The 55,602-nt window shown below is 73.2% G+C and carries 50 protein-coding genes and 1 tRNA gene (2 of these 51 only partly in view); 24 read left to right on the forward strand and 27 right to left on the reverse strand.

Features of this window, described 5'->3' with window-relative positions; translation table 11 throughout:
- Positions 1-192 carry the 5' portion of a DoxX family protein gene (locus tag AB0I29_RS05945; protein WP_357479206.1) on the reverse strand. The gene continues 369 nt to the left of window position 1, outside the view, so 192 of the gene's 561 nt are visible here — the first part of the coding sequence; its start codon is at positions 190-192; the stop codon falls past the left edge of the window.
- Positions 193-307: 115 nt separating this feature from the next.
- Here AB0I29_RS05945 and AB0I29_RS05950 point away from each other — a divergent pair, with 115 nt between their 5' ends.
- From AB0I29_RS05950 to AB0I29_RS05960, 3 genes are all read left to right on the forward strand, one after another.
- Entirely contained in the window at positions 308-1,354 is a 1,047-nt protein-coding gene (locus tag AB0I29_RS05950) for a sigma-70 family RNA polymerase sigma factor (RefSeq protein WP_357479209.1), read from the forward strand.
- A 162-nt stretch (positions 1,355-1,516) separates the two neighbouring features.
- Complete coding sequence (locus AB0I29_RS05955; RefSeq protein WP_285104421.1) at positions 1,517-2,440, forward strand: SDR family NAD(P)-dependent oxidoreductase; 924 nt, start codon at positions 1,517-1,519, stop codon at positions 2,438-2,440.
- Between the two features lie 34 nt (positions 2,441-2,474).
- Positions 2,475-3,005, forward strand: a complete 531-nt coding sequence (locus AB0I29_RS05960; RefSeq protein WP_357479212.1) for a MerR family transcriptional regulator — start codon at positions 2,475-2,477, stop codon at positions 3,003-3,005.
- A gap of 144 nt (positions 3,006-3,149) precedes the next feature.
- Here AB0I29_RS05960 and AB0I29_RS05965 read toward each other — a convergent pair whose 3' ends face one another.
- Positions 3,150-4,262 carry a LacI family DNA-binding transcriptional regulator gene (locus AB0I29_RS05965; protein WP_357479215.1) on the reverse strand — a complete coding sequence of 371 codons (1,113 nt, stop codon included), beginning with the start codon at positions 4,260-4,262 and terminating at the stop codon, positions 3,150-3,152.
- Positions 4,263-4,393: 131 nt separating this feature from the next.
- Here AB0I29_RS05965 and AB0I29_RS05970 point away from each other — a divergent pair, with 131 nt between their 5' ends.
- The 4 genes from AB0I29_RS05970 to AB0I29_RS05985 are packed head-to-tail and all read left to right on the forward strand — an operon-like array spanning position 4,394 to position 10,310.
- On the forward strand, positions 4,394-5,698 hold the full coding sequence (locus AB0I29_RS05970) for an ABC transporter substrate-binding protein (protein WP_357479218.1): 1,305 nt from the start codon (positions 4,394-4,396) through the stop codon (positions 5,696-5,698).
- Positions 5,695-6,618, forward strand: a complete 924-nt coding sequence (locus AB0I29_RS05975; protein ID WP_285104430.1) for a sugar ABC transporter permease — start codon at positions 5,695-5,697, stop codon at positions 6,616-6,618. The genes AB0I29_RS05970 and AB0I29_RS05975 overlap by 4 nt, the downstream gene beginning before the upstream one ends.
- The gene (locus AB0I29_RS05980) at positions 6,615-7,442 is read left to right on the forward strand and encodes a carbohydrate ABC transporter permease (protein ID WP_357479222.1); all 828 of its coding nucleotides are present in this window, start codon (positions 6,615-6,617) and stop codon (positions 7,440-7,442) included. The genes AB0I29_RS05975 and AB0I29_RS05980 overlap by 4 nt, the downstream gene beginning before the upstream one ends.
- A gap of 12 nt (positions 7,443-7,454) precedes the next feature.
- Positions 7,455-10,310: a family 78 glycoside hydrolase catalytic domain gene (locus tag AB0I29_RS05985; RefSeq protein WP_357479225.1), complete on the forward strand. Its 2,856-nt coding sequence runs from the start codon at positions 7,455-7,457 to the stop codon at positions 10,308-10,310.
- Between the two features lie 147 nt (positions 10,311-10,457).
- On the opposite strand, the gene AB0I29_RS05990 is transcribed toward AB0I29_RS05985, so the two are convergent.
- From AB0I29_RS05990 to AB0I29_RS06000, 3 genes are read right to left on the reverse strand one after another with little or no spacing between them, the layout of a single operon-like run.
- Entirely contained in the window at positions 10,458-10,895 is a 438-nt protein-coding gene (locus AB0I29_RS05990) for a VOC family protein (protein WP_357479228.1), read from the reverse strand.
- A 60-nt stretch (positions 10,896-10,955) separates the two neighbouring features.
- The gene (locus AB0I29_RS05995; protein WP_357479231.1) at positions 10,956-11,717 is read right to left on the reverse strand and encodes an SDR family NAD(P)-dependent oxidoreductase; all 762 of its coding nucleotides are present in this window, start codon (positions 11,715-11,717) and stop codon (positions 10,956-10,958) included.
- A gap of 43 nt (positions 11,718-11,760) precedes the next feature.
- Entirely contained in the window at positions 11,761-13,236 is a 1,476-nt protein-coding gene (locus AB0I29_RS06000) for an aldehyde dehydrogenase family protein (RefSeq protein ID WP_285104439.1), read from the reverse strand.
- Positions 13,237-13,455: 219 nt separating this feature from the next.
- Here AB0I29_RS06000 and AB0I29_RS06005 point away from each other — a divergent pair, with 219 nt between their 5' ends.
- The 6 genes from AB0I29_RS06005 to AB0I29_RS06030 all read left to right on the forward strand — a co-directional run bounded on the left by AB0I29_RS06005 (position 13,456) and on the right by AB0I29_RS06030 (position 20,198).
- Positions 13,456-14,823, forward strand: a complete 1,368-nt coding sequence (locus AB0I29_RS06005; RefSeq protein WP_357479236.1) for a glycoside hydrolase family 125 protein — start codon at positions 13,456-13,458, stop codon at positions 14,821-14,823.
- Positions 14,820-15,707, forward strand: coding sequence for a sugar ABC transporter permease (locus AB0I29_RS06010; protein ID WP_357479239.1), 888 nt, complete (start codon positions 14,820-14,822; stop codon positions 15,705-15,707). The genes AB0I29_RS06005 and AB0I29_RS06010 overlap by 4 nt, the downstream gene beginning before the upstream one ends.
- Positions 15,704-16,642, forward strand: coding sequence for a carbohydrate ABC transporter permease (locus AB0I29_RS06015; protein WP_357479242.1), 939 nt, complete (start codon positions 15,704-15,706; stop codon positions 16,640-16,642). The genes AB0I29_RS06010 and AB0I29_RS06015 overlap by 4 nt, the downstream gene beginning before the upstream one ends.
- A gap of 26 nt (positions 16,643-16,668) precedes the next feature.
- Positions 16,669-17,922, forward strand: a complete 1,254-nt coding sequence (locus AB0I29_RS06020) for an ABC transporter substrate-binding protein (RefSeq protein WP_357479244.1) — start codon at positions 16,669-16,671, stop codon at positions 17,920-17,922.
- A gap of 83 nt (positions 17,923-18,005) precedes the next feature.
- Complete coding sequence (locus tag AB0I29_RS06025; RefSeq protein WP_357479247.1) at positions 18,006-19,067, forward strand: glycoside hydrolase family 76 protein; 1,062 nt, start codon at positions 18,006-18,008, stop codon at positions 19,065-19,067.
- A gap of 36 nt (positions 19,068-19,103) precedes the next feature.
- Entirely contained in the window at positions 19,104-20,198 is a 1,095-nt protein-coding gene (locus AB0I29_RS06030) for a GntR family transcriptional regulator (protein ID WP_285104448.1), read from the forward strand.
- A gap of 30 nt (positions 20,199-20,228) precedes the next feature.
- Here the strand turns inward: AB0I29_RS06030 and AB0I29_RS06035 are convergent, their stop codons facing one another.
- Together AB0I29_RS06035 and AB0I29_RS06040 are read right to left on the reverse strand one after the other, a co-directional pair.
- Positions 20,229-21,158 carry a VOC family protein gene (locus AB0I29_RS06035; protein WP_357479251.1) on the reverse strand — a complete coding sequence of 310 codons (930 nt, stop codon included), beginning with the start codon at positions 21,156-21,158 and terminating at the stop codon, positions 20,229-20,231.
- 58 nt (positions 21,159-21,216) lie between these two features.
- The gene (locus tag AB0I29_RS06040; RefSeq protein ID WP_285104452.1) at positions 21,217-21,795 is read right to left on the reverse strand and encodes an NAD(P)-binding domain-containing protein; all 579 of its coding nucleotides are present in this window, start codon (positions 21,793-21,795) and stop codon (positions 21,217-21,219) included.
- A gap of 121 nt (positions 21,796-21,916) precedes the next feature.
- On the opposite strand from AB0I29_RS06040, the gene AB0I29_RS06045 reads away from it, so the two are divergent.
- From AB0I29_RS06045 to AB0I29_RS06055, 3 genes are all read left to right on the forward strand, one after another.
- A complete protein-coding gene (locus AB0I29_RS06045) occupies positions 21,917-22,549 on the forward strand; it encodes a MarR family transcriptional regulator (protein WP_357479255.1) in 633 nt (210 codons plus the stop codon).
- Positions 22,550-22,828: 279 nt separating this feature from the next.
- A complete protein-coding gene (locus AB0I29_RS06050; RefSeq protein ID WP_357479258.1) occupies positions 22,829-24,772 on the forward strand; it encodes a glycoside hydrolase family 76 protein in 1,944 nt (647 codons plus the stop codon).
- 53 nt (positions 24,773-24,825) lie between these two features.
- Positions 24,826-25,314, forward strand: a complete 489-nt coding sequence (locus AB0I29_RS06055) for a heme-degrading domain-containing protein (RefSeq protein ID WP_285104457.1) — start codon at positions 24,826-24,828, stop codon at positions 25,312-25,314.
- A 134-nt stretch (positions 25,315-25,448) separates the two neighbouring features.
- Here the strand turns inward: AB0I29_RS06055 and AB0I29_RS06060 are convergent, their stop codons facing one another.
- Positions 25,449-26,090, reverse strand: coding sequence for an RICIN domain-containing protein (locus AB0I29_RS06060; protein ID WP_357479261.1), 642 nt, complete (start codon positions 26,088-26,090; stop codon positions 25,449-25,451).
- A gap of 89 nt (positions 26,091-26,179) precedes the next feature.
- On the opposite strand from AB0I29_RS06060, the gene AB0I29_RS06065 reads away from it, so the two are divergent.
- Complete coding sequence (locus AB0I29_RS06065; protein WP_357479264.1) at positions 26,180-26,977, forward strand: SDR family oxidoreductase; 798 nt, start codon at positions 26,180-26,182, stop codon at positions 26,975-26,977.
- A 57-nt stretch (positions 26,978-27,034) separates the two neighbouring features.
- Here the strand turns inward: AB0I29_RS06065 and AB0I29_RS06070 are convergent, their stop codons facing one another.
- The 9 genes from AB0I29_RS06070 to AB0I29_RS06110 all read right to left on the reverse strand — a co-directional run bounded on the left by AB0I29_RS06070 (position 27,035) and on the right by AB0I29_RS06110 (position 39,835).
- Positions 27,035-30,748 (reverse strand): glycoside hydrolase family 97 catalytic domain-containing protein, encoded by a 3,714-nt coding sequence (locus AB0I29_RS06070; RefSeq protein ID WP_357479267.1) that lies wholly within the window; start codon positions 30,746-30,748, stop codon positions 27,035-27,037.
- A 112-nt stretch (positions 30,749-30,860) separates the two neighbouring features.
- Positions 30,861-31,502 carry a hypothetical protein gene (locus AB0I29_RS06075; RefSeq protein ID WP_357479270.1) on the reverse strand — a complete coding sequence of 214 codons (642 nt, stop codon included), beginning with the start codon at positions 31,500-31,502 and terminating at the stop codon, positions 30,861-30,863.
- Positions 31,503-31,551: 49 nt separating this feature from the next.
- Positions 31,552-31,854, reverse strand: a complete 303-nt coding sequence (locus tag AB0I29_RS06080) for a hypothetical protein (protein ID WP_285104465.1) — start codon at positions 31,852-31,854, stop codon at positions 31,552-31,554.
- A 106-nt stretch (positions 31,855-31,960) separates the two neighbouring features.
- Positions 31,961-33,532 (reverse strand): hypothetical protein, encoded by a 1,572-nt coding sequence (locus tag AB0I29_RS06085; protein WP_357479273.1) that lies wholly within the window; start codon positions 33,530-33,532, stop codon positions 31,961-31,963.
- Positions 33,533-34,045: 513 nt separating this feature from the next.
- Entirely contained in the window at positions 34,046-35,578 is a 1,533-nt protein-coding gene (locus AB0I29_RS06090) for an aldehyde dehydrogenase family protein (RefSeq protein ID WP_357479275.1), read from the reverse strand.
- Between the two features lie 20 nt (positions 35,579-35,598).
- Positions 35,599-36,741, reverse strand: a complete 1,143-nt coding sequence (locus AB0I29_RS06095; RefSeq protein ID WP_285104470.1) for a mandelate racemase/muconate lactonizing enzyme family protein — start codon at positions 36,739-36,741, stop codon at positions 35,599-35,601.
- Complete coding sequence (locus AB0I29_RS06100; RefSeq protein WP_357479277.1) at positions 36,738-37,646, reverse strand: dihydrodipicolinate synthase family protein; 909 nt, start codon at positions 37,644-37,646, stop codon at positions 36,738-36,740. Before AB0I29_RS06100 ends, AB0I29_RS06095 begins: the two co-directional genes overlap by 4 nt.
- Positions 37,643-39,007, reverse strand: coding sequence for an MFS transporter (locus tag AB0I29_RS06105; RefSeq protein WP_357479280.1), 1,365 nt, complete (start codon positions 39,005-39,007; stop codon positions 37,643-37,645). Before AB0I29_RS06105 ends, AB0I29_RS06100 begins: the two co-directional genes overlap by 4 nt.
- Before the next feature lie 165 nt (positions 39,008-39,172).
- Positions 39,173-39,835 (reverse strand): GntR family transcriptional regulator, encoded by a 663-nt coding sequence (locus AB0I29_RS06110; protein WP_285104854.1) that lies wholly within the window; start codon positions 39,833-39,835, stop codon positions 39,173-39,175.
- Positions 39,836-39,928: 93 nt separating this feature from the next.
- Here AB0I29_RS06110 and dinB point away from each other — a divergent pair, with 93 nt between their 5' ends.
- Positions 39,929-41,185, forward strand: coding sequence for a DNA polymerase IV (gene dinB, locus AB0I29_RS06115; RefSeq protein ID WP_285104475.1), 1,257 nt, complete (start codon positions 39,929-39,931; stop codon positions 41,183-41,185).
- Between the two features lie 45 nt (positions 41,186-41,230).
- Here the strand turns inward: dinB and AB0I29_RS06120 are convergent, their stop codons facing one another.
- The 5 genes from AB0I29_RS06120 to AB0I29_RS06140 form a co-directional block, all read right to left on the reverse strand.
- Complete coding sequence (locus AB0I29_RS06120) at positions 41,231-42,787, reverse strand: FAD-dependent oxidoreductase (RefSeq protein WP_357479283.1); 1,557 nt, start codon at positions 42,785-42,787, stop codon at positions 41,231-41,233.
- Between the two features lie 110 nt (positions 42,788-42,897).
- Positions 42,898-44,784 (reverse strand): DNA helicase RecQ, encoded by a 1,887-nt coding sequence (gene recQ / locus AB0I29_RS06125; RefSeq protein WP_357479286.1) that lies wholly within the window; start codon positions 44,782-44,784, stop codon positions 42,898-42,900.
- A 97-nt stretch (positions 44,785-44,881) separates the two neighbouring features.
- The gene (locus AB0I29_RS06130) at positions 44,882-46,048 is read right to left on the reverse strand and encodes an aminotransferase class I/II-fold pyridoxal phosphate-dependent enzyme (protein ID WP_285104479.1); all 1,167 of its coding nucleotides are present in this window, start codon (positions 46,046-46,048) and stop codon (positions 44,882-44,884) included.
- A gap of 128 nt (positions 46,049-46,176) precedes the next feature.
- The gene (locus AB0I29_RS06135; RefSeq protein ID WP_357479289.1) at positions 46,177-46,629 is read right to left on the reverse strand and encodes a hypothetical protein; all 453 of its coding nucleotides are present in this window, start codon (positions 46,627-46,629) and stop codon (positions 46,177-46,179) included.
- A gap of 63 nt (positions 46,630-46,692) precedes the next feature.
- The gene (locus AB0I29_RS06140) at positions 46,693-47,127 is read right to left on the reverse strand and encodes a hypothetical protein (RefSeq protein ID WP_285104481.1); all 435 of its coding nucleotides are present in this window, start codon (positions 47,125-47,127) and stop codon (positions 46,693-46,695) included.
- Between the two features lie 145 nt (positions 47,128-47,272).
- Between AB0I29_RS06140 and AB0I29_RS06145 the strand changes: the two genes are divergently transcribed.
- Positions 47,273-48,094 carry a DUF427 domain-containing protein gene (locus AB0I29_RS06145; RefSeq protein ID WP_357479292.1) on the forward strand — a complete coding sequence of 274 codons (822 nt, stop codon included), beginning with the start codon at positions 47,273-47,275 and terminating at the stop codon, positions 48,092-48,094.
- Between the two features lie 87 nt (positions 48,095-48,181).
- Positions 48,182-48,928, forward strand: a complete 747-nt coding sequence (locus tag AB0I29_RS06150) for an aminoglycoside phosphotransferase family protein (RefSeq protein WP_357479295.1) — start codon at positions 48,182-48,184, stop codon at positions 48,926-48,928.
- A gap of 334 nt (positions 48,929-49,262) precedes the next feature.
- Here AB0I29_RS06150 and AB0I29_RS06155 read toward each other — a convergent pair whose 3' ends face one another.
- Positions 49,263-50,171 carry a helix-turn-helix transcriptional regulator gene (locus tag AB0I29_RS06155; protein WP_357479299.1) on the reverse strand — a complete coding sequence of 303 codons (909 nt, stop codon included), beginning with the start codon at positions 50,169-50,171 and terminating at the stop codon, positions 49,263-49,265.
- Positions 50,172-50,272: 101 nt separating this feature from the next.
- Between AB0I29_RS06155 and AB0I29_RS06160 the strand changes: the two genes are divergently transcribed.
- Both AB0I29_RS06160 and AB0I29_RS06165 read left to right on the forward strand, forming a co-directional pair.
- Positions 50,273-51,199, forward strand: coding sequence for an SDR family NAD(P)-dependent oxidoreductase (locus AB0I29_RS06160; protein WP_357479302.1), 927 nt, complete (start codon positions 50,273-50,275; stop codon positions 51,197-51,199).
- 176 nt (positions 51,200-51,375) lie between these two features.
- Positions 51,376-51,460, forward strand: a tRNA-Leu gene (locus tag AB0I29_RS06165).
- Positions 51,461-51,635: 175 nt separating this feature from the next.
- Here AB0I29_RS06165 and AB0I29_RS06170 read toward each other — a convergent pair.
- The 3 genes from AB0I29_RS06170 to AB0I29_RS06180 form a co-directional block, all read right to left on the reverse strand.
- On the reverse strand, positions 51,636-52,328 hold the full coding sequence (locus AB0I29_RS06170) for an NAD(P)H-binding protein (RefSeq protein WP_357479305.1): 693 nt from the start codon (positions 52,326-52,328) through the stop codon (positions 51,636-51,638).
- A gap of 72 nt (positions 52,329-52,400) precedes the next feature.
- A complete protein-coding gene (locus AB0I29_RS06175) occupies positions 52,401-52,799 on the reverse strand; it encodes an ester cyclase (protein ID WP_285104493.1) in 399 nt (132 codons plus the stop codon).
- A gap of 130 nt (positions 52,800-52,929) precedes the next feature.
- Positions 52,930-53,568 carry a TetR/AcrR family transcriptional regulator gene (locus AB0I29_RS06180; protein ID WP_285104495.1) on the reverse strand — a complete coding sequence of 213 codons (639 nt, stop codon included), beginning with the start codon at positions 53,566-53,568 and terminating at the stop codon, positions 52,930-52,932.
- A 52-nt stretch (positions 53,569-53,620) separates the two neighbouring features.
- On the opposite strand from AB0I29_RS06180, the gene AB0I29_RS06185 reads away from it, so the two are divergent.
- Entirely contained in the window at positions 53,621-54,541 is a 921-nt protein-coding gene (locus AB0I29_RS06185; protein ID WP_357479309.1) for a zinc-binding dehydrogenase, read from the forward strand.
- 23 nt (positions 54,542-54,564) lie between these two features.
- On the opposite strand, the gene AB0I29_RS06190 is transcribed toward AB0I29_RS06185, so the two are convergent.
- Positions 54,565-55,482, reverse strand: coding sequence for an alpha/beta hydrolase (locus AB0I29_RS06190; protein ID WP_357479311.1), 918 nt, complete (start codon positions 55,480-55,482; stop codon positions 54,565-54,567).
- Between the two features lie 107 nt (positions 55,483-55,589).
- Here AB0I29_RS06190 and AB0I29_RS06195 point away from each other — a divergent pair, with 107 nt between their 5' ends.
- Positions 55,590-55,602, forward strand: the beginning of a protein-coding gene (locus tag AB0I29_RS06195) for a MarR family winged helix-turn-helix transcriptional regulator (RefSeq protein WP_357479314.1). Its footprint extends 416 nt past the window's final position; only the first 13 of its 429 coding nucleotides appear in the window; the start codon lies at positions 55,590-55,592; its stop codon lies beyond the right edge, outside the window.

Here is a 55,602-nt window from a genome sequence, read left to right on the forward strand (position 1 = left end):
CAGGAGCAGGGGCAGGACGAGCGCGAACGGCGCCAGGAGCTCCGCCACGCCGGTCAGGACGACGATCGAACGGGGCAGGTCGTCGAACCCCGCCCAGCGGTCGATGCCGCGGCCTGCGATCTTGGGCAGCGCCGCGAACAGGAAGAACAGGGCGAGGACGATCTGTGCCGCCCACAGGGTGGTGGTGAGCATGATGCTCCTTCGGGTTCGTCGGACGGCGGTCTGCCGGCCGGGTGCGGACAGGACGAACGGGCGGTCGGGTGTGTGACGCCGTCACATCGCGGGGTGCCCGATCGTCGTGCGGGGCATGAGCGAAGCTAGACGCGAGCCCGTGCGCGGGCGGGAACCTGATGCGGGCGGTGCGTCCGGGGATGCCCGTGGACGGCCGGCCGGACCCGACGTCGAGCGGGTCGCCGCCGCGTCGCGGGACGACCGCGCCTACCTGCTGGCCGTCGCGCGGCGCATCCTGGCCGACCCCGCCGAGGCCGAGGACGTGGTGCAGGACGCGTTCGCGCGGCTGGCGACCCAGGACGTCGGCGGCATCCGCGACCTGCGCGGCTGGCTCGTCGTGGCGGTGCGGCGGCTCGCGCTGGACCGGATCGGGTCGGCCCACCGGCGCCTGTCCGCGCCACAGGACCCGGCGACCTGGGACTTCGGGTCCGGCACGGGGGTGCCGGGCCTGGGCCCGGGTGCGTCACCGGACCCGGCGGACCGGATCACCCTGGACGACGAGATCCGGCGCGCCCTGTCCGTCGTGCTCGACCGGCTGACGGCGGGCGAGCGCGCCGCGTTCCTGCTGCACGACGTGTTCGGGATCCCCTTCGAGAGCGTCGCGGAGACGGTCGGCCGCACCCCGGCCGCGTGCCGCCAGCTCGCCAGCCGCGCCCGGCGGGCGATCCGGGCGTCGCAGCCGACGGCGTCCGGGTCCGCCGGGTCGACGTCGGCCATGTCGGCATCTGCCGGGTCGACGTCGGCCGCGCACACGTCGATCGGTCCGGCGCCGACCGCACCGGCCGGGCACCGCGCCGACCCTCAGCTGCAGCGCGTGGTCGACACCTTCATCGCGGCCTGCGCCGGGGGAGACCTCGCGGCCCTGGTGCGGATCCTGCACCCCGAGGTCTCGGGCTGGGCGACGCTGCGCGGCGAGCGCGTCGGGTTCGACGTCGGCGCCGAGCGGGTGGCCGCCGGGTCCCTGCACTACCTGGGGCCGACGTCGGGCTGGACCCTGGCGCCCCTGCTCCTGGACGACGGGATGGCGCTCGTCGCGACGCGGGACGGCGCGCCCGTCGCCCTGATCCGCGTGCTCGTCGTGGACGGCCTGATCACGGCGATCCGCACGGTCCTGCTGCCCTGAGGTCGGCAGTTCGACCAGCGGAGTCGGCAGTCTGCACCGAGGTCGGCACAGGGATGTGCCGATCTCGGTGCAGAGTGCCGACCTCGGGGGCAGACTGCCGACCTCAGCACCAGGAGACCTCGCCTTGCGTTCGAGCGCGCTCGAATCCCTAACGTCGCCGCCATGACGACAGACAGTGCGACGACGACCAGCACAACCACCACCACGGTCACCAGCGGGGCCACCGCCGACACCAGGACCTGGCTCATCACCGGCGCGAGCTCCGGCCTCGGCCTCGCCCTGGCGGAGGCCGCGCTCCAGGCCGGGGAGCGGGTGGTCGGCACGGCGCGCCGGGCCGGCCGGTTCGGCGCGCTGCGGGCGCGGTACGGCGAGCGGCTGCTCGCGGTGGAGCACGACGTGCGGGACACGGCGGGGGCCGCCGCGGTCGTGGACCGGGCCCTGGACGCGTTCGGGCGGATCGACGTGCTGGTCAACAACGCCGGCGCGGGACAGGTGGGGACAGCCGAGGAGATCGGCGACGCCGCCCTGCGCGACATGCTCGACCAGCACCTGTTCGGTCCGGCGGCCTACGTGCGGGCGGTCCTGCCGCACCTGCGGGCGCGCGGCACGGGCGCGATCGTGCAGATGAGCAGCCAGGGCGGGCGCATGTCGTTCCCCGCGGTGGGCAGCTACTCGGCCGGGAAGTTCGCGCTGGAGGGCTGGTCCGAGGCGCTCGCCGGCGAGGTCGCCCCGTTCGGCGTCCGCGTGCTGATCGTGGAGCCCAGCCGGTTCCGGACGGCGTTCAACGCGGCCGGCGTGCTCCGCACCGCGGCCGCCGACCCCGCCTATGACGACGTGGCCGGCGCGGTCCGCGCGAACATGGCCGAGGCTCACGGCAGTCAGGAGGGCGACCCGGCCCGCGCCGCCGCCGTCGTCCGCCAGGTGCTGGACGCCGCGGACGCGCCGCTGCGCCTGCCGCTCGGCGCGGAGGCGGTCCGCAACCTGCGGCGCGCGTACGCCTACGCGGCGGACGACGTCGAGAAGTGGGCCGGTGCGTCCGAGTCCGCGGACTTCCCGGGCGTGCCCCCGGCCGTGCGAGCCTTCTGATGACCCGCACCCCGGGCCGCCTAGGCTGGTGGGCATGGCGACGGACGACCTGATGTCACGGGCCCTGGCGGCGCTCGGGGAGGACGGCGCGCCGTCGGCAGACGTCATCCACGCCCTCGCGGACGCGGACGCGGTGCCCGGACCCCTGCCGATCGCCGAGGCCGCCGCCTACCTCGACGTCTCGCCGCACACGCTGCGGTACTACGAGCGCGCGGGCCTGGTCGAGGTGGGCCGGGACGCCGCCGGGTACCGCCTGTACGACGCCGCGGCGCTGCGCCGCCTCGTCTTCGTCACCCGGATGCGGCTGTCGGGCATGCCGATGCGCGACGTGCAGCACTACATCGCCCTCGCGGACGCCGGCAAGGAGACCGAGCCGGAGCGCCTCGACCTCCTGCTGGAGCACCGCGACACCATCCGGCGCCGGATCCGGGAGCTGAACCTCTCGCTGGCGGCCACGGAGTACAAGATCGCCACCTACGGCGGTGCCACGGGTCCGGACGTCACGGACCCGGACGTCACAGACCCGGACGTCACGGACCCGGACGTCATAGGCCAGGACGACTAGCTCGGTCACGAGCGGCCCACCCGTCGCCGCGATCCCCTTTGCCGCGATCCCCTTTGAGGCCCGGGTTTCTTCGCTTTGAACGGTCCCAAAGCGAAGAAACCCGGGCCTCAAAGAGAATGCCCGGCGGGCCTGGCCGTCCGCCCGTCAGGCCTCCCGCGGCTCCGCGCTCGACCGGCGGGCCCGGAGCACCGCCGGCGACTCGTACCGCACCGACTCCGTGCGCCCCGCCAGCCGTTCCAGCAGCAGCCGCACCGCCTCGCGACCGAGGGTGATGCCGCTCTGGTCCACGCTGGTGAGCGAGACGAGGGGGTGTCGCGCGATCGGCACGTCGTCGTAACCGACCACCGACACGTCGCGCGCGTCGAGCCCGGCCTCCGCGACCGCGCTCAGCACGCCGACGGCCAGGGTGTCGTTGCCCGCGAAGATCGCGGTCGGGCGGTCGGGGGAGTCCAGGAGCGCGCGGGTGGCCGCATGGGCCTCCGAGCCGTCGAACATCGTGTGGATCACCTGCGGCTCCAGCCCGGCGGCGGTCATGCGCTCGCGGTAGACGGCGGTGCGCACCACGTGGGGCTCGGCACCGGCCTGGCCCGCCCACGGCGGCTCCGGCCGGGACGGGTGGATGGTCAGGTGCACGATGCGCCGGTGGCCGAGGTCGAACAGGTGCGACATGACCTGCTCGGCGCCGGAGCGGTCGTCGCCGGTGATCGTGTCGTAGCGGTCGGACCGGTCGTGCCGCCCGATCATCACCAGCGGCGTGCGCTCGGCGACCCGTTCGAGCCACGCGGGGTCCACCCGGGGCGCGATGGCCACGATGCCGTCGACCTGGCGGTCGGCGAGGCTGTTGATCGCCACGTCGCCCTTCTGGTCCCGCCCGAGCGGGGCGATGATCATCTGGTACGGGGTGTCCGCGAGCGCCTCCGTCGCGCCGTCGACGATCATCGTCAGGAAGTCGTTGCCCACCTGGGGGATCTCGAACCCGAGCGTGAAGCTCGCCCCGCGCATGGCCCGCGCGGCGACGCGCGGTCGGTACTCCAGCCGCTCGATGGCGGCGGTGACCTGGGCCCGCATGTGCTCGCTGACGCCGTAGGCGTTCCGGATCACCTTGGAGACCGCGGCCCGGGAGACGCCGGCCTCACGGGCGACGTCCTGGATCGTCGAGGGGCGGGGTCCGGGCTCCGCGGTGGGCCCCACCGCCGGGGAGGGCGGCGGCGGTGCCGGAGACGGTGCGGCGTCCGGCCTGGTCTCTGCTGAGGTCACGACTGTGTTCCCGATTCTGTAGATCGGTTGACACTCTACAGGGCCCTCGCTAGCGTGAACCCGCTGAAAGGATTCATTCGAGGGAGTGTAGATCGCTCTACGATCCTTTCGCTCTACAAGGAGGTAGAGAGATGTCCCGAGCAACTCGTCATCGCGTGGCGGTGGCCGCAGCGGCCGTCCCGCTGCTGGCCCTGGCCGGCTGCTCGTCGTCCGGCGACGACGGCGGAACCACCGAGATCACGTTCCTCACGACCAACGACGCGCCGAACCCCGAGACCGCGGACGCCCTGATCGAGGCCTTCGAGGCCGAGCACCCCGACATCTCGGTCAGCGTCGAGATCCGGCCGGGCGGCACCGAGGGCGACAACCTGATCAAGACCCGGCTGTCGACGGGGGAGATGGCCGACGTCTTCTTCTACAACTCGGGCTCCCTGCTGCAGGCGCTCAACCCGGACTCGACGCTGGTCGAGCTGGGCGACCAGGAGTGGGTCGGCTCGCTCACCGAGGAGTTCGTCCCCGTCGTGAGCACCGACAACGGGATCTACGGCGCGCCCCTGGGCGCCTCGTTCGCGGGCGGCGTCGTCTACAACAAGCGGGTCTACGAAGACCTCGGGCTCGCCGTCCCCGAGACCTGGGACGAGTTCATGGCGAACAACGAGACGATCGCCGCCGAGGGCGACGGCGTGGCCCCGGTCATCCAGACCTACGGCGAGACCTGGACCAGCCAGCTCTTCGTGCTCGGCGACTTCGCCAACGTGACCGCCGTCGACCCCGAGTGGGCCGAGCAGTACACGGCGCACCAGCGGTTCTACGCCGACGAGCCCGCGCTCCTGGGGTTCCAGCACCAGCAGGAGGTGGCGGAGGCGGGCTTCTTCAACGAGGACTTCCCGTCCGCGACGTTCCCGGACGGCGCCCGGATGGTCGCCGAGGGCGAGGGCGCGCACTACCCGATGCTGTCGAACGTGATCCAGACGATCCTGCAGAACACGCCGGACGCGGTGGACGACATCGGCTTCTTCGCGCTCCCCGCGACGGACGCGGAGAACACCCAGGCGACGATCTGGCAGCCGAACGCCGTCTACATCCCCCGGTCCACGGAGGGCGCCGAGCTCGAGGCGGCCAAGGAGTTCGTCGCGTTCGTCAACAGCGACGCCGGGTGCGACATCCAGAACGAGCTGCTCCCGCCCGCCGGGCCGTACGCGGGCACCTGCGAGGTACTGGACTCCGCCCCAGCGCTGCTCGACGACATCCAGGCGTACTTCGACGCCGGGAAGACCGCCAACGCCCTGGAGTTCATCTCGCCCGTCAAGGGGCCGAACCTGGAGCAGGCCACCGTCGAGGTGGGTTCGGGCATCCGCACCGCGGAGGACGCCGCCGCCTTCTACGACCAGGACGTCGAGAAGCAGGCCAAGCAGCTGGGCCTCGAGGGTTGGTGATGTCCGCCACCACCGAGGTGCGGGCCGCCGGACGACGTCGGACGACGGCCCGCACCTCCCTGACCCAGCGCGCCACCTACCCGTCGTGGTTCTACCTGCCGGCCGGCGTGCTCTACCTGATCTTCTTCGCGGTGCCCACGTTCGCGTCGTTCTGGTTCAGCCTCACGCGCTGGACCCTGTTCGACACCGAGTTCATCGGCCTGGAGAACTACATCCAGTTCTTCTCGGAGCCCCAGCTCTCGCGGGGGTTCGTGAACACGCTCGTCTACGGGTTCGTGACCTCGGGCGCCAAGGTGGTGCTCGGGCTGGCGCTGGCGGTGCTGCTCACCTCGCAGCTCGTGGGCCGTGGCTACCTGCGCTCCGTGGTGTTCTTCCCGGTGCTGGTCTCCACGATCGGCGTCGGCATCACCTTCACCGCCCTGCTCGACCCGTTCGACGGGGTGGTCAACACCGTGCTCGCCGCGTTCGGGATCGAGGGGCCCGGATGGTTCACCGACCCGAGCACGGCTCTGCTGACGATCGCGGCCGTGGACGTCTGGAAGGGGCTCGGCATCGCCACGCTCATCTACATCGCCGGCATCGTCGCCATCCCGCAGGAGTACTACGAGGCCGCGCGGGTCGACGGCGCGGGCCGCTGGCAGCAGTTCCGTTCCATCACGCTGCCCCTGGTCCAGCCGGCCACGGCGACCGTCATCATCCTGTCGCTCATCGGCGGCCTGCGGTCGTTCGACCTGATCTGGGCGACCACGGGCGGCGGTCCCGGGTTCACCAGCGACGTCATCGCCTCCGTCATCTACAAGCAGTACCAGGCCGGTTTCTACGGGCTGTCCACCGCGGGGAACGTCATCCTGTTCCTCGTGGTGACGGCGATCATGGTGCCGCTCTCGATGCTGCTCAACCGCAAGGAGGTCGAGCGATGAGGCGCGCCGGGTCCTGGGCCACGGGCATCGCGGCCGTCGCCGTGTCGGCGGTGGTGTTCCTCGTGCCGTTCGCGTTCATCTTTCTCACGGCGTCGAAGGACGCGTCGTCCGCCTCGCGGCTGGAGTTCTCCCTGCCGGAGGACTGGGCGTTCGTCGAGAACCTGAGCGAGGTGCTCGCCACGCGCGACGGCATCGTGGTGCGGGCCTTCGTCAACAGCACGGTCCTGACCGTGGTCAGCGTCGCGATCATGGTGATCCTCGCGGCGATGGTCGGCTACCTGCTGCAACGGCGGCAGTCACGCCTCAACCCGGTGGTCAACTTCTTCGTGCTGGCGGGGCTCATCGTGCCGCCCGCCGTGGTGCCGACGATCTGGGTGCTGCAGGGGATCGGGCTGTTCAAGACCATGCCCGGCCTGATCCTCGTCGAGGCGACGTTCGGCCTCTCGTTCTGCATCCTGCTGTTCCGCGCGTTCGTCGCGACCATCCCCCGCGAGCTCGACGAGGCGGCGGTCATCGACGGCGCCGGGCCCCTGCGGCTGTTCTTCGCCGTCATCCTGCCGCTGCTGCGGCCCGTGATCATCACGATCGTCGTGGTGCAGGCGGTCAACGTGTTCAACGACTTCACCAACCCCCTGTACTTCCTGCCGGGGGACGAGAACGCGACCGTGCAGCTCACGCTCTACAACTTCCAGAGCCAGATGGTCAGCCAGTTCAACCTGCTGTTCATGGACATCCTGCTGATCACGGTGCCGCCGCTGGTCATGTACATCTTCTTCAACCGCCAGATCGTGGCCGGCATGACGTCCGGCGCGGTCAAGGGCTGAAAGGGGCCACCGATGGAGACCCACCACACCGATACCCCGACCGCCGGCGGCGCGACCCGCGTCCGCGAGGTGCGGATCGAGCGCCGGACCGACGGCGCCTACGCCGACACCCCGACCCCGCGCCTGAGCTGGACCGTCGGGTCCGACGTGCCCGGCTGGTGGCAGGCGGGCGCCGAGGTGCGGCTCGACGGCGACCAGGTGCGCACCCTGGAGACCGACGAGTCGCGGTTCGTGCCCTGGCCGTTCGACCCGCTGGCGCCGCACGCGCGGCACACGCTGGAGGTGCGGGTCACCGGCACGGACGGCGGTACCTCGCCATGGAGCGAGCCCGTCACCGTGCGCAGCGTCTTCCTGGCCGACGGCGAGTGGGCGGCCGCCTTCGTCGGCCTCGCCGATCCACCCGACGACGCCACGCCCGGCCTCCTGCGCACCGAGCTCGACCTGCCCGGCGACGTCGTCCGCGCCACCCTCCACGCGTCCGCGCACGGCGTCTACCAGGTCGAGATCAACGGCCAGGACGTGGACGACGCCGTGCTCAAGCCCGGCTGGACCGCCTACCAGCACCGCGTGGTGCACGAGGCCACCGACGTCACCGCGCTGCTGCGGACCGGCGCCAACGCCGTCGGCATCCGGTTGGCCGGCGGGTGGTGGACCGAGCACTACGGCTTCCACGGCGCCGCCCGGACCTTCTACGGCGAGCAGCCCGCCGCGGCCGTGCAGCTCCACGTCGAGCTCGCCGATGGGACCACCCGGGTGCTGACCACCGGGCCGGACTGGCGCGGGGCGGCGGCCGGGCCGGTCGTGGCCAGCGGCATCTACGCGGGCGAGCGGGTCGACGCCGGCCGCGCCGTCCCCGGCTGGAGCCTGCCCGGCTTCGACGACACGGCGTGGGCGCCGGTGCGCGTGGACACGTCCGACGTCGTGCCCGAACCCGCGATCGCCGAACCCGTGCGGCGGGTCGACGAGGTGGCGGTCCGCGACGTGATCACCACGCCCTCGGGGCGCACGGTGCTCGACTTCGGGCAGAACCTCGTCGGCCGCCTCCGCGTGCGCGTGACGGGGGAGCCGGGGCAGGTGATCACGCTCCGGCACGCCGAGGTGCTGGAGCACGGCGAGCTTGGCGTCCGCCCGCTGCGCCACGCCGCGGCCACCGACCACCTCGTGCTTTCCGGCGGCGAGGACGCCTTCGAGCCCGAGTTCACCTTCCACGGCTTCCGGTACGCCGAGGTGGACGGTTGGCCCGGCGAGCTCGACGCCGACACCGCCCGCGCGGCGATCACCGCCGTCGTGATCAGCAGCGACATGCGCCGCACCGGATGGTTCGAGAGCTCCGACGAGCGCGTGAACCGGCTGCACGAGAACGTCGTGCAGGGCATGCGCGGCAACTTCGTCTCCCTGCCCACCGACTGCCCCCAGCGCGACGAGCGCCTCGGCTGGACCGGCGACATCCAGGTCTTCGGGCCCACCGCGAGCTACCTCTTCGACAGCGACGCCTTTCTGGCCTCCTGGCTGCGCGACGTCGCCGCCGAGCAGGCCGACCGCGGCGGCGTCTGCCCCGTCGTCGTGCCGTTCGTGCTGCCCTTCGGGTCCAAGCCCGCCGCCGCCTGGGGCGACGCCGCCACGGTGGTGCCCACGACCCTGCTCGAACGGTTCGCCGACCGGCGGGCGCTCGCGGAGCAGTACCCGTCCATGCGGGCGTGGGCCGACGTGCTGCTGGACCTGTCCGGGGAGCGGCTGCTCTGGGAGGGCATGTTCCAGTTCGGCGACTGGCTCGACCCGGACGCGCCGCCGGACGACCCGGCGGGCGCCAAGACGGATCCCGACATCGTGGCCAGCGCGTACCTCGTGCGCTCGCTGCAGCTCGTCACCGCGGCGGCGCAGGAGCTGGGCGACGTCGAGGGAGCCGCGCGGTACGGCGACCTCGCCGAGCGGGCGCGGCGGGCGTGGGTGGCCGAGTACACGACGCCGGCCGGCCGGATCGTCTCCGACGCCCAGACCGCGTACGCGCTGGCCGTCGTCTTCGACCTCGTGGACGGCGCGACCCGGGCCGTGATGGGCGACCGGCTGGCCTGGCTCGTGCGCCGGGCCGGCTACCGCATCGGCACCGGGTTCGTGGGCACGCCGATCATCCAGGACGCGCTCACGGTCACCGGGCACGCCGACGTCGCCGCGCGGCTGCTGCTCCAGACCGGCGTCCCGTCCTGGCTGTACGCGGTGACGATGGGCGCCACCACGGTCTGGGAGCGGTGGGACAGCATGCTGCCGGACGGCAGCATCAACCCCGGGGAGATGACGTCGTTCAACCACTACGCCTTCGGGGCCGTGGCCGACTGGCTGCACCGCGCCGTGGCGGGGCTCGCCCCGGACTCGCCCGGCTACCGGCGGCTGCGGATCGCGCCCGTGCCGATCGCGGGCCTGGACCACGCCGCGACGCGGTTCGAGACGCCCTACGGCCTCGCCGAGGCGGGCTGGGCGGCGCGGGACGGGCAGATCGTGGTGCACGCGGTGGTGCCGCCGAACGCGTCGGCGGTGGTGGTGCTGCCGGGCGGCTCCGACGAGATCGGGGTGGGCGCCGGGCGGCACGAGTGGATCGTGCCCGACCCGCGCGACCGGTCCGTCCCGCCGCCGGTCACGCTGGACTCGACGCTCGGCGCCGTCGCCGACGACCCGGAGGCGTTCGCGACGGTGCTGGCCGCCGTCGAGGCCGCGGACACCGGGCAGACCGGTGCCCTGCGATCGCTCAAGGAGTGGACCGACCAGCGCACCCTGGAGGAGGAGCTGGTGCGGCTGCCGTCGGGGGCGCTCGACCAGGTGCGGACGGCGCTCGACGAGCTCAACGCCCGGCGCGGTGCGGTCGTGGCGGGGTAGCGGGGTCGGCAGTCTGCGCCGCAGAGTCGGCAGTCTGCATCGAGGTCGGCACAGCGATGTGCCGACCTCGATGCAAGCTGCCGACCTCCCACCCGGAGTGCCGACCTCGCTGGCGGGGGCGGGGGTTGAAGCCAGCGGGCGCCGGCCTCAGTCGAGGCAGAACTCGTTGCCCTCGATGTCCTGCATGTTCTGGCACGACTCGTTCTCGCCGTCGGCCAGCAGCAGCACCCCGCGCGTCGCGCCGATCGCCTCCAGGCGGACGGCCTCGGACTCCAGGACGGCCAGGCGCTCCTCGCCCACCAGGCCCCTCCCGACCTTGACGTCGAGGTGCACCCGGTTCTTGACGACCTTGCCCTCGGGCACGCGCTGGAAGAACAGTCGCGGGCCCACGCCGTTCGGGTCGCTCGCGGCGAACCACGAGTCCCGCTTCTCGGCGGGCAGCGAGAGGTTGTACTCCTCCCACGTGTCGAAGCCGTCCTCCGTCGGGTCCGGGGGGACGTATCCCAGCGCCTCGCACCAGAACCGGCCCACGCGCTCGGGACTGGCACAGTCGAAGGTGATCTGGACAGGCTGCACGGTCGTCATGGCCACACCCTAGGACGGCGGCGGGCCGCCGATCACTCTGATTCCCTCACACCGGTTCCCTCACACCGATTCCTTGGTGATGCTCCAGCCGCCGTCGACGTTCAGCTCGACGCCCGTGACGAACGACGCCCGGTCGGAGCACAGCCAGGCGATCGCGTCGGCCACCTCGGACGCCTCGCCCAGGCGGCCGAGTGCCGTCGCCGCCGCGGCGCTCGCGAGCTCGGCCTCGCCCACGCCGTCCCAGTGCGGCGTGAGCACGGGCCCGGGCAGCACGCTGTTCACGCGCACGGCGGGCCCGTACTCGGCGGCGAGCTGCCGGGCCAGCCCCGTCATCCCGGCCTTGGCCGAGGCGTAGGCTGCGCGGCCGGGCAGCCCGAAGTGCGCGTGCACGGAGGACACCATGACCACCGCTCCGTTGCCCGACGCCGACAGGTCGGGCAGGAGCGCGCGCGTGGCCAGGTAGGCACCTGTGAGCGTGACCCGGATCTGGTGCTCCCAGCTCTCCGGCGGCGTGTCCTCCAGCGACGCGACGCGGGTCGCGTACGCATTGTTCACCAGGATCTGCGGGCGGCCGAGCTCCGCCCGGCAGGCGGTGACTGCGTCGGCCCAGGCGGCCTCGTCGGCCACGTCCATGACGGACGCCGCCGCCCGGTACCCGGCGGCGCGCAGCTCGTCCCGCAGGTCGAACACGGTGGGGGAGATGTCGACGAGGAAGACGCCGGCGCCGTCCTCGGCCAGGCGCCGGGAGGTCGCCTCGCCGATGCCCCGGGCGGCGCCGGTGACGACGGCGGTGCGACCGTCCGGGGGGAGCTCACGCGTCATGACCAGGGCCTTTCGTCGGGGGCGTACCGCCGCAGGCTACCTGTCAGATCGGGTACGGCCGCGACCCGGCCTGGACCGTGATCCAGCGCAGCTCGGTGAACTCCTCGATCGCGGCCCGCGAGCCGAACCGCCCCCACCCGCTGGCGCCCACCCCGCCGAACGGCATCTGCGGCTCGTCGTGCACCGTGGCGCCGTTGACGTGGCAGATCCCGGACCGGATGCGGCGCGCGACGTCGAGCGCGCCGCTCACGTCGCGGCTGAACACCGCGGCCGACAGGCCGTACTCCGTGTCGTTCGCGATGCGGACCGCGTCGTCGGCGCCGTCGGCCTCGATGATCGACACGACCGGGCCGAACGACTCCTCGCCGTAGATCCGCATGCCGGGCCGCACGCCCCGGACGACGGTGGGCCGCAGGTACAGCCCGTCGGCCGTGCCGCCGGCGATCACCTCGGCGCCCTGCTGCTGGGCGTCGGCGATCAGGTCGAGCACGTGGTCCCGCGCGGCGGCGTGCACCATCGGCCCCACCTGCGCCTCCGGGTCGTCCGGGGCGCCCACCGCCAGGGCCGCGGCCCGGGCGGCGAGCCGCGCGGCGAGGTCGTCCGCGACCGAGCGGTCGACGATCACGCGCTCGGTCGACATGCAGATCTCGCCCTGGTTCATGAACGCGCCGAAGCTCGCGGCGGCCGCCGCCTCGGCGAGGTCGGCGTCGGGGAGCACGACCAGCGGCGCCTTGCCGCCGAGCTCCAGCAGCACCCGGGTCAGGTGCCGGCCGCCGAGCTCGCCGATCACGCGGCCCACCCGGGTCGAGCCGGTGAAGTTGACGCGGCGCACGGCGCGGTGCGCCACGAGGGCCTCGACGACCGCGGGCGCGTCCTGGGGCGCGTTGCTGATCAGGTTGACCGCGCCGGCGGGCGCCCCGGCGTCGTGCAGCACGTCGACGATCGCGGCCTGGGTGCGCGGCGTCTGCTCGGAGGCCTTGAGCACCACGGTGTTGCCGAGCACGAGCGGCATCGCGACGGCCCGCACGCCCAGGATCAGCGGGGCGTTCCACGGGGCGATGCCCACGACGACACCCGCGGGCTGCCGCACTCCGTATGCGGTCAGCCCCGGGACGTCGGACGGGATGATCTCGCCCACCGCCGAGTAGGCCTGCGCCGCCGCCTCGGCCAGCATGCCGGTGGCCACGTGCACGTTGAACGCGCACCACGGCCGCGTGGCGCCCATCTCCTGGCCCATCACCGCGGCGATCTCGTCCGCCCGCTCGGCGAGCAGGCCCGCAGCCCGCTGCAGCACCTCGCGCCGTGCGGCCGGCGGCAGGCCTGACCAGCCCTCCAGGGCCGCGGCGGCGGCGTCGGCCGCGCGGTTCGCGTCCGCGACGGAGGCGGCGGCGATCCGGGCGATCGGCTCGCCCGTCAGGGCACGGACGAAGTCGGTGTAGCGGCCGCCCTCCGCGGGCACGTGCTGCCCGCCGATGAACAGGTCGGCGGTGGGGCCGGGGGAGGTGTCGCGCTCTGGCATGGCTGCTCCTCGTCGAGACGGCCGCCCTCCTCGTCGAGGGCGGGCACCAACGAGTATTCCGCGACCGCCCGCGGACGTCTTCTGCTATTACCCCTAATGCAAACGTTGACATAGAAGTTATTCGCTCCTACTGTTCACGGCAGGCCGGGCCGGCGTGGGTTCCGGCCGGCAGTTCGAACGAAGCACGGCGAACGAAGCAGACCGAACGATGGGGTTCGAATGAGCTACGTGACAGGCAGCGCGGCACCGGTGTCCGGTACCGCGCTCTACGACCCGGACGTCCTGGCGGACCTGGTCGCGCGAGTGGGCGAACGGCTCGGTACCGCGGTGGCGGACGCCGTGGGGCGCTGCATGGCGGACACCCTGGCGCGGACCATCACGCCGCACCCGGACGGCACCGCCTTCGTGATCACCGGCGACATCCCGGCGATGTGGCTGCGGGACTCCACGACGCAGCTCGCGCCGTTCCTGCACCTGGTCGCCCGCGACGAGCGCCTCGCGGACACGATCGCGGCCGTCTCGCGGCGGCAGCAGGCCTCGATCCTGCGCGACCCGTACGCCAACGCGTTCAACGACGGGCCTACCGGCGCGGGGCACCGCGACCGCACGGGCCGGCCGGGCGCGGACGGTCCGGAGGCGGAGCAGTCGCCGTGGGTCTGGGAGCGCAAGTACGAGATCGACTCCCTGGCCTACCCGCTGCAGCTCGCCCACGACCTGTGGCGCGCGACCGGCCGCACCGACCACCTCGCCGACCTCGGCCGGGTGGGGCGCACGGTCGTCGACCTGTGGCGCACCGAGCAGCGGCACCAGGAGGCGTCGTCGTACACCTTCGAGCGGACCGACTGCCCGCCCACCGACACGCTCGTGCGCGGCGGTCGCGGGCCCGAGGTGTCGTACACGGGCATGACCTGGGCGGGCTTCCGCCCGAGCGACGACGCGTGCACCTACGGCTACAACGTCCCGGGCAACGCGCTCGCGGCGACGGCGCTGGGTCAGCTCGCCGAGCTCGCCACCGAGGTGCTGCACGACGCCGACCTCGCCGCCCGGGCGAACGACCTGCGCGGCGAGATCGAGCGCGGCATCCGCGAGCACGGCGTGGTTACCGGCCCGGACGGCGCGCCGGTGTACGCGTACGAGGTCGACGGCCGCGGCGGCGTGCTGCTGGCCGACGACGCCAACACGCCGAGCCTGCTCGCGCTGCCCCTGACGGGCTGGTGCCGCGCGGACGACCCGCTCTACACCGCGACCCGCGACCTGGTGCTGAGCCCGGCCAACCCGTACTACTACAGCGGCTCAGCGGCGTCGGGCATCGGCAGCCCGCACACGCCCGAGGGGCACGTGTGGCCCATCGCGCTGGCGATCCAGGGCCTGACCACCACGGACCCGGCGGAGCGCCGCGCCCTGCTGGACCTGATCCTGGCGACCGACGACGGTACGGGCGCGGTGCACGAGTCGTTCCACGTGGACGACCCGGGCACCTGGACCCGCGAGTGGTTCTCGTGGGCGAACGCCATGTTCTGCGAGCTGGCGCTGGAGACGGCGGGCCTGCGCACCCACCGCCGTCCGGCCCCGGAGCCAGCATCGTGAGCGCCGCGGTGAGCGCCACCCGGCGCCAGCAGACCATCAGCGCCTGGATCTTCCTGGCCGTCCCGGTCGTGCTGTTCGTGATCTTCCTGCTGCTGCCGGTGGTCATGGCGATCGGCCTGAGCCTGACCGACTACGCCGTCATCGGCGACTTCGAGTGGGTGGGCCTGGACAACTACGCGCGCATCGCGGGCGACCCCATCTTCTGGGTCGCCGTGCGCAACACCGCGTTCTACACGGTGCTGTACGTGCCGGCCGGGCTGCTGGTCGCGCTCGGCACCGCGCTGCTGCTCAACCGCAGCACGCGCACCGCCCGCGTCTTCCGCACCCTGTTCTACATCCCGGTCGTGTCCTCGACCGTGGCGACGGCGGCCATCTGGTTCTGGCTGCTCAACCCGCAGTACGGCCTGCTCAACGCGGCGCTCGGCTGGTTCGGCATCGACGGGCCGGCGTGGCTGTACGAGTCCCGCTGGGCCATGATCGCCATCGTCATGATGAGCGTCTGGGCCGGCTTCGGCGCCAACATGATCATCTACCTGGGCGCCCTGCAGGGCGTGCCCGGCGAGCTCGTGGACGCGGCCCGGGTCGACGGCGCCGGGGCGTTCCGGGTGTTCTGGCACGTGACCCGGCCCTCCATCGCGCGGGCGACGTTCCTCATCCTCACGCTGCTGCTGATCGCCGCGTTCCAGGTGTTCGACCAGGCGTACGTGCTGACCAAGGGCGGTCCGGGCAACTCGACGGTGACCCTCGTCTACTACATCTACGACCGGGGCTTCGGGCGGCTGGAGATGGGCTACGCCTCGGCGCTGTCCTTCGTGCTGTTCCTGGTGATCCTCGTCTTCTCGGTCGCCAACGCCCGCGCCACCGGACGGGAGAACGACCGTTGACCGCCCTGGCGACCGCCCCCGCGAGCGCCCCGGCGCCCGCCCCGCAGCAGCTCACCACGTCCCGGCCGCTGACCGCCCGCGCGCTGACCGGGAAGGTCGTCTGGACGCTGGCCGTGGTGCTGATCAGCGTCACCACGGTGATGCCCCTGGTCTGGACGCTGTCCACGTCGCTCAAGCCCGAGGGCGAGATCCTCTCGTCCTACCTCCAGCTCGTGCCGGACAACCCGACCCTCGCCAACTACGTTGCGCTGTTCGCCGACGGCCCGTTCGGCCGGTACCTGGCCAACTCGGCGGTCATCGCGCTCGGCGGCGTCGTCACCAACCTGTTCTTCGGGGGGCTGGCCGGGTACGCGCTGGCCAAGCTGAGCTTCCGCGGCCGCGGCGTGGTCTTCTCGCTGTTCCTCGGCTCCATGATGGTGCCGGGCATCATCACGATGGTCCCCACGTTCCTGGTGCTGCGGCACTTCCCGCTGGCGGGCGGCAACGACCTGTTCGGCGAGGGCGGGGCGGGCCTGATCAACGGCTACGGCGCGGTGCTCGTCCCGTTCGCCGCCGGGCCGTTCGCCGTGTTCTTCATGCGGCAGTTCTTCCAGGCGCTGCCCGACGAGCTCGGCGACGCCGCGCGCATCGACGGCGCGAGCGAGTTCCGGATCTTCTGGAACATCTACCTGCCGCTGGCCCGCGCGGGCCTCGCGGTACTGGGCGTGCTCACCTTCCAGGCCGGCTGGAACAGCTTTCTCTGGCCCCTGATCGCCCTGAACGACCCGGAGATGCTCACCGTGCAGGTGGGCCTGGCCGGGTACGTCAACGAGTACCAGACGCAGTACGGGCCGCTGCTGGCCGGCACGATCCTGGCGAGCCTGCCGGTCCTGCTGGTCTTCGTGGTCGCCCAGCGCTACATCATCGAGAACTTCGCCCACTCGGGGACGAAGTGACCAGCACCCTGCAAAGGAGCAGAGTCATGAGGTCTGCAGCACGGATCACCGGGGCCCTCGCCGCGGCAGCAGTCATGATGGGCGCCCTGGGCGCCTGCGGGAGCGCGTCGGACGGCGGCTCCGCCGGTGGGCCCGAGGAGGTCACCTTCTGGGGCTCCTGGTCGGGCGCCCAGGCCAAGCAGCTCCAGGCCCAGGCCGACGCCTTCAACGAGGCTCAGGACGAGTACGAGGTGACGTACGTGGGGCAGGAGCTCGTGGAGGAGAAGCTGCTCACGGCGCTCGCCTCGGGCAGCGTGCCCGACGTCGTCCTCTGGGACCGGTACAACACCCCGCTGTACGTGCCCAAGAACGCCCTGGCGCCGCTCGACGAGTACATCGCGGCGGACGGCGTCGACACCGCCCAGTTCTACGAGCAGGCCATGGGCGAGCTCGTGGTCGAGGGGGAGACCTACGGGCTGCCGCTGCTCGTGGACAACCGGTCGCTCTTCTACAACACCGAGCTCCTGGCGGACGCCGGCGTCGAGCCGCCGACCGACTGGGACTCGCTGAGGTCGGCCGCCGAGGCGGTCACCGAGCGCGCCGGCGGCAAGCTGTCCGTCGCGGGCTTCGCCCTGGACGACCCGGGCCTGTTCAACATCTGGCTGCGGCAGGCCGGCGGCCAGATGTTCAGCGAGGACGGCACCGCGACCGCCTTCAACAGCCCCGAGGGCCTGGAGGTGCTGGAGTTCTGGCAGGGACTGCTGGACGCCGGTGTGTACGAGCCAGGTTTCGGCGAGGGCGTCGACTCGTTCGCGGAGGGCTCCACCGCCATCAAGTACGACGGGCCGTGGGCGCTGACCGCGCTCGACGAGGCCGAGGTGGACTACGGCATCGTGCAGCCGCCCGTCGGTCCCGACGGCGACCAGGGCGCGGGCATGGGCGGGTTCGGCCTGGTCATCCCGAGCGGGGCGCAGAACCCGGACGGCGCCTGGGAGTTCATGAAGTGGTGGACCACGCAGCCCGCGAACGGCGTGGACTTCGCCAGGATCTCCGGCTGGATCCCCGCCAACATCGAGGCCGCCAACGACCCGTACTTCACCGAGGACGACCGCTACCAGGCCTTCATCGAGACGATGGAGTACGCCCAGGTCCGCTCCGACATCCCCGGCGCGTCCGACGTCGAGGGCAAGGCCCTGATCCCCGCCCTGGAGCGCTTCCTGGGCGGCGAGACCGACGCCGCCACCGCGCTGCAGGAGGCGCAGGAGCTGGGCGACCGGATCCTGGCCGACAACGCGCAGTGACCACGCCGCGTGCCGCGCGTCCGAATCGGGCGCGCGGCACGCGCCACCCCGTGCGCGTCCCCGCGCACCGACCTAGGAGACCTGTGAACGCCTCGAACCCCTGGCCCGCCCGCGCCGACCTGGCCCAGCGTGGCCTCGACCACTTCTTCGGCGCCCCGGAGCCGCAGCTGCTGGACAACACCTACCCGGTCGGGGACAACTCGACGTTCAACTACTGGTGGCTCGCGCACGTGATCGACGCGCGGCTCGACGCGTTCGAACGCACGGGGGAGCAGGAGTGGCTGACGGCGGCCGAGGCGACCAGCGCGAACCTGCGCTCGCGGAACGACGGCTCCCTGTTCAACGACTACTTCGACGACATGCTCTGGTACGCGCTGGCCCTGGAGCGGCTGGCGCGGGCCACCGGGAACGAGGAGCCGCTGGACGACGCCCGGGCCATCTGGGCGCACGTCGTCGAGCACGGGTGGAACGAGACGCACGGCGCGAGCGTCGCCTGGCGCAAGCAGCAGCCGTACTACAAGAACACGCCCGCCAACGGGCCGTTCGCCATCCTGTCCGCGCGCCTGCACGGGCACGACCCGGACCCGAGGTACCTGGACCACGGCACCGTCGCCTTCGACTGGATCACGGCCACGCTCGTGGGCCCCGACGGGTTCGTCGAGGACGGCATCAACCGCGAGGGCGACGGCCGGATCGACACCCAGTGGCGGTTCACCTACAACCAGGGCCTGTACGTCGGTGCGGCGGTCGCGCTCGACGCCGTCCTGCACCGGCCGGAGCTGGTGGCCGCGGCCGTGCGGACCGCGACGACGGCGATCGCCGAGCTCGCGCCGGACGGCGTGGTCGGCAGCGAGGGCGCCGGCGGCGACGAGGGCCTGTTCAAGGGGGTGTTCTACCGGTACCTGGGCACGCTGCTCGGCCGCCTCGGCCCGGGCTCGCCCGACGCCGCGCCGCTCGTGGACCTCGTGCGCACGAGCACCGACGCGCTGTGGTCGACGGGGCAGCGCGACGGGTCGCTGCTGGCGGGGGACGACTGGCGCCTGCCCGCGCGGCTGCCCGTCCACTACTCGACGCAGGTCAGCGCGATCATGGCGCTGGAGCTGCGCGCCGCGTTGGAGGCGGGTCCGGCGGGCTGGTCACGGTAGATTCATCGGTCATATCCATTCGGTGAAGGGGCACCAGTGAGCCAGCCGCTCTACCTCGAGGTGTACGAGAAGCTCCGCGACGCGATCCATGCCGGCACGTACCGCGTGGGTGACCGGATGCCCGCCGAGGCCGAGCTGACCAAGCAGCTCGGGGTCAGCGCGATCACGCTCAAGCGCGCGATGGACCTGCTGCGCGACGACGGCTACATCACGCGCCGCCCGCGGCTCGGCACCGTCGTGGTGAGCGAGACCGCCACGAACGCCGTCGGCCCGGGCGGCGGGCCCAGCCCGCTGATCGGGTGCGTGCTGACCGACTTCGACGACACCTTCGGCACGCGCGTCCTGGCGGGGCTGCTCGACGCGTCGGGCACCACCGCCAACCTCGTCATGAAGCGGAGCCTGGGGGACGGCGAGGCGGAGGGCGACCTGGTCCGCTCGCTCGTGGCGGACGGCGTCCAGGGGCTGATCCTGGAGCCGAGCTCGTCGCAGTACGTGCCCCCGGCCGTGCTGGAGCTCATCACGCAGTCGTTCCCGGTGGCCATCCTGGACCGGGTGTTCGACGGCGTCCCGGTGTCGTCGGTCTGCTCCGACAACGTCTCGGCGGGCCGCCAGGCCGCGGAGACGCTCTTCGCCGCCGGGTACGACCACGTGGGCCTCGTCTCGGCGACGAGCACGGTCTCCACGGTGCAGGACCGGCTCGACGGCGTGGTCGACGCCCACGCGACCCGGCACGTGCCGTTCGACCCCGCCCACCAGTTCCGGCAGGTCCGCTCGACGGTCCCGGGCAGCGGCGTGGCGCCCGACGACGACATCGCGGCCCTGGAGAAGTTCCTGGCCGACAACCCCGGGCTGACCGGGCTGGTGGCCACCGAGTACAACATCGCCGTCCTGCTCCGGGAGGCCGCCCACCGCGCCGGGCGGGACGTGCCCGGCGACCTCGGCATCGTCTGCTTCGACCACCCGGACGCCTTCTATGACCAGGCGCGCTACCGGTTCACGCACATCCGGCAGGACGAGGCGCGCATGGGGGCGGAGGCGGTCCGGCTCGTGCTGGACCAGCTCCGCGACCCCGGGCAGGTCAGCAAGCTGTCGCTGCCGACCGAGCTGGTGCCGGGCAGCTCGACGCGCTGAGGGCGGGCCTCCCGGCGGCCGCTCGGTGCCCTACCGGGTCAGCAGGTTCTCGGCGGACGCACCGGGCACGGCGACGGTCACCTGGGTGTCCCACGGGTCGGCGACGGTGACGGAGCGGCCGTCGTCGGCGAACGGGACCGACGCGGCCCGCAGCCGGGCCACGAGCGCGTCGAGGTCCTCGCGGCCGGGGACGGTGATCGCGACGTCGCCCAGTCCGAGGCTCGCGGCGCGCGGCCCCGCGCCCGCGCTGTTCCAGGTGTTCATCGCGATGTGGTGGTGGTATCCGCCCGCCGAGGCGAACAGCGCGCCGGGGATGTCGGTGAGCGTGGTCTCCAGGCCCAGCGCGTCCACGTAGAACGACCGGGCCGTGGCGACGTCGCCCACCTGCAGGTGCACGTGGCCCACCCGGCCGGACCGGCTGGGCGCGGCGCCCAGCTCCGCCTCGGTCAGGTGCGAGCGCAAGTAGGCGTTCGGGTCCAGCCACACGGTGTCCATCTTGATCTGGCCCCGGTCACGCACCCACTGCTCACGCGGCCGGTCCGTGTAGAGCTCCACACCGTTGCCCTCGGGGTCGGTGAAGTAGAACGCCTCGCTGACCAGGTGGTCGCTGGAGCCGGTGAAGGTGCCGCGGGCGTCCTGCGCCGCGCGGTAGACGGTGGCGGCCAGCGCCGCGGCGTCGTCGAAAAGGAAGGCCGTGTGGAACAGCCCGGCCTGCCGGTGGTCGCCCGTGGGCAGGTCGGGCGTGTGCACGAGCCGCAGCAGCGGCGTGGCGCCCCGCCCCAGGACCCGGTGCACCTCCCGGCCGCTGCCGCGCTCCTGGAGCGGTTCGAGCGCGAACGCCGAGCCGTAGTAGGCGGCCATCGTGTCGAGGTCGCCCACGCGCAGCGTGACGGCGTCCATCGCCAGGGCGGGGGAGATGATCCGGTCGTCCACGGCGGGCGGGTCGGTCGGGCTGTTCATGACGTGCTCCTGGTCCGGGGCGGGGCGGGGCGGGGTGGGGCTGGTGTGGCGCTGCGGGTCAGCGGGCGAGGGCGAGGCCGCCGGTCCAGCCGACCTGCTCGCCGACGGCGAGGGTGAGCTGCAGGAAGCCGATCGCCTCCAGCTCGTGCGCACGCTCCAGCGAGCCGGCGTCGACGGCGCCGAGGCCCGAGGACGTGACGGCCGAGATCAGGGCCTGCTTGGCGGCGGCGTCGTTCCCGGCGACCAGGACCGTGGTGGGCAGGCCGCCCACCTGCTTGGCGCCGAGCGTCGCGGCGAACGTGGTGTTGAACGCCTTGAGCACGTGGCTGGCGGGCAGCTTGGCCTGGAGCTCGGCGGCGGCGGAGCTGCCGGCCGGCACGACCAGCGAGTCGAAGGTCTCGAAGTTCAGCGGGTTGGTGATGTCCACGACGGTCTTGCCGGCGAGCTGCTCGCCGTAGGCGGACGCGATGCCGTCGAGCGCGGCGTAGGGGACCGCGAGGACCACGATGTCGCCGGTGATCGGCGCGGTGCCGACCTCGGCCTTGGCGACGTGGGCGACGTCGTGCCCGCCCTCGGCGAAGACGCCGCCGATCGCGTTGGCCATCGTGCCCGTGCCGATGATCGTGATGCTGGCCATGGTGCTGCTCCCTTGGATCTGCCCGGGCCTGGATCTGGGGCCTCGGACGGTTGGTTGTATCTACAAGCACTGACCATAGACCGCTTTAGTTGTAGGTGCAACCAACTGGTAGCATGGCGACATGGACGAGCGCGAGCTGAGGTACCCCGAGCGGGTGGCGGTCGCGCGCCTGCACGCCCTGCTGGAGCTGTTGCCCACGGCGCTGGACAAGCGCATGCAGCCCGCTGGGCTGACGTCGTTCGAGTTCACGCTGCTGGAGGCGCTGTCGGAGGCGGACGGCGGCAAGCTACGGCTCAGCGCGCTCGCGTCGCGCACCAACGCCACGCTCGCGCGGCTGTCGCGCGTGGTCACAGGGCTGGAGCGCAAGGGGCTCGTGCGCCGCGCGCCGTGCCCCGAGGACGCGCGGGCGACCAACGCGGTGCTCACCGACCGGGGCCGCGAGGTCTACCGGGACGGCACGCCGCTGTACGCCGACGCGGTGTCCAGCATGATCCTGGACGGGCTCACCGAGGGCGACGTCGACGACCTGGCCCGGCTCGCGTTCGCGATCCTGACCCGGTTGGACCCCGACCGGAGGCTGGCGGTCACGTCGGTGCCGACGCCGGAGGTGCCGGAGTCGGACGTGTCGGTGGACGGGTGCCCGGCGGACCCGGCGCCCGCACCGTCGTCGGCGGACGAGTGCCCGGCGGACCCGGCGCCCGCGCCGTCGTCGGCGGACGAGTGCCCGGCGGACCCGGCCCCGTCGCGCCCTTAGCCCGGCCCGAGCCGAGGTGCGCTTCTACCCAGTCATCGGGCCCGGAATCGGCCTGATTTCGGGCCCGATGACTGGGTAGAAGCGCACTTCCCCTGGGCGTCCCCGGTCGGGGTGGGTCGTCGGGCTCGGCGGTTGCTCGCGCGCCCGTGTGCTCCCGCGGGCGCCGCATCCGACACCGCTGTCATCGAATAGGTGTATTTCATCCTATTGTCCTGTAGGTTTTGGGTGAAATCACGAGCGCCTGGGGGCAACGTCGCGCCCAGGGGGAGGAGCCCATCGATGTCGATGTTGCGTCGTACCCGACGTGTCCTGCTGGCCATCGCTGTGATCGCCGGCCTGCAACCGGTCGCCCTGGCGCACGCCGGACCGCCACCCACCGAACCCGCGGCATCCGCCGCAGTGCCGGCTGCGGCCGTGCAAGCGGGCACCGACGACGTCGACGCCGCGACCGCCGTCGCGGACGCCCGGGTCTCCGCCGACGTGCTGATGGACTCCTACGACCAGCAGAAGGCGTGGTTCGCGTCGAGCTGGTGGAACTCCGCCGTCGCGCTGCAGACCATCGGCGACTACATGGCGCGCACGGGCGACCGGCGCTACCTGGCCGAGCTCGACCACAGCTTCGAGACCAACAAGGGCCCGTTCCCGGCGGGCGAGCGGTCCACCGACGAGATCTACGGCAACTTCACCAGCCGCGCCATCGACGACTCCGGGTGGTGGGGGCTCAACTGGGTCACCGCGTACGACCTGACCGGCGACGAGAAGTACCTCGACATGGCCGTCACCATCGGCGAGTTCATGAACGAGTTCTGGGACACCAGCACGTGCGGCGGCGGCATCTGGTGGAACGAGGAGCGCACCTACAAGAACGCCGTGACCAACGGCCAGTGGGTGCGCCTGACCGCCGAGCTGCACAACCGCCTCCCCGGCGACACGCTCTGGCTGGACCGCTCCCAGGAGGCCTGGGACTGGTACGTGGGCAGCGGCATGATCAACGCCGACGGCCTGGTCAACGACGGGCTGCGCGACGACTGCTCCAGCAACGAGGACACGGTGTGGACGTACAACCAGGGCCTCGGCATCGGCGCGGCGCTAGAGCTGTGGCGGGCCACGGGTGACCCGGAGCTGCTCGACACCGCGAAGTACCTCGCCGACTCCGCCCTGGAGTCCGACGTGCTGGTCAAGGACGGCGTGCTGACCGAGTGGTGCGAGGCCGCCGGCCGGAGCTGCGACGACAACCAGAAGCAGTTCAAGGGCATCTTCCAGCGGTACCTCATGGAGCTCGCCGACACCACGGGCGAGCCGGCGTACACGCAGTTCGTCGCGGACCAGGCGGCCTCCGTCTGGGCGAACGACCGCGACGTCGCGGGCCGGCTGGGCCTGCGCTGGGCCGGCGGTACCGCCGAGCAGCCCAACGTGTTCGACTGGCGCACCCAGGCCAGCGCGCTGAGCGCGCTGATCGCCGACGTCCCGCGGGAGCAGCCGCGACGCACCCTCTCGGCCGCCGCCTCGCCCGCGGTCGTGGCGGTGATGCCGAGCCCCGGCGCCGCCACGCGGGTGGGTCTCGAGGTCGACGTGGCCGCGACGTCCGCCCGGCCCGAGGCGCTGCCCGTGACCGTGCGGACCACCGGGCCGCGCGGCTGGAAGGTCACCGCGGACCCGACGCTCCGGCTGCACCCGTCCGGCCACGCCGACCCCGCGCGGGCCACCGTGCCGGTGGACGTGCGGATCCCGGCCGGCGCCGCCGACGGCAGCTACCCGGTGAGCGTGACCGTCACCGCGCGGTCGGGCCTGGCCTACACCGCGCGGGCGGAGGTGCTGGTCGCGGCCGTCGTCGACTTCGCGGCCGGGTCGCCCGAGGAGATCCCCTGGCTGTTCGACGCCGGCGGCTCCGGCTTCAGCGGCGGTGGCAGCCGGTACGCCGACGGCGAGAGCGCCTTCGTCTACCGGTTCCCGTTCCCCGCGGGGACGACGTCGGCGCAGGCGACGCTGACGATCGACAACCAGTACGTCGTCGAGGTGAGCCCGGACGGCGAGAGCTGGACCACGGTGCTGGCCGAGGACGAGCAGATCCGGGACGGCTCCAACCGGGCCGACCACACCCTCGACCTGACCGAGCACCTCGGCGCGGACAAGGCCGCCTACATCCGCGTGTCCGACGCGTTCCCGGCCGACGGCTGGGGCGGCGGCGTCTACCACGTCTCGGCGGCCTACGAGACGAGCTGACCCGGCCTCCCTGCCCTGTCGGCGCGGCCGCACCGACAGGGCAGGATGGGTCCATGAGCGAATCCGATGTCACCGCGATCATCACCGAGGTCGAGGCCCAGGAGGCCGAGCTGGTCCTGCCCACGTTCACGAACGACGACGCCTGGCGGCTCGGCAGCCTGCTCGTCGAGCTCGCGGTGGAGCGCGACCTGCCCGTGACGATCGACATCCGTAAGGGCACGCAGCAGGTCTTCCACGCGGCGCGGCCCGGCACGACGCCCGACAACGACTCGTGGATCAAGCGCAAGGTGCGGGTGGTCTACCGGTTCGGGGCGTCGTCGTATCTCGTGGGCCTACGGGCCAAGGCCAAGGGCACCGACTTCAACGCCGACCACGGGCTGCTGTTCCAGGAGTACTCGGCACACGGCGGGGCCTTCCCGGTCCGCGTCGCGGGCGTGGGCATCGTCGGCGTCGTCACCGTGTCCGGGCTGGCGCAGCAGGACGACCACGCCCTCGCGGTCGAGGCCCTGCGCGAGCTGGTCGAGGCTCCGCCGCGGGTCTGAGGCCCGGGCGGGCACCGGCCGCGCCGGGCGGTCGGCCGCGCCGGGCGGTCGGCCGCGCCGGGCGGTTGGCCGCGCCGGGCGGTTGGCCGCACTGGGCGGTTGGCCGCCCGCCGGGACGGGTCGGCGGCGACCGGTCAGGAGACCGTCCAGCGCTGGTTGTCCCCGGCGTGGCAGCCGTACATGATCGCGGGCGTGCCGTTGTCCGTGAGCGCGTTCGACACGTCCAGGCACAGCCCGGTCGCGGCGTTGCGCACCGTGCCGTCCGCCTGCGGGGCCCACTGCTGGTTGGCGCCGCCGTGGCACGTCCAGACCTGGGCGGCGGTGCCCTGCTGGCCACCGCTCGGGTCGTCCAGGCACAGCGTCCCGAGCACGCGCAGCTCCCCGGCGGCCGACGCCGTCCACTGCTGGGCCGGCGACCCGTTGCAGTCGTAGATCTGCAGCGCCGCGCCGTCCGCGGCGACGCCGCCGGGCACGTCGAGGCAGCGGCCGGACGCCACGCCCTGCAGCGTGACGGGCGCCGGCTCGGGCGGCGGGGCGCTCGGGGTGGGCGACGGCTCCGGGCTCGCCGGGGCGCTGACCGGGCTCGCCCCGGTGGGGCTCGGCACCGCGCTCGCGGAGGCACCTGCCGTGGCCTGTCCGGCGGCGTCCTGCCCGGACACGTCCTGGCCCAGCACCCAGATCGTGCCCATCACCGCGCCGAACGCCAGCAGGGCGGCGAGCACCCACACGAGCAGGCTGACGGGCGGGCGCCGACGCGCCGTGACGTGGTCGTACACCCTGGTGCTCCTTCTCGGTCGGTCCGCTCGCGTGCGTCCGCGCCGCACCCTACTCGGTCCCTGCCGCCTGCCGGGTGCAGGATCGGGGGATGGCCGCGCACACGGAACCGACCAGCCGCACCGTCCACGAGCCCGGACCCACGGGCCGCACCGCCCCACACTCGTACGTCGTGACCGGCGGCGGGCAGGGCGTGGGCCGCGCGATCGCGCTGCGGCTCGCCGCCGAGGGCCACGTCGTGGTGCTGGACCTCGCCGGGCCGCTCGGCTGGGAGCATCCCCGCGTCGCGCTCGTCAGCGGCGACGCGGCGGATCCCGACGTCGCCCGTCGGGCCGCCGACGCCGCGGAGGCGGCGGCACCGCTGGCCGGCTGGGTCAACAACGCCGCGATCTTCCGGGACGCGCCGATCACCGCGCCGCCGTCCGACGTGCTCGGGCTCGTCACGGCGAACCTGGCCCTCGCGGTCACGGGCTGCCACACCGCCGTCGGGCACCTCCTGCGGCACGGGCGGCCCGGCGCGATCGTCAACGTCTCGTCGCACCAGGCGCAGCGGCCGGTGCGCGGCGCGCTGCCGTACGCCACCGCGAAGGGTGCGGTCGAGGCGCTGACCCGGGCCGTCGCCGTCGACCACGGGCCCGACGGCATCCGCACCAACGCGGTGGCCCTCGGGTCCGTGACGACGGCGCGCTACGAGGAGTACCGGCGGGACCACCCCGGCGTCGACCGGCAGATGGCCGCCCTGCACCCGCTGGGCCGGGTCGGCACGGGCGGGGAGGTCGCGGAGGCGGTCGCCTTCCTCCTGTCGGACGCCGCCGGGTTCGTCAACGGGGCGGTCCTGCCCGTCGACGGCGGACGCGCGGCGCAGGGGGCCGATCCGGAGGCCACCTGACGCCGCGCGCGTGGCCGACGGCGCCGCCGTGCAGCGGCGCCGTCGCACCGGAGACCGTCAGCCGATCTCCCGCCACGGCCCGTGCCGGTCGCCCGGCTCCTGGTTGCGGGTCCACCACTTCGCCTCGTAGAGCGTGCCGTCGTGCTCCACGAAGTCGCCGCTGTCGAAGATCCGCGACGGCGTCCAGACAGCGGTGCCGTCCCAGGTCTCGGTGACCTCCTGCCACGGCCCGTAGGCGGACTGGCCGGGCGTCTGGTTCTGGGTCCACCACGAGGCCTGCCAGAGCGAGCCCTGGTGCGAGACACGGTCGCCGGTGGTGTAGATGGTCCGGGCCGCCCAGGCGGCGGTCTCGGGCTCGGTCAGGACCCCGGGCCGCGCCGTGACCCGCAGGTGGTCCAGGTTGACGTTGCCCGTGTCGGTGGCGGTGTGGTGCAGCAGGATCTCGTGCCGCCCGGCCGCCAGCGTGACCGGCACGCCGGGGGAGTGGTCCCAGATGCGCCACCGGTCGGCGCCCTGGCCGAGGTTCGGGAACGCGACGGGCTGTGCCGCGCCGCCGTCCACGGAGACGGAGAGCCGGCGGTCGAGCGGCGCGACGACCATCCCGTTGGCGTACCGGAACGACAGCTCGACCGTGACGGGCGCCGCGGCCTCGTAGGTGAACCGCACGCCCGCCCCGACCTTGGTCAGGTCCCGGACGAACCCGGTGCCCGTGTAGCCGGGGTGCTCGGCGTTGGTGCGTGCGCCGCCCAGGAGGGTGGCCGTCTCCGCCTCGCTGACCTGCTCGCCGTGCTGTGCCTCGACGGCGGCGAGCAGCGTGGCCAGGGCCGCGTCGTCACCCTCGGCGTCGGCGATCCGCTCGGCCAGCACCCCCAGGGCCTCGGTCGTGGCCGCGGTGTCGCCGGCCCGGGCGTGCGCCACGGCCTGAGCTGCGGGCTGCCGCAGGGCGGTGGCGGTCGGCCCGTCGATCGCGGAGGTGCCCTCGGCGTCGCGGACCAGGTCCAGGATGCCGAAGAGCCCGGCCGCGGTGCCGAGGTACGGCTCCACGATCGCGTCGATCTGGTCCGCGACGTCCGGCGGCACCGCCTCGGCGGAGGAGGTGAGCACGGCGTGGCGGACCGCCTGCATCGTCCGGCGGACGGCCGGGAAGTCGTTCTCCCGCGCCGCGTCCAGGGCCGCCTCGGCGCGCTCGGTCAGGAGCGCGGCCCGGGCGGGGGCGAGGTGCTCCGCCTCGTCGTCGATCAGGTCGGTCAGGGTCTGGTCCGGCCGCGGCAGGAGCGCCACGGCGACGGGGCGCCCGGGCGTCCCGTCGGCGCCGACGACGGCGAGCTGGTTCGCCGCCCGGTAGGCGACGTCGTCGGCCGCGACGTCGAACGTGAACGTGCGGGTCTGGCCGCCGCCCACCCGGCCGGCGGCGCCGTCGACCGTCGTGCCGTCCACGGCGACGCGCGCCTGGGCGGCCGTGGTGCCGTCGTTGCGGACGGTCGCGGTGACGGTCACGGCGGAGGCGGTCGGGTCGTAGGCGACCTCCGGCGTGCCGGCCAGGGTGAACGTCGGCGCGGTGTAGTCGTCCAGCTCCGCGAGGTCCTGCGGCGTGGCGGGCCGCAGCTTCACGGCGTGCCCGCCGCCGCCGACCATGGAGGCGTCGATCGTGTCCGCGGCGTCCACCAGCGAGTGCGTCACCTCGACGGCGGTCGGGTTGCCCTTCCAGGACGCGTCCCCGGCGTCGGCGTAGACGTCGGCCACGTACGTGGTGTCCGCGTCCAGGAAGGTGAGCGGCACCCGGACCGTGCGGTCCTGCTCGTCGGTGACCGACCCCAGGTACCAGGTGGACCCGCTGCGCCGGGCGGTCACGGTGTGGTCGCCGAGCGCGGCGTCGAGCACGTGCGACTCGTCCCAGACCGTCGGCATGTCCGTGAGGTAGGCGAAGGCCTCGGCGTGCTCGGCGTAGTTCTCCGGGGTGTCGGCCAGCATCTGCAGCGGGCTGGAGAACGTCGCGTAGAGCGCGAGCTGCGCCGTCGTCGTGGTCTGCACCCGGGTCCTGAGGTTCGCCGGGTCCCACGTCACGGCCAGGACGCCGGGCGTGTAGTCCGCGGGCCCGCCCATCCACCGGGTGAACGGCAGGATCGTGGCCTGCTCGGGCGGGTTGCCGCTCGCGCCCATGTAGTTGTGCTGCTCCATCCCGGCCACGCCCTCGCCCGTCATCATGTTCGGGTAGGTGCGCGACAGGCCGGTCGGCTTGATGGACTCGTGGGCGTTGACCGAGATCTCGTGCCGGGCCGCGGACTCGATGACCCGCTGGTAGTGCTTGACCGCCTCCTGGTCGTAGTGGCTGCGGTTGACGCCGCCCAGCTCGAACCGTGTGGCGTACCCGGTCTTCAGGGCGTGGATGCCCCACTCCTGGTACTGGTCGAAGATCTCGTCCATGTGCGCGTCGTAGTAGTCGACGTAGCCGCGGGTCTCGTTGTGGGCCATGAACCCGACGCCGTTCGCCTTCGCATAGGCCAGCACCTCGTCGATGTCGACGTCGGCCTGGGGCGTCACGAAGTCCTGCCCCTTCCACTCGCCGCCCGCGTTCTGGTTCCAGCCCTCGGCCAGCACGTACCTGGCCCCGGCCTCGACGGCGAGGTCCACGTACTCCTTGATGCGCGCCGTGGTGGCGCCGTGCTTGGGTCCTGCGTTCCAGGTGGTGTCACGCCGCTGCAGCTCCCACCACACCCCGACGTACGTGCCCGGGTCGATCCAGTCGGTGGTGTCCACCGCACCGTCGTCGTCGGAGTCGACGTCGCAGATGGCGCACGGGGCGTTGAGGTTCTCGATGAGGTGGGAGGCGGCGAGGTCGCCCGCGCTCCTGCCCACGGTGAGCGTGCGCCACGGCGTGCTGAAGCCGTCGGTGTCCACGTCGATCACGGCCTTGTCACCGTTCGGCAGCGCGATCAGGTCCGAGACGAGCGTGCCCGGCGTCGTGCCGCGCACCACCGTCATGCTCGGGAAGTCGATCAGGGCCGCCTCGTGCACGGCCAGGAACAGCCCGTCCGCGCGGGACAGCGTGATCGGCGTCTGCGCGGAGGCGACGTCGGGCAGCGGCTGCGTGCGGTAGTGCTGCTCGTCCGCGCTCCAGCGCGTGCCCGCCGGGATGGAGTACGCCGTGAGGTCGGCGGGCAGCGCGAACTGCGTCGCCTCGCCGGACACCACCACGCCGTCGCCGAGCGCGTCCTGCTCCGGGAAGGTGTAGCGGAAGCCCACGCCGTCGTCGAAGACGCGGAGGACCACGTCCAGCTCGACGCCGGAGGCCTCGTGCACGGCGTGCACCGTCAGCTCGTTCGCGTGGTTGCGCACCCGGGCGTCGTTGCCCCAGGCCGGGGTCCAGGTCTCGTCGACGACGGCGCGCTCGGTGGACTCGACGGTCAGCCCCGTCGTCAGGTCCACGGCGGGCTCCCGCAGCGTCAGGCCGAGGCCCGACGGCGCGACGACGGTGGTGGTCCCGTCCCGCACGACCTCGTACGTGAGGGTCCCGTCGACGACGTCCACGGTGGCCTCGATCGACCGGTCCGGCGACGACACCGTCCAGCCGTCGAGCACACCCGCCGGCTCCTGAGTCGTCTCCTGTGTCGCTGCGGGGGCGGCGGGCGCCGGGGTGGCGGCGAGCGCCGTGGGCGCGAGGACCGCGGGCACGAGGAGCGCCAGCGCGGTGGCCGCCGCGGCCCGGGACCGCTGGCGCCCGTGCCCGCCTCCCGGTCTGCCGCTGGTTCGGTTGCCTGAGGGCAGGTGCACGTTCTCTCCCGGACGTCGGTGTCGGCGGCGCCGGATTGCCTCGATGCAGACCAGCGGCAGGAAAGAGTTTTCCCAGCCGTCCCCTGCGCTGTCAAGGCGGCCCCGGCAGCTTTCACCCGCCGTCGGCCACGACCTCCCGCACCCAGGCGTCACCCTCCGGGCGGAAGCCCACGCCGCGCAGGTACGCGTGCTCGCCCGGCGCGGCCTGCGGCACGACGACGCGGTCGAACCCCTTGGCCGCGAAGATCCCGCTGCGCCGGTACACGAACTCGCCGGGCGTCAGGTCGCGGAACCGCCTGGACACCCAGTCGAGCTCCACCACGCCGGCACCGTCCCCGGCGTCGCGCACCTCCACCACGCCCACCGTCTCGTCGCCGCGCTGCACCAGGAACGCCGAACGCTCCTCACCCGGCTCCGGCTGCGCCACGAAGTCCGGGGCGAAGGTCGCGATGTCCGCCGCGTGCGTGCGCAGCACGTGCAGCAGGTACGCGTCGTCCGGCGCCACCTCCACCACCTCGTACACCGCGGCGTCGTGGCGCTCGCGGTTCAGGCGCAGCAGCCAGTAGACGTTGATGAGGCTGATCGCGGCGTTCATCGCGAAGAACGGCCAGATCCCGAGGACCGCGTTGTACGCGGTGGCGATCAGGGAGCCGGTCAGGTTGAGCCAGCGGAAGCGGAACACCCGCGCCTGCGTGAGGGACAGCACGACGAGCGCGGAGCCGACCCAGCCGGCGAGCTCGAGCCAGGGGAACATGCCCTGACTCTAGGCGGGCGCGGACGGCGCGGCCGTCCTCACCGGGCTCTCACCAGGACCAGCCGCGCGAGCTGAGCTCCAGCTCCTCCCGCAGCCGTTCGTCCGCGGCCGAGCGCTCGCTCGCGCGCAACGGGTCCGCGTCGGTGGGCAGGTCCGCGAGGCGGCACGCCTCGCGCAGGAGCGCGTCGTAGGCGTTCTGCACCGCGAACCAGTGGTGGGCGCGGGCGTACAGGCCGGGGTCCTCCTCGACGTGGCGCAGCTCGGCCGCGAGCTGGCCCAGCCGGGACTGCAGCCGCAGGGTCACCAGCGGGTCGGGTGCCGGCTTCTGGCGGGTCAGGAAGGTCCAGCCCATGGGGTGTCACCGCCACGTCGTCGTCGCGGAAGGGGTACCTGTCCAGCGTAGGTCCGCGGGACCGGGACGGCTATCCCGGCCCCGCGGATTCCTGCCCCGGTCCGGGTCAGTCGGAGTAGCAGAGGTCGCCCTCGCACCCCGCCCGCACGTCCGAGCCGTGCACGCCCATCACGACGGCGCCCCCGGTGTCGCTGTCGCCGATCTGGGTGTTGACCGGTCCGGTGCCGCCGATCACGACGTTCGAGTCGTCGTAGGTGACCACGTTGCGGTCGCCCCGGCTCCGGATCGAGACGTCGTCGAACCCGTCGGCGCCGATGACGAGGGCGCCGTTGCCGGTGGCCGACGACTCGCCCTCGTCCGTCACGGTGGCCTGGCCCGTCGTGGTGGGTCCGGTCGTGGCGGGTGCGGGTGCGGCCGGCCCGGCGGGCGACGCCGCGGGGCCTTCTTCGTCGGCGCCCTGTTCGTCGGCGCCGTCCTGGGGCTCCTCGTCCTCCTCGTCCTCGCCGTCCTCGTCCTCGCTGTCCTCTTCCTCGCCTTCCTCCTCGTCCTCCGTGTCCTCGGCGTCACCCGAGTTGCCGGACCGGACCACGGACCCGGTCACGTCGACCGCGTTGAGGCCGCTGGAGTCGGTGTCGCCGGTGTTCGCGTTGATCCGGCCGTCCCGGCCGAGGAACACGTTCGAGTCGTCGTACGTGACGATCTGGCCGCTGCCGACGACGCTCACCGAGTGGTCCTCGAAGCCGCTGATCGCCATGGAGCTGCCCTGCCCGTACCCCAGGAGCATGCCGCCGAACGAGTCGTTCTGGTGCGTGCTCGCCGTGGTTCCGCCCTGCGCTGCCGACGACGCCGGAGACGACGCCGGAGCCGCAGCGGTGGGCGGCGCCGTGACGCTCGACGCGCCGGAGCGCAGCCCCGAGCCGTCGGAACCGAGCGCGAGCACGCCACTGGAGGAGACGGCGCCCGTGTTCGCCACGAGCTGCCCGTCGGCCCCCACGTAGACGATCGAGCCGTCGGCGGCGAGCACCTGATAGCTGACCCGTCGGTCCTGCGGAGCCTGCCGGCCCGCCTGACCCTGCTGGTCTTGTCGGCCCTCCGGCAGTGCCGCCGAACCGGGTTGCCGCCCGGTCGGCACCACGACCACGCGGGCCGCCGGTCCGCCGGCGGCGGCCGCCTGCCCCGGCGTCGTCGGCGTGGCACCGGGCGTTGCCTGGACGACGGTGCGAGTCCCGGGAGCGGAAGGGAGCGACGCGGCGGCAACAGGAGCCGACGCACCGTCCGCCGTGCCGGGCGCTGCGGTACCGCCCGCCGCCGACGGGCGCGCCCCCGCCGTCGTCCCGGGTACCTCCGTCGCGCCCGAACCGTCCGGGGCGACCATGAGCACCACCGGCGGCGCGGCCGCCTGTGGCGTGGTCACGTACACGTCGCCCGCCTGCGCGGGGCTCGTCGCTGCTGCCGGCGCCGCCACGGGGGTGGTCCGGACGGCACCGCCCAGGACGTCGTGCGCCACCCAGGCGCACATCCCGGCGACGGCGACGATCACCGCACAGGCCTGATAGCTCAGGCCGTGCGGCGCGCGGTCCACGGACCGGTTCTTGGAACCATGCTCCTTGTCCGGGTGCTTCGTGTTGTGGTGGTACTTGTTCTCGTGCTTCGTGTTCCGGCCGTTCGGGGTGGACATCCCGCTCTCCTTCCAGCCGCGCGAGGGGCGCCGCCGGTGGGACCTCACGCCGTACCGGCATGCCGGTACCGGGCGTCGGTGGCTCGCAGATCGCGGGAGTCCGGCGATCGCATGGCGGGTCGGAGACCGTGCGCCGCTCGCGGTCGAGTTGTGCGACAGTCACGCCCGGGCGCGATACGCGCGGGCGTTCCACGGAGCCCACCGCACGGCCGGTGGTCCTGCGTCCGGCCGCGGAGCCTCCCGCGGGAACGGACCGGGGTATGCGGGTCGGGCCGACCGTGGCTGAACCGCCGGACGGGCACTGCCGCACTGCCCGGTGCTGTGGCACCTGCGACGATACGCCGATGTATCCGACGCCGCGCCCGAAGGGACGGGATTCACCCGCCCGGCGCGGACGGGTGGATCGGCTAGACTCGGGGCAGGCTTCCGGCGCGAGAGCGCCGGCGGGATCCGAATGAGACAGCGGATCGAGCGGCCCCGCGGCATCCACAGCCGCGGGGCCGCTTGTTTTCCTCACCCCTGCGGCAGCACCAGCTCCCCGTCGACGCGGACCGGGACGACCGGTGCCCCGTCCCGCAGCTCCGCCGGCAGAGCGTGCTCCGGCGCCTGCTGCCATGCGAGCGGACGCAGGAACCGGCGGATCGCGGAGGCGCCGACGGACGTGTGCAGCGAGTTGGTCGACGGCCACGGACCGCCGTGGTGCTGGGCCCAGCTCACGGCCACACCGGTCGGGTAGCCGTCGTACAGCACGCGCCCGGCGCGCGCCGCGAGCGCGGCCCGCGCGGCGGGCAGGTCCAGGTCGGTGGCGTCGCCCGTGAGGATGCTCGCGGTGAGCGACCCTTCCACCCGCTCGACGACGTCCACGGCCTCGGCCTCGTCCGCGTACCGCACGACGACGGCCAGCGGCCCGAAGCACTCCTCGACGAGCTCGGCCGTCAGCTCTGCGGCCGGGACCTCGAGCAGCGCCGGCCGCGTCGTCGTCCCCGTCCCGTCGGGCGCCCCGGTCCCCGGATCGGTCGATGTACGGGCCGCACCCTGCGCCCGGACGACGGCGTCGGCGGCCCGCGCCGTCAGCCCCCGCCTGTACGCGTCCGCCATGCCCGCCGTCAGGGCGGGCAGCGCGGGCGCCGCGTCGATCGCCCGCGCCACCGAATCGACCACCCGGTCGCCGTCCGCTCCCGCGGGTACCAGGACGAGCCCGGGCTTGGTGCAGAACTGCCCGCCGCCCTGGAGCACCGAGGCGGCGAGCCCCGCCCCGTACTCGTCCGCCCTGTCTCGCGCGGCGGTCGGCGTGACGAGCACCGGGTTGATGCTGCTGAGCTCCCCGTAGAACGGGATCGGCGCGGGACGGGCCGCCGCGGCGTCGGCCAGCGCACGCCCGCCGGCGAGCGATCCCGTGAACCCGGCCGCGCGGATCGCGGGGTGGGACACGAGGGCGACGCCCGCGTCGAAGCCGTGCACCAGGGCGAACGTGCCCTCGGGCGCGCCCGACGCCGCGACGGCCCGCTCGGCGAGCCGAGCCACGCGCTCCGACGTGGCGGGGTGTCCCGGGTGCGCCTTGACCACGACGGGGTTGCCCGCGGCGAGCGCCGAGGCCGTGTCGCCGCCCAGCACCGAGAACGCGAACGGGAAGTTGCTCGCCGCGTAGACCGCGACCGGGCCGAGGGACACCAGCATGCGGCGCAGGTCGGGGCGCGGGCCCATGGGGGTGGGGCCGGCGTGGTCGATCGTGGCCTCGAGGTAGGCGCCGTCGCGTACCACGCGGGCGAACGTCCGGAGCTGGTACGCCGTGCGGGTGAGCTCGCCGCCGAGCCGGTCGGGGCCGAGGGCGGTCTCGCGGTCGGCCTCGGCCACGAGCCCGTCCCGGTCGGCGTCGAGCGCGTCGGCGAGCGCCTCCAGGAGCCCTGCGCGCCGCTCGCGCGGCCACACGGCGAGCGCGCCGGCCGCCTGGGCGGCGCGGCGGGCGACGGCGTCGAGTCCGTCCGGGGTGGTCTCCCGGACGGCGAGCTCCCGGATCGCGCTGGTCCGGGCGTCCCTGCTGGTCACGGGGCTAGCACTCGGTGTCGTCACATCCATCCCGTCGACCCGTCCCTCCGCACCGGGACCCTGCGCTCCCAGTGCACCCAGTCGTCGTGCGCCAGCGCCGACTCGTCGATCTCGATGCCCCAGCCGGGCCGGTCCGGCCGCAGCTCCAGGTGCCCGTCGACCGGTACGTACGGGTCATGGCACCAGGAGACCTCGTCGAACTTGTACTCCAGGATCGAGAAGTTCCACGTCGCGGCCGCGAAGTGCACGTTGGCCGCCGTCGCGAGCGGCCCCAGCGGGTTGTGGGGTGCGACGGGGACGTCGTGCGCCTCGGCGAGCGTGGCGATCTTGCGCATCTGGGTGAGCCCGCCCACCACGCAGATGTCGGGCTGGACGATGTCGGCGCCCTGCACGTTCAGCAGGCCGAGGAACTCGTTCGGGGAGTAGAGCGACTCACCCGTGGCGAGCGGCACCGTCATCTCCGCGCGGATCCGGCCCCAGGCGGGCAGGTACTCCGGGCGGATCGGCTCCTCCAGGAACATCGGCTCGTCCGGGGCGAGCGCCGCGGCCAGGTCCACGGCCTGGCGCGGCTCCCAGAGGCAGCCGTGGGCGTCGAACGCGAACTCCCACTCCTCGGGATGGCTCGCCCGGATCTCGCCGAACCAGCGGCCGAGCTCGCGGGCGACCAGCCCGAACCGGGACCCCAGGTCGCGGCGGTAGGGGCTCAGCTTGAAGGCGTCCACGCCGTGGTTCTCGTGCAGCGCTGCCGTGCGGTCGCGCAGCTCGGGCACGTCAGGTGCGTCGTAGAGGCCCGCGTAGACGCGCACGCGGTCGCGCACGGCACCGCCGAGGAGCTGGTAGACGGGCACGCCGAGCCGCTTGGCGGCGATGTCCCACAGGGCGTGGTCCACCGCGGCGATGGCCGCCAGCCCCAGCGCCCCCTGCGGGAACCGGGCCGACTGGTGCAGGAGCTGGTTCACGTACGCGACGCGGGACGCGTCGATGCCCGCGATCTGGTCCGCGATGTACTCGATGATCGCGGGGTAGGCGAGGTCGGGGCCGTGGTTGTAGATCTCGGCCCAGCCGTCGATGCCGTCGTCTGTCGTGATCCGCAGGAGCACGCGGGGCCGGTTCCCGACCCGCTGCAGGTAGGTGGTGAGCCGGGCGATCGTCGTGCCGGTCATGCCGCAACCTTCCAGTCGTCGAGGATCCGCGTGATGGCGGCGCGGTCGGGCTCGGCCAGGGTGGTGCTGGGCGGCCGGACGGACCGGTCGCACAGCCCCATCTGGTGCATGGCCTCCTTGACCACGGAGACGTTGTCGGCGGACCGGTCGCGGGCCCGCAGCTGCTCGAACTCCCGGATGCGGCGCCAGACGGCGGCCGCGCGGGCCGCGTCGTCCTGCCGGAGCGCGTCCAGCAGGTCGAACGAGACGTCGGGCGCCACGTTGACCAGGCCCGAGGTGAACGCGCGCGCACCCGCCTGCCACGCCGACGGCGCGTACGACTCGGCGAGCCCGGCGATCCAGAGCAGGTCGGCGTCGGTGTCCTGCACCGTCTCGGCGAAGGCGACGGGGTCCGGCACGGAGTACTTGACCCCCACGACGTTGCCCGCCTGGTGCGCGAGCGCCGCGACGTCCGCCCCCCGGACGGCCGGGGAGCTGACGTACGGCAGGACGGCGAGGCCGGGCACCGCGTGCGCGACGGCGGCCACGTACTCGACCCAGCCCTGGCGCGACATGTAGGGGAGCACCGGCTGGTGCACCATGACCGCGTGCGCGCCGAGCTCGGCGGCCGCCTCGGCCTCGGCCCGCGCCGTGGCGGGGTCCAGCCCCACGCCCACGATGACGACCGCGCGGTCGCGGGCCACCTCGGTGACGGTCCGGGCGACATCGGCGCGCTCGCGCGGCGTCAGGGCGTAGAACTCGCCGGTGTTGCCGTTCGGGGTGATCGCGCCGAGCCCCGAGGTGATCAGGCGGTCGGCGAGCTGCCCGGTCAGGGCGAGGTCGACGCCGCCGTCGGGCGCGTAGGGGACGACGGGGATGCCGACGACCGTCCGCAGGCGTTCGACGACGTCGTGGTGCCCGGTCATGATGCTCCGTTCTGCTGGGGACTGTTCTGCTCGGGGCCGGCGTACTGCAGGGCGTCGGCCTGCTGTTCGACCGGCTTGATGCGCACCCACAGGCCGTAGATGGCGGCGCTCACGAGGCAGCTGATCGCGGCGAGGACGAGCGGCCAGAGGTAGGAGCCGCCGGACGCCGTCAGAGCCAGGCCGATCGCGATGGGGCTGATGAGGTTGCCGAGCTGCGAGCCGAAGTTCTGGAAGCCCGCCAGCGAGCCGACGCGCTCGGGGCTGGGGGAGACCTCGGCCGGCAGGCTGAGGATCGCGGCCCCGGCGAAGGAGTGCGCGGCGCTGGAGACGGTGAGGATCACCATGAGCACCACGTTGCTCTCCACGAACGGGCTGAAGCCGATGCACGCGCTGAGCACGAGGCCCGAGATGATCGGCACCTTGCGCGCGACGTTCGGCGAGAGTCCGGAGGCGAGCATGCGGTCGGAGACGATCCCGCCCAGCACCGTGGAACCGATGCCGATGACCGCGGGCAGGGCCCCGACCATGCCGAACTCCGCCTCGGTGAACCCGCGCTCGTTGAGCAGGTAGCTGGGGTACCACGTGAGGAAGAACGCCCCGGCGAGCGACCGGAAGACGTAGCCGAGCATCAGCGCCCAGGTCTGGTTGTCGCGCAGCAGCGCGCTCCAGCGCACCGGCTCCCCGCTGTGCCGCACCATCTCGGCCTGGTCGGAGCGGATGTGCTCCAGCTCCTCCGCGCTGACCCGCCTGTGGTTCTGCGGCGCGCGGTAGATGGCGAGCCAGCCGACGATCCACAGCAGCCCCACGGCGCCGATCAGGATGAAGGTCCAGCGCCACCCGGCGAAGACGGCGATCGACGTGACGATCGGGATCGAGAGGGCCGAGCCGATCTGCTGGCCCATGTCGAACAGGCTGGACGCGAAGGCCCGCTCGCGGCGCGGGAACCAGGTGGAGACCACCTTGATGTTCGCGGGCTGCACGGGCGCCTCGCCGATCCCGAGGCCCAGCCGGAAGACGATCAGGCTCGTGACGCCGGTCGCGAAGGCGGTCAGCGCCGTCCAGACCGACCACCAGCCCACGGCGATCGGGTAGATGACGCGCGGGCCGAACTTGTCCAGGAGCCAGCCCGACGGCACCTGGAACAGCGCGTAGGTCCAGAAGAACGACGACAGCAGCACACCCTGCACGGCAGGGCTGATGTGGAAGTCCTCCGAGATGAACGGCAGCGCGACGCTGAGGGCGGCGCGGTCGAGGTAGGCGATCGTGAGCCCGAGCGCCGAGAACGCGACGATCGTCCAGCGCATCTGGCTGCGTCGCGCCCGGGCTGCGACGGGCGCAGGCTGCTTTGTACTATTGAGCATCGTTGCTCCTTCATCGAGTGACGTGCGTGCTCCGCCATGGAGCACTCGTTCCAGAGGTGCGGCCCGGGAACTTGGCGGTGAACGGGCTGCACCTCGCTTGCGTCGCCGCGCGTGCCGACGCCAGGCCCTCAGGCCCGCCGGCGCTCGCGGCGCGGGTCCTGCGGGTCAGGCGGTCGCACCTCCCAGGCGGAGCCGGTCGAGGAAGCCGGCGATGTGCCGGCGGGTCAGGTCCGCCGCGAGGTCGGCGTCGCCGGCCTCGGCGGCGGCAAGGATCTGTGCGTGCTCCTGCGCCTCGTCGCGCCAGCTCGGCTGCTTGGCCCAGGTGGTGACGGCGGCGAGCGCCGTCTGGTCCCGCAGCCCCTCCAGCATGCCGGTCAGGATCGTGTTGTCGGCCGCCGCCCAGAGCGCCGCGTGGAACGCGCGGTTGGCGAGGCTGCGCTGCGCCGGCTCGGTCACCTCGGCGGCCCGTTCCAGCGCCGCGCGCGCGGCGGCGGTGTCCATGCCGCGCAGCACGCTGCGCCGGGTCGCCTCGGGTTCGAGCAGCAGCCGGGTCTCGTAGATGGCGACGGCGTCGGCCTGCGTCAGCTCCCGCACACGCACCCCGACGTAGGGCCGCACGACGACGAGCCCGCTCATCTCCAGGGTCTTGAGCGCCTCGCGGACCGGGGTCTTGGACATCGCCAGCTCCTGGGCGAGCTCCGCCTCGACGAGCGCCTGCCCGGCGGCGAGCCGGCCGCTGAGGATGCCCTCCTTGATGGTCGCGAGCGCGTGCTCCGTCCGGGAGGGAAGGGCGATCGGGGCGGGGGGCGTCGTCGGCACGTCGTACATCATATATGACGCTCAGGTGTGCCTGGAACCCGAACCAGGGAGGTGCCGGCCGGGGCCGGAGGCATAGAACACGTGTTCGAGTAGAATGTTGTCATGTCCGTCCGCGAGGCCACGATCCTGCACGCCGACCTCGACGCGTTCTACGCGTCGGTCGAGCAGCTGCTGGACCCTGGCCTGCGCGGACGGCCGATCGCCGTCGGCGGCGGACCGCGCGGGGGAGTCGTGCTCGCGGCCTCGTACGAGGCCAAGGTCCACGGGGTGCAGGGCGGGATGCCCGGCTGGCGCGCAGCCGGGCTCTGCCCCGACCTCGTGTTCGTCCGGGGTCATTTCCGGGAGTACCAGCGGCTCGGCGATGCCGTGATGGCCGTCCTGGCGGACGTCACGCCGACGGTCGAACGGATCTCGATCGACGAGGCGTTCCTCGACGTGTCCGGTGCGACACACCTGTTCGGCCCGCCCGCGGCGATCGGGGCGCGGATCCGCGAACGCGTCCGTGCCGAGGTAGGACTACCCATCTCGGTCGGCGCCGCGCGCACCAAGCACCTCGCGAAGATCGCCTCCCAGGTGGCCAAGCCGGACGGCCTGGTCGTCGTCGACCCCGGCGCCGAGCGGACCTTCCTCGACCCGCTGCCCGTCCGCCTGATCTGGGGCGTGGGCCCCGTGAACGAGCAGCGGCTGGCCGACCTCGGCATCCGGACGATCGGTGAGCTGGCGCGTACCCCGTCGTCCGCGGTCGAGCACATCCTCGGGCACGCCGTCGGGCACAAGCTCAGCGCGATGGCGCAGGACGAGGACCCGCGCCGGGTCGTCACCAGCCGCCGCGCGCGCTCCGTGGGGGCGCAGTCGGCCCTGAGCCGACGCCGTCCGGAGCCCGACGACGTCCGGGCGGTCCTGGCGCACCTGTCCGACCGGGTCTCGCGCCGGCTGCGGGCCAAGGGGCGCGCGGGGCGCACGGTGACGGTCGCGGTGCGGTTCGCGGGCATGCACCGGGCGACGCGGTCCCTCACGCTGCCGGTGCCGATGTCCGCCACGCTCACCCTCACCGAGGTCGCGGTGCGGCTGGCCTGGTCCGCCATCGAGGACGCCGCGCCGTGCGAGATCACCCTGCTCGGCGTCTCCGTCTCGAACATCGCGGACCAGGGGGCGGTCCAGCTCGAGCTCGACCTGCAACCGCCCGACCCGTGGCGCCCCGGCTCCGCGCCGGGCGCGGCACGGAGCGCCGTCGACGAGTCGATGGACGCGATCCGGACGCGGTTCGGCGGGGACGCCGTCGGCTACCTCCCCGTGGTGCTGCGCCGGGCCGGCGCCGTGCCGGACGAGTTCCGCGAGCTCGCCGAGCACGACCTGTGAGCACGTCTCGTCCTGGACCACCGGGACGAGCGTGCCGTCGCGCGGCTACCGGAGCGCGTCGAGCATCTCCCGCGCAGCCCGTTCGCCGGACTCGACGGCGCCGTTGAGGTAGCCCTGGCTCTCGATCGAGGTGTGCTCGCCGGCGAAGTGACACGTGCCGACCGGTTCGGCCTCGACGCCGGCGAAGGTCGTGTACTGCCCGACGGCGTAGTAGGCGTACGAACCGCGGGTCCAGCGGTAGCCCGGCCAGTAGTCCAGGGACGCCGCTCCGGTCCACGTGGGTGGGACTCCCGGCAGCACCGGCGTGAGCTGCCCCAGGAACCGGCGGGCGTACCGGGTGGCTGAGGCGTCGGCGAAGTCGAGCGCCACGTGTCCGCCGGTGAAGTTCGTGAGGATGCCCCGGACACCGCGCTGGCCGAGCGTGGTGTCCCAGGTGGCCTGGTAGCCGGTGTCGGCGAACGTGTCCCCGTCGCAGCCGGCCTCCTGCCAGGCGCGCCGGTCGAACTGCAGCACGAGCTTGGTGTTCTGCCCCATCGGCAGGTCCGCGATGGCCGTGCGCTTGAGCTCCGGAAACCTGGCCCCGCGCAGGTCGACGCGGCGCAGCAGCGAGAACGGCAGGGCGAGCAGGAGCCGGTCCGCGACCACCGTGGTGGTCCTCCCGTGGCGGGTCAGGCCCAGCGCGTAGCGGCCGCGGTCGTCCCGCTCCAGCGCGGTGAGGGCGGTGCCGGTCACGATCTGGCCGGGCAGGGCCTCGGCCAGGCGGGTGACGACCTGGTCGTTCCCGCCGGCCACGTGGAACACCTCGTCGGACTCGCCGAACAGCTGCGGGTCCTCGGCCGTGGAGTAGCCGAAGAGGTTGATCAGGTTGAGCGACGACTGACGGTCGATCTCTGCGCCGTACTCGATCGTGTAGGCCACGTCGAGCAGCCGGCCGAGCCTGGAGGACGGGCCGCCGGGCACATAGGCGTCGATCCACTGCCGGATCGACATCAGGTCCAGCTCGCGGGCCCGGGCGGTGTGGTCGTGGTACAGGATCGGGAAGCCGGCGGCCTCGGCATCGCTCTGGGCCTGCGGCAGGATCTCCCGCAGGTCGTCACGGACCTCGTCGACCAGGTACGGCACGTCGTCGAAGAAGTAGAACGGCTCCGTGCCCGGCGGGGTCGCCTCCGCCCGGTTCTCGACGTCCAGGCCGAGCTCGTCGACCAGGTCGAGGATCGCGGTGTGCCCGGTGTCGATGAGCTCCCCACCGTGCTCGGAGACCTGGCCGTCGCGCCAGCGGCGGTTCGACCAGCAGCGGCCACCGATCCGGTCGGCCGCCTCGTAGACGGTCGCGCCGTAGCCGGCCTGCCTCAGCCGGTACGCCGCGGTCAGGCCGGCCAGGCCGGCGCCGACGACGACGATCCGCGGGTGCCGCCTGCCGGGTCCGGCCGCTGCCGCGACCCCGGGCGCCGTCGCGGCGAACCCGAGTCCGGCACCGGTCGCCAGGGACCCGCCCAGGAACTGGCGCCGGGTGAGCCCGCCGGCCTTCGGCGCGCGTCCGTGCGTGTCGATCCCGACGTCCCGCACCAACCTGCGCAGGGCCAGGTGAAGAGGAGTTCGCATCGCCGCATACCTCCGTCAGCTCACGGATGAGCGTACGACCGGCCCGGCCCCGGCACGACGTCGGTTTCGCAGTGTGCAAAACCGAGGGCGATCGTCGACTCCGCCGCAGGTCACTCCTCGGCGCGCAGCGCCCCCAGGATCCCCTCGCCGTAGCGGTCCAGCTTGGCCTGGCCCACGCCGCTGATCCCGCTCAGCGCGTCCAGGTCGCCCGGCCGCTCCGTCGCCACCGTGCGCAGCGTCGCGTCGTGGAACACCACGTAGGCGGGCACACCCTGCTCCTTGGCGGCCGCAGCCCGCCAGGCGCGCAGCCGCTCGAACACCTCCTGGTCGGCGTCGGACAGCGCCACCGCGTCCGCCTTCGCGCCCCCGGACCGGGACGACCGGCGCGCCGCGCCCGCCGCCGGGGCAGGGTCGCGCCGCAGCCGCACCTCGCGCCGCCGGGCCAGGACGTCGCCGCTGGTCTCGGTGAGCAGCAGCGTGCCGTGGTTCGAGTCCACCTCCAGCAGGCCCTGCGCCAGGAGCTGGCGCGCCACGGACCGCCACTCGCCGTCCGACAGGTCCTCGCCCACACCGAACACCGTGAGGCCGTCGTGCCCCCACTGCGTGATCTTGGGCGTAGCCTTGCCCCGCAGGATGTCGACCACATGGCCCACGCCGAAACGCTGGTTGCGCTCGCGGTCCAGCCGGAACACGGCGGACAGGAGCTTCTGGGCGGCGACGGTGCCGTCCCAGGCCTCGGGCGGGTTCTGACAGGTGTCGCACGCCCCGCAGTCCCCGGGGTGCTGCTGGCCGAAGTAGCGCAGGAGCTGGGCGCGGCGGCACTCCACGGTCTCGCAGAGCGCCAGCATGGCGTCGAGATGGGACGACAGCCGGCGGCGGTGCGCGAGGTCGCCCTCGGACTCGGCGATCATCTTGCGCTGCTGGACCACGTCGGCCAGGCCGTACGCGAGCCACGCCGTCGACGGCAGGCCGTCGCGCCCCGCGCGGCCCGTCTCCTGGTAGTGGCCCTCGACCGACTTGGGCAGGTCGAGGTGCGCCACGAACCGCACGTCGGGCTTGTCGATGCCCATGCCGAACGCGATGGTCGCGACCATGACCACGCCGTCCTCGCGCAGGAACATCGCCTGGTTGGCCGCGCGCACCGCCGCGGGCAGGCCCGCGTGGTACGGCAGGGCGCGGATGCCCTGGTCGGTGAGCTGCTGGGCGGTCTTCTCGACCGACGCGCGCGACAGGCAGTACACGATCCCGGCCTCGCCGGGGTGCTCGGTGCGCACCAGGTTCAGCAGCTGCCTGAGCGGGCTGTCCTTGGGCGCGACGCGGTAGGTGATGTTGGGCCGGTCGAAGCTGGCGACGAAGTGCCTGGCCTCTGTCAGGCCCAGGCGGTCCGCGATCTCCTCGCGGGTGTGCTGGGTGGCCGTCGCGGTCAGCGCGATGCGAGGGACGCCGGGCCACCGCTCGGCCAGCGCGCCGAGGCGCAGGTAGTCGGGGCGGAAGTCGTGGCCCCACTGGGACACGCAGTGCGCCTCGTCGATCGCGAACAGCGCGATGGTGCCCTGGTCGAGCAGCCGGGCCGTGGACTCGACCCCGAGGCGTTCCGGCGCGAGGTAGAGCAGGTCCAGCTCGCCCGACCGGTAGGCCTGCTCCACCTGGCGGCGCTGGTCCGCGTCCTGGGTCGAGTTGAGGAAGCCGGCGCGCACCCCGAGCGCCTCCAGGGCGTCCACCTGGTCCTGCATCAGCGCGATCAGCGGCGAGATCACCACGCCGGTGCCCTGCCGGACCAGGGCCGGGATCTGGTAGCACAGCGACTTGCCGCCGCCGGTGGGCATGAGCACGAGGGCGTCGCCGCCGTTCGTCACCGTCTCGATGATCTCCTGCTGTTCGCCGCGGAAGGCGTCGTAGCCGAAGACGGAACGCAGCACGTCGAGCGGCGTCGGCGCCAGGTCGAGCGCGGGTCCTGTCACGTCGAGCTCGGGCGAGGCGGCGTCCGGGTAAGTCATGGCCGCCAGTGTGCCAGGGGACGCTGACACGGGCGGGACGGGCGGACGGCGTGGCCCGTCACGCGGCCGGACCGCTGCGGCCCGGCGGCCCGACCTGTCAGCGCGGCGCGAGCTCGCGCAGGGCCGGCAGCGCCCGCTGCAGCATGGCGGTGGTCGCGGTCAGGCTGATCCGGAAGTGCCCGGCCCGGTCGAAGACGGTGCCGGGCAGCACGAACACGCCGCGCCCGGCGAGCGCGGTGACGAAGCCCGGCGCGTCGCCGCCCGGCGCGGCGCTCCACAGGTAGAACGTGCCCTCGGGCACGGTGAGGTCGTAGCCCGCCGCGCCGAGCGCGGCGACCATGAGGTCGCGGCGCCGCTGCAGCTCGCCGACGTCGATCGAGACGGTCTCCAGGGCCGGCACCGCGTACTGCATGAGGGCGTCGGGGAAGCCCCAGCCGAGCCCCATCTGCAGGGGGAGCAGGGCGGCGCGCAGCTCGATGCGCACGTCGTCGGGGATCAGGGGCGAGAGCGCGAGGTAGCCGAGGCGCTGTCCGGGCGCGAGCAGGACCTTGCCGTAGCTGTAGTCGACCAGGGTCCACGGGTAGCACTCGGCCGGGCTCGTGAAGCCCACGCCGTCGAACCGGATCCTGCGGTACGGCTCGTCGGACAACAGCCAGATCCGGCGGCCGGCGCGCGCCGACGCGGCGTCGAGCACGCTCGCGAGCTCGACCAGCCGGTCCCGGGCGTAGACGCGGCCGGTCGGGTTGGCGGGGGAGTTCACGACGACGACGCGGGTGCGCGGCGTGATCGCCCGGGCGACGGCCTCGACGTCCAGGTCGAACCCGTCTGCGCTCAGCGGCGCCCGGACCGGCACCAGGTTGGCCGCTTGCAGCATCGGGGCGTAGAACCAGCCGGGCTCGGGGATCACCACCTCGTCCCCGGCGTCGGCCACGAGCCGGAACGCCAGCGCGATGGCGCCGAACGCGCCCTGCGTCATGGCCACGTCGTCCGAGTCGAAGGGGAGGCCGAGCTCGCCGCGCAGCCCCTCCGCGATCGTCTCCCGCGCGGGGGCTAGGCTGGTCTTGTAGGCGAACCAGTCCACGGCGCGGGGCTCGAGGTTGGTGCGCAGGGCGTCGACGAGGCCTCGCAGCGGCATCTCGTGCGGGTCGCCGAACGTCAGGTCGACGACGTCGCGCTGGCCGTCCATCGCGCGCAGCGAGACGAAGAAGGACGTGACGGGCTCGATGGCGTCCTGCGTCGCTCTGGCCCGGTCGGACAGCTCCATGCCGCGGCTCCTCTCGCGAGATGCGGCCGCCCCCGATGTTCCTCATGATGCCCCCGAACCGCCGGGCACACACGGTGGGCCGCTCGGCGTGTCGTGCGGCGTGGCGAGCCTTGCCGACCCCGTCCTGTCTACCGGAGCCGGCCCAGCTCCCCGGGCAGCAGCGCGAACGTCCGCTCGTGCGCGGCGCGGGCGTGGCGGGTCATGTACCCGGCTACCGGCCAGGGGGCGGTCACCTCGGTCGTCTCCGTGAGCAGGGCGCCGTCGCCCGACGCGATCGCCCGGGTGACCGTGCGCAGCGTGCAGCCCGGCGCGGCGCGCACGGACGACGTCAGCACGTCGTCCCCGGCACGCACCATGCGGGCCGGGAAGCGGATCGTGTACCGCAGCGGACCGAGCCGGGGCCGCTCGACGACGTGCCAGTCCTGCCACGGCCCGTCCGGGCCGGCGCCGCTCGCGACGACGTCGGCGGACACCAGGTAGGGGTGCAGGCCGCGATGCCGGGTGAGGTCCGCCAGGAAGTCGATCGCGGCGTGCGGGTCGACGGGGACGGAGGCGGTGAGCTCGAACCTGAGGGTGGTCACGCGAGGATTGTGGCGCACGGGCGTCCGGGGCCGGTCGGGCGCCGACCCGTCGGACGCGACCTGTCACGCCCGGCGCAGGTCGTCGTAGGTGGCCAGGGGTACCAGCCCCGCCGCGGCCGCCGCGATGTCGCGGTCGCCCGCCACCAGGACGTCGGCCTGCAGCGTGGCCACCGCGAGGTACTCGGCCTGGCCGGTGTCGTGCCAGCCGAGCTGCCGGGCGACCTTCCACGCGGTCGCGCGCGAGACCCGGTCGCCGAGCAACCGGACCTTGAGCGTGGCGACCCGTTCGAGCAGCGCCCGCGCCGTCTTCTCGTCCAGCAGCCCCGCGTCGGTGTCGCGATAGAGGATCGACATGGCATGGCTGCGCAGCGCCGCCGGCGCGACCAGCGGCACGTGGGCGCCCGCCGCGGGGTCCTCGCGCACCAGGCGTACCGCGGTGACGGCGTCGATCGCGAACCGCGTCCTCCGGCTCGTGTCGTCCCGGTCCGATCTGTTCATGGGTCAAGGAAACACCCGACCGCTGACACTCGTCCGGCGGGACGGTCACGCATCGGGGAGCTCGCCGGTCAGGTGGGTAGGAGTGAAGCGCGAGATCCCCCGGCGCGCGGCGGATCGCGACGGACGACGAAGGGTGGCGGACAGGATGAGCGACATCGTGCAGCGGGAGACCGTGCGCAGGGACGCGGCGCGGGGAGAGATCGCACCCAGGGCAGTGGCGATCCAGCCGGGAACGGCCGAGCTAGGCTCGGTCCGCGTGCGCGCCTACAGCGGGGGCATGCTCGTCGCGGACGCCGACCCGCCGCTGCTGGTCTGGGAGCACCGCTTCTACCCCCAGTACTTCTTCGCCCCCGCCGAGCTGAGGGCCGGGCTGCGTCCTGCGGGCCCCGGTCGCCGGTCCCGAAGCCTCGGGCCCAGCGAGCTGTTCGACGTCGTCGTGCCGGACGGCGCGGCGGGGGAGCGGGTGCTGCCCGGCGCCGCCCAGCGCTACCCGCAGGCCCCGCTCGCGGCCCTGCGGGACGCGGTGACGCTGGACTGGTCGGCCCTCGACACCTGGCTCGCCGAGGAGGAGGTGATCCACACCCACGCGCGCGACCCGTACGTGCGGGTGGACGCGATGCCGTCGAACCGGCACGTCCGGGTGGTTGCGGGCGGTGAGGTGGTCGCCGAGTCGCGCCGGCCGGTCGTCCTGGTCCAGTCCGGGCAGCCGCCGCGGTACTACCTGCCGCAGGTCGACGTGCGGATGGACCTGCTCACGCCCACCGACACGGTGAGCTACTGCGCGTACAAGGGCACGGCCGCCTACTGGACGGTCCGCGTCGGCGACCTGCGGCTGCGCGACGTCGTCTGGGGCTACGACACCCCGCTGCGCGAGGGGCTGCGGATCGCCGGGATGGTCTGCTTCTGGCAGGAGAAGAACCCGGACCTGGAGGTCTGGGTCGACGGCGAGCGGGTCGGCCGGTCCTAGGCCGCTCGGCTCTGGCAGGGGGTCGCCGCAGGGCCGCCGCAGAAAAAACCGGCGAGATCGGCGGTCCGTTCCGTCAGGATGGCCGGCATGGACGAGGTGGAGGTCGTCGTCGCCCACAGCCAGCGCGCGACGCTGCGCGTGGGCGACGTGTTCCTGAAGGTCGACGGCGATCCGGCGCACGCGGACGTCGAGGTGCGGGCGATGGCGATGGCGCCGGTACCGACCCCGGTGATCCTCTGGCACGAGCCGCCCGTGCTCGCGATCGCCGCGGTGCGGGGCGCGGCGCTCGGCGTCCTCGGCGAGCCGTCCGCCGCGTCGTCGGCGGCGTGGGCCGCGGCGGGTGCCGCGATCCGGAGGCTGCACGACGCGCCGCTGCCGCCGTGGCCGGGCCGCAGGCCGGACGACGTCGCGGCGGAGCTGGAGCGCGAGTGCGCCTGGCTGCTCGACAACGCCGTCCTGCCCGCCGAGGTGGTCCGGCGCAACCGCGAGATCGCGCAGCTGGCGCTCCGCCCGTGGCGGCCCGCGTTCGTCCACGGCGACCTGCAGATCACGCACGTGTTCGTCGACGGCGACGAGGTCACCGGCGTCATCGACTGGTCCGAGGCCGCGCCGGGCGACGCCATGTTCGACCTCGCCATCCTGACGCTCGGGCACGAGGAACGCCTGGACGACCTGCTCGCCGGCTACGGCCCCGGCGCCGACCGCGACGTGATCCGCGCCTGGTGGTCGCTACGCTGCCTGACGGCGGCGCGCTGGCTGGTCGAGCACGGCTTCGACCCGGACGCGCCAGGGTGCGAGTTCGACGTGCTCAGGTCCCGGATGCGGGAACCGTAGGGCCGGCACGGGAGGTCCGGTCCGGAAATCGGGGGGTCCTGGCCGGACTCGGGCGGCGCGGACCGTCGACCCCTGCTGCCGGCCGACCTGGACCACACCGTCGCCGCCGTCCAGCTCGCGCGCGAGGCGGGCGCCCGGGTGATCGGCACCGGCCGCGCCGGGGACCGCGGCGGACCTGGGGGTGCACACGTTCCTCGACCTGGACGCCGGGGAGCTGGATCAGGCGGGCGAGGTGGACCTCGGTGCTCGACGTCATCGGCGGCGAGGTGGGCCGTGCGGCCGCTGTCCGAGACGGCGGCCGCGTTCGCCGGACGGCGCGTACCTGGCAAGACGATCATCGAGGTCGCCGAGGGGGAGTGACGGCGCCGCCAGCCTCCTGGTGGCTCGGTGCCCGATCGCTCGGTGCCTGATCGCGCATCGCCTGGTTGCCGAGGACGATCGCGAGCGCGAGCCGCTCCGCGTCCTCGGTGCCGGGCTCGCAGGAGTAGACCATGATCCGCAGGTCGTCCCCGGCGACCACGAGGGTGTCGCAGTCGATCCGGATGCGTCCGACCTCGGGGTGGTCGACCGTCTTCAGCTTCGCCGGTGCCTCCTGCGCGGTCAGGTCGATCGCCTCCCAGAGCCGCACGAACTCGGTGCTGCGCGTCCGGAGCTCCGCCACGAGGCGGCGGATGCGCGGGTCCCCGGGGTATCGCGTCGCCGTCAGCCGCAGGTCGGCCACGAGGTTCGCCACCAGGTCTGCCTCCTCCTGCGGCGAGTGGACCACGCGTGAGGCAGGCCCGAGCAGGTGCCGCCAGACCGCGTTGCGCTCCGGCCCGCGCCACGCGGTGGTCCGGCCCATGAGGGCGTCGTAGGCGGCGTTGGCGGTCACGAGGTTCCACATGGCGTCGAAGATCACCACGGGGTGCCCGTCGAACCGGTCGAGCAGCCGCTGCACGCTGGGGGTGATGCGGGTGGAGACCAGGCCGCGCCCCGGCGCGGTCAGCCCGGCGAGCCGGAACAGCAGCTCGCGCTCGGGCTCGCTGAGCCGCAGGCCCCGGGCGAGCGCCTCCACGACCTGGTCCGACGGCGCGGTGGCCCGCCCCTGCTCCAGCCGCGTGAGGTAGTCGACGGAGATGCCGGCGAGCTGGGCCAGCTCCTCGCGGCGCAGCCCCGCGGCGCGCCGCCGGGCGCCGACCGGTATCCCGGCCGCGTCGGGCGACACGCGGTCGCGCCAGTGTCGTATCGCAGGTCCGAGCTCCATCGCTCCAGTCTGCGCTCCGCCCGCGTGCTTGTGGTGGCCCTGCCGGTCCTACGACAACCTGACGACTGCCCCGCGCTGCCCTGCCGACCCACGATGACGGCATGACGACTTCGACCACCGGAACCGTGCTCATCACCGGACCGACCAGCGGCCTCGGCCGTTCCGCCGTGCAGGCCATGGCGAACCGCAGCCCGCAACGCCGTCCCGACCTGCTCCTGGTGGGGCGGCCCGGCCCGCGGCTCGACTCGATCACCGCCGAGGCGCGGGCAGCGGGCGCCACCGCCCACGCCATCGGGGCCGACCTGGCGAGCCTGGCCGACGTGCGCGCGGCCGGGAAGACCGCAAGGAGCCTCCTGGACGACGGCGAGGTGCGGCCGCTGCACGCGGTCATCGGCAACGCCGGGGTGTCCGTGGTGGACACCCGCACCGCCTCCGTGGACGGTCACGAGCTGACCTTCGCCGTCAACCACCTGGCGCACGCCCAGCTCGTGCGCGACCTGGCGGGTGCGTTCGCGGCTCCGGCCCGGATCGTGCTGCTCGGGTCCAACACGTACTACCTGAACACCCCGCGCCGTCTGCTCGGCGTGCCGCCCGCAATGTGGCGCGACCCGCTGGACCTCGCGCGGCCGGCGGACGCCGGTTCTGAGCCCGGCACCCGCGACGCGGGCATCGCCTACTCGAACTCGAAGCTCGCGATCCTCTACTACGCGCACGAGCTGCAGCGGCGCCTGCCCGACGGCGTGGCCGTGTCGGTGTTCGAGCCGGGATTCATGCCCGGCAGCGGCCTCTCGCGGAGGCACGGGCCCGCGCTGCAGCGGGTCGGACGCGCGATCGGGCGCATCCCCGGCGTCTCCACCCCGGAGCGGTCGGGGCCCCTGCTGGCGGCCGTGGCTCTCGACGAGCGCTGGGCGCACCTGCGCGACGGCGCGTTCGTGGTCAAGACCGCCGAGCACGAGGTCGAACCGTTCGCGCGGGACCGGGAGCGCGAGGAGCGGCTGTGGGAGGCGACGGAGCAGCTCCTGGGCTGATGCGCCGGGCGCCGGAGCCCGGTCCGGGCCGCCCCGCGCCAGTGTTCGGGCTGGACCTGGGCCGCCCGTCCGCAGAGCGGCCCAGGTCACACGCTTTTCGATTCGGACCCGACCCGTTCTGCGTGCTATGTTTTTCCACGCACCGGGAAGGCGGAAACGCCAGGAACGGTCCACCTGTCCGGGTGGCGGAATGGCAGACGCGCTAGCTTGAGGTGCTAGTGCCCTTTATCGGGCGTGGGGGTTCAAGTCCCCCTCCGGACACTCTTTTACTCACTCCCTGGTGTGACCAGGGGTGACATGCCGAGCACGATCTTCGACGCCGCGGCATCGAAGTCGACCTGAACGCCGAGCGCCTCGTCGAGGCCTCGGCGTTTCTTGTCCGTGGCGCGGCGCAGCACCTCGAGGGGCTGCGCTCGCCGACGATGGTCACTCCGGGTCAGCGGATGCTGCGACGCACTGCCTCCGGGATCGGGGTGTCTCCGGCGTTGAGCTCGAGGATCTGCCGGCCGATCCGCGGCTCGTGCACCAGCGCGGCCAACGTCTCGGCGACGTCCGCCCGGGGGATCTGGCCGTGCAGCTCCGCCGGGCCGAGTGACACCCTGCCCGTTCCGGGCTCGTCGGTGAGCAGGGACGGGCGCAGGATCAGCCAGTCCAGGTCGCTGCGGGCAACCGCGACGTCCGCCTGCTTCTTCACGGCGAAGTAGTACTCCTCCTCGTCGCTGAGGCTGCGCTCCCGCCACGACTCCGGGAGCACCGACACCAGCGCCAGGCGCCGCAGGCCGGCGCGGTGCATCGCCTCGATCGTCTTGTCGACCCCGTCACCGTCGACGGCCCGGGTCACCTCGGCGGCGCCGCCGTTGGATCCCGCTGCGAACAGGACGGCCTCGGCGTCCGCGAACGTGGACGCGAGCTCCGCCGGGGTCATCCGTGCGATGTCACCGACGACCGTCTCGATCCCCTGGGCAGCGAGGGCATCCCGCTGCCCACCCCGGCGCACGAGGCCACGCACCTGATCGCCCCGATGCTGCAGCGCACTGGCGAGCAGCGTTCCGGTCCTGCCCGCGATCCCGATGACGAACACGTTCACCGCCAGCTCACTTCCCTCCGCCTGGTGCCCGCTGACGGGCATCCGAACCCTCTTGTCCGGCCTGGCGGCCGGGCTCGGCCACCTGGCGGGTACCGCCGTGCCGAGCCCGACCGGTCAGACCGCGAGCTGCTTCTTCAGGGCCTCGACGTCGTGGACGTTGGACATCTGCACGAACTTTCCGTCGCGGACCTTGTACATGGCGATCTCGTCGATCTCGATCCGAGCACCTGTGGGAGCCACACCGAGCCATTCCTTGGTGGGTGTGCCGTGGTTGACGGAATGGCAGGACAGGGTCCCGCCGTCCGCGTCGATCACGACTTCCTTGATCTCCCAGTTGATGTCGGGAACCGCGTCGGCGATGCCCTTGAGCGCCGCGACGACGTCCGCCCGGGTGGCGGGCTGGCCGTGCGAGATGATCGTCTCGGCGACGAACTCGTCCATGCGGTCGAACTCGTGGGCGTTGAGCGCCTCGGTGTAGCGGTCGTAGAACTCGCGGATGTTGAAGTCGGACATGACTGCCTTTCCTGCCCGGTGTCCGGGCCCTGTGCTCATGTTTCGCCTGCGCCGTCGATGCTGCCGGAGTGCGGTCGTAAGATCCATGACGCAGAGTCCAGAGTTCTTTACATATCGTCCAGGGAGATCGTCAGGGGAGCCTGATCGTCAGTGCGTCCGGCGCGGCGGTGAGTGATGCCCGGATCAGGGTGCAGAGCTCCGCCCGGGTCGCCGTCGCCTCGGCGTCGGGTGACGACCGCCAGGTGTCGACGGCGGCTCGGTGGCCGGCGATCGCGACGGCGCACACGAAGCGGGCCGAGAGGTCCGCTCCGGGCGCGTCGGCCAGCCGCGCCGTGATCGCGTCGACCACTTGCTGTGTCAGGCGCTCGCACACCAGCATGCCCGCGGCGTCGATCGCCGGGTGGGTGCCGCTCAGACGGGCGCTGAGCACCGCGAGGCGTTCCCACCCGGGTGGCATCCGCTCGACGCGCTCGACGAGCGCGTCACCCAGGACCTCCAGCAGCGGCCCGCTGCGGGCGAGCACCTCGTCGAGACCGTCGATCAGGGTGCGCCAGACGTCGTTCAGCGGGGTCAGTGCGAGGTCTTCCTTGCCCGCGAAGTAGCGGAAGAAGCTCCGCTTGGACACCTCGGCCTGGTCGCACAGCCAGTCGACGGTCACCGCGTCGTACCCACGCTCGGCGAAGGCCGGCAGTGCGATCTCCACCAGGCGCTGCCGGCTCCGCGCGATGCGCCTGCTGCGGAGCGTGCCTGTGCCGGGCTGCGTCGTCATCGGGCCATCATAGCGAACTGGCACTCAGTGGCAGTTGGCATACAGTAGCGGCATGCTCGCATGGACGGTCGACCACTCCTCACCCAGCCACCTCAGCCTGCGCGAGGTGCCCGACCCGGTACCCGGACCGCACGACGCCGTCATCCAGGTGCTCGCCTTCGCGCCGAACCACGGCGACCTCGAGGCGCTGCCGGGCCTGCCGGACGGCATGATCCCCGGCTGGGACGCGGCGGGCGTCGTCGTGGCCGAGGCGCTCGACGGGACGGGCCCGCGCCTCGGCCAGGTGGTGGCATCGCTGGGGGTGGACAGCGCCTGGGCGCAGCGTCGGCTTGTGACCGCAGAGTCCGTGGGAGTCGCCCCCGACGGCGCCGACCCGAACCTCACCAGTGTCGTGCCCGTCGCGGCCACCAGTGCACTGCGCGGGCTGCGCCGCCTCGGCCCGCTCCTCGGCCGCCGTGTGCTGGTGCTCGGCGGGACCAGCGCTGTGGGGCTGTTCGCCGTCCAGCTCGCCGCCCGCAGCGGTGCCGAGGTCGTCGCTACCACGCGGAACCGCGCCGCGCGGCGCCGGCTGGTCGAGCTCGGTGCGCGTGAGGTGATCGCCGCGCCGTCCGACCTGGGCCAGGACGTGTCCGGTGTGCTCGACCTGTTGGGCGGCTCCCACCTGGTGGAGGCGTTCGCCCGGCTGGCACCGGGCGGCACGCTCGTCGCGCTGGGGCACGCGGCCGGGCAGGGGGAGCGCTTCGGGTACGGGGCCCTGTTCGGTGACGCCGGTCGGCACGACCGGTCCCTGACGACGTTCTTCCTCGGGGCCGAGACCGGTCTCGGCCCCGACATGGCGTGGCTCGCGACCGAGATCCACGAGGGCCGCCTCGACCCCGTGGTCGTGGCCGTCCGACCGTGGCAGGAGCTGCCGGACGCTTTCGCCGCCGGCGCGGGGCGGACGCACGGCAAGGTCGTCCTGACCGTGGGCTGAGGCAGACGCCGTCCGCTTCCTACCTACAGGTGGTCCGTGTAGAAGCCGGCCAGGCGGTCGACGGCGGCGTCGACGTACTCGGGCACGTCGTACATCTCGTAGTGGCCGGCACCTTCGACGACCATGAGGTCCACGGGGTTGGGTGCCAGCTTCCAGAGCTGCATGCCGGACTCGTAGGAGCCGGTGGTGCCGATGCGCCCGGCGAGGACGACCTGCAGCGGCTGCGTCATGAGCTGATCGACCAGATGGAACGCGTCGTAGCCCAGGAGCAGCGCGTCGCCGCGCGAGAGGCGACGGTTCGTCGAATGTTCGCTGCCGCCTCGTTCGGTGCGGTAGTACGTGATCGCCTGGGTCGTGTCGAGATCGGTGACGCCGGCCGCCGCGGCGTCCTCCAGGGTGTCGGGCAGCCAGTTCTCGCGGGTCAGCTCGCCGGTGCGGTTCTCCTCGGTGCGAGCCTCGGCCATCGCGTCGAGGCCGGCCGCCGGGCCGTCCGGCTGGAAGCCGCGGAACGACGTGCCCATGTTGCCGGGGACGACCGTGCCGACGGCCTTGATGCGGTGGTCGGTGCGAGCGGTGTGCACCGCGTAGCCGCCGCCGGCGCAGATGCCGAGCACGCCGATGCGCTGCGGGTCGATGCCGGGCAGCGTGCCGAGCGTGTCGATCGCGTAGGAGATGTCCTCGCCACGGCGGTAGGGGTCCTCGAGGTCGCGCGGCTGGCCGCCACTCTGCCCCTGGTGGGCGGGGTCGAACACGAGCGCCGCGATGCCCCGGGCGGCCAGCCGGGCGGCGTAGTTCGCGCCGATCTGTTCCTTGACGCTGCTGCCCGGGGTCGAGAGCACGACGGCGCGCAGGGCGGACCCCTCGGCCGGGAGGCTGTCGGGGAGGTAGAGATCGGCCGCGAGCTCGATCGGCCCGCGGGGGATCGTGAGGTGCTGAAGCATCGGTGGAGAACCTCTCGCGTCGGTTTCGTTCCATGATGTTTTAGTCCGAAGTGACAGGTAGTACAGTATGGAACTAATTCCACGGTAGCACCCGATCAGGAGGTCGTATGCCGGTCGACG

The sequence above is a fragment of the Promicromonospora sp. NPDC050262 genome (genome assembly GCF_040655935.1).
Lineage (GTDB): Bacteria > Actinomycetota > Actinomycetes > Actinomycetales > Cellulomonadaceae > Promicromonospora.

Bases quoted from the DNA above. Each gene is read 5' to 3' on its own strand.
- AB0I29_RS06105 (WP_357479280.1), bottom strand. From the start codon at position 39,007: ATGCTCAATAGTACAAAGCAGCCTGCGCCCGTCGCAGCCCGGGCGCGA.
- AB0I29_RS05970 (WP_357479218.1), top strand. From the start codon at position 4,394: ATGTCCCGAGCAACTCGTCATCGCGTGGCGGTGGCCGCAGCGGCCGTC.
- AB0I29_RS06095 (WP_285104470.1), bottom strand. From the start codon at position 36,741: ATGACCGGCACGACGATCGCCCGGCTCACCACCTACCTGCAGCGGGTC.
- AB0I29_RS06185 (WP_357479309.1), top strand. From the start codon at position 53,621: ATGCTCGCATGGACGGTCGACCACTCCTCACCCAGCCACCTCAGCCTG.
- AB0I29_RS06145 (WP_357479292.1), top strand. From the start codon at position 47,273: ATGAGCGACATCGTGCAGCGGGAGACCGTGCGCAGGGACGCGGCGCGG.
- AB0I29_RS06020 (WP_357479244.1), top strand. From the start codon at position 16,669: ATGAGGTCTGCAGCACGGATCACCGGGGCCCTCGCCGCGGCAGCAGTC.
- AB0I29_RS06110 (WP_285104854.1), bottom strand. From the start codon at position 39,835: ATGTACGACGTGCCGACGACGCCCCCCGCCCCGATCGCCCTTCCCTCC.
- AB0I29_RS06065 (WP_357479264.1), top strand. From the start codon at position 26,180: ATGGCCGCGCACACGGAACCGACCAGCCGCACCGTCCACGAGCCCGGA.
- AB0I29_RS06150 (WP_357479295.1), top strand. From the start codon at position 48,182: ATGGACGAGGTGGAGGTCGTCGTCGCCCACAGCCAGCGCGCGACGCTG.
- AB0I29_RS06050 (WP_357479258.1), top strand. From the start codon at position 22,829: ATGTCGATGTTGCGTCGTACCCGACGTGTCCTGCTGGCCATCGCTGTG.
- AB0I29_RS06005 (WP_357479236.1), top strand. From the start codon at position 13,456: ATGAGCTACGTGACAGGCAGCGCGGCACCGGTGTCCGGTACCGCGCTC.
- AB0I29_RS06035 (WP_357479251.1), bottom strand. From the start codon at position 21,158: ATGAACAGCCCGACCGACCCGCCCGCCGTGGACGACCGGATCATCTCC.
- AB0I29_RS06190 (WP_357479311.1), bottom strand. From the start codon at position 55,482: ATGCTTCAGCACCTCACGATCCCCCGCGGGCCGATCGAGCTCGCGGCC.
- AB0I29_RS06160 (WP_357479302.1), top strand. From the start codon at position 50,273: ATGACGACTTCGACCACCGGAACCGTGCTCATCACCGGACCGACCAGC.
- AB0I29_RS05960 (WP_357479212.1), top strand. From the start codon at position 2,475: ATGGCGACGGACGACCTGATGTCACGGGCCCTGGCGGCGCTCGGGGAG.
- AB0I29_RS05990 (WP_357479228.1), bottom strand. From the start codon at position 10,895: ATGACGACCGTGCAGCCTGTCCAGATCACCTTCGACTGTGCCAGTCCC.
- AB0I29_RS06045 (WP_357479255.1), top strand. From the start codon at position 21,917: ATGGACGAGCGCGAGCTGAGGTACCCCGAGCGGGTGGCGGTCGCGCGC.
- dinB (WP_285104475.1), top strand. From the start codon at position 39,929: ATGTCCGTCCGCGAGGCCACGATCCTGCACGCCGACCTCGACGCGTTC.
- recQ (WP_357479286.1), bottom strand. From the start codon at position 44,784: ATGACTTACCCGGACGCCGCCTCGCCCGAGCTCGACGTGACAGGACCC.
- AB0I29_RS06085 (WP_357479273.1), bottom strand. From the start codon at position 33,532: ATGTCCACCCCGAACGGCCGGAACACGAAGCACGAGAACAAGTACCAC.
- AB0I29_RS05955 (WP_285104421.1), top strand. From the start codon at position 1,517: ATGACGACAGACAGTGCGACGACGACCAGCACAACCACCACCACGGTC.
- AB0I29_RS06040 (WP_285104452.1), bottom strand. From the start codon at position 21,795: ATGGCCAGCATCACGATCATCGGCACGGGCACGATGGCCAACGCGATC.
- AB0I29_RS05980 (WP_357479222.1), top strand. From the start codon at position 6,615: ATGAGGCGCGCCGGGTCCTGGGCCACGGGCATCGCGGCCGTCGCCGTG.
- AB0I29_RS06055 (WP_285104457.1), top strand. From the start codon at position 24,826: ATGAGCGAATCCGATGTCACCGCGATCATCACCGAGGTCGAGGCCCAG.
- AB0I29_RS06000 (WP_285104439.1), bottom strand. From the start codon at position 13,236: ATGCCAGAGCGCGACACCTCCCCCGGCCCCACCGCCGACCTGTTCATC.
- AB0I29_RS06075 (WP_357479270.1), bottom strand. From the start codon at position 31,502: ATGTTCCCCTGGCTCGAGCTCGCCGGCTGGGTCGGCTCCGCGCTCGTC.
- AB0I29_RS06155 (WP_357479299.1), bottom strand. From the start codon at position 50,171: ATGGAGCTCGGACCTGCGATACGACACTGGCGCGACCGCGTGTCGCCC.
- AB0I29_RS06140 (WP_285104481.1), bottom strand. From the start codon at position 47,127: ATGAACAGATCGGACCGGGACGACACGAGCCGGAGGACGCGGTTCGCG.
- AB0I29_RS06080 (WP_285104465.1), bottom strand. From the start codon at position 31,854: ATGGGCTGGACCTTCCTGACCCGCCAGAAGCCGGCACCCGACCCGCTG.
- AB0I29_RS06120 (WP_357479283.1), bottom strand. From the start codon at position 42,787: ATGCGAACTCCTCTTCACCTGGCCCTGCGCAGGTTGGTGCGGGACGTC.
- AB0I29_RS06180 (WP_285104495.1), bottom strand. From the start codon at position 53,568: ATGACGACGCAGCCCGGCACAGGCACGCTCCGCAGCAGGCGCATCGCG.
- AB0I29_RS05950 (WP_357479209.1), top strand. From the start codon at position 308: ATGAGCGAAGCTAGACGCGAGCCCGTGCGCGGGCGGGAACCTGATGCG.
- AB0I29_RS05985 (WP_357479225.1), top strand. From the start codon at position 7,455: ATGGAGACCCACCACACCGATACCCCGACCGCCGGCGGCGCGACCCGC.
- AB0I29_RS05995 (WP_357479231.1), bottom strand. From the start codon at position 11,717: ATGACGCGTGAGCTCCCCCCGGACGGTCGCACCGCCGTCGTCACCGGC.
- AB0I29_RS06100 (WP_357479277.1), bottom strand. From the start codon at position 37,646: ATGACCGGGCACCACGACGTCGTCGAACGCCTGCGGACGGTCGTCGGC.
- AB0I29_RS06175 (WP_285104493.1), bottom strand. From the start codon at position 52,799: ATGTCCGACTTCAACATCCGCGAGTTCTACGACCGCTACACCGAGGCG.
- AB0I29_RS06170 (WP_357479305.1), bottom strand. From the start codon at position 52,328: ATGCCCGTCAGCGGGCACCAGGCGGAGGGAAGTGAGCTGGCGGTGAAC.
- AB0I29_RS06130 (WP_285104479.1), bottom strand. From the start codon at position 46,048: ATGGAGCTGTCCGACCGGGCCAGAGCGACGCAGGACGCCATCGAGCCC.